Origin of the sequence: Plantactinospora endophytica (assembly GCF_016862915.1) — a bacterium.
GTDB lineage: Bacteria > Actinomycetota > Actinomycetes > Mycobacteriales > Micromonosporaceae > Plantactinospora > Plantactinospora endophytica.
In genome coordinates, this window is the sequence record NZ_BONW01000004.1 from 1 (window position 1) to 57,671 (window position 57,671).

At 71.2% G+C, this 57,671-nt stretch carries 52 protein-coding genes and 2 tRNA genes (1 of these 54 running past the window's edge); 41 read left to right on the forward strand and 13 right to left on the reverse strand.

From position 1 onward, the window contains the following. Positions 1–63 precede the first annotated feature (63 nt). Together Pen02_RS05735 and Pen02_RS05740 are read right to left on the reverse strand one after the other, a co-directional pair. Positions 64–783: a DsbA family protein gene (locus Pen02_RS05735; protein ID WP_203864877.1), complete on the reverse strand. Its 720-nt coding sequence runs from the start codon at positions 781–783 to the stop codon at positions 64–66. Further along, on the reverse strand, positions 776–1,330 hold the full coding sequence (locus tag Pen02_RS05740) for a MauE/DoxX family redox-associated membrane protein (protein ID WP_203864878.1): 555 nt from the start codon (positions 1,328–1,330) through the stop codon (positions 776–778). The genes Pen02_RS05735 and Pen02_RS05740 overlap by 8 nt, the downstream gene beginning before the upstream one ends. Positions 1,331–1,574: 244 nt before the next feature. On the opposite strand from Pen02_RS05740, the gene Pen02_RS05745 reads away from it, so the two are divergent. From Pen02_RS05745 to Pen02_RS05760, 4 genes are all read left to right on the forward strand, one after another. Beyond that, entirely contained in the window at positions 1,575–1,748 is a 174-nt protein-coding gene (locus tag Pen02_RS05745) for a hypothetical protein (RefSeq protein WP_203864879.1), read from the forward strand. Positions 1,749–1,792: 44 nt separating this feature from the next. After that, complete coding sequence (locus tag Pen02_RS05750) at positions 1,793–3,715, forward strand: copper resistance CopC/CopD family protein (protein ID WP_203864880.1); 1,923 nt, start codon at positions 1,793–1,795, stop codon at positions 3,713–3,715. A gap of 11 nt (positions 3,716–3,726) precedes the next feature. Continuing rightward, positions 3,727–4,476, forward strand: a complete 750-nt coding sequence (locus Pen02_RS05755; RefSeq protein ID WP_203864881.1) for a YcnI family copper-binding membrane protein — start codon at positions 3,727–3,729, stop codon at positions 4,474–4,476. A 247-nt stretch (positions 4,477–4,723) separates the two neighbouring features. Further along, on the forward strand, positions 4,724–6,676 hold the full coding sequence (locus tag Pen02_RS05760; RefSeq protein WP_203864882.1) for a hypothetical protein: 1,953 nt from the start codon (positions 4,724–4,726) through the stop codon (positions 6,674–6,676). 280 nt (positions 6,677–6,956) lie between these two features. Here the strand turns inward: Pen02_RS05760 and Pen02_RS05765 are convergent, their stop codons facing one another. After that, a complete protein-coding gene (locus Pen02_RS05765) occupies positions 6,957–8,252 on the reverse strand; it encodes a glycosyltransferase family 87 protein (protein ID WP_203864883.1) in 1,296 nt (431 codons plus the stop codon). A 68-nt stretch (positions 8,253–8,320) separates the two neighbouring features. Between Pen02_RS05765 and orn the strand changes: the two genes are divergently transcribed. Both orn and Pen02_RS05775 read left to right on the forward strand, forming a co-directional pair. Then, the gene (orn, locus tag Pen02_RS05770) at positions 8,321–8,917 is read left to right on the forward strand and encodes an oligoribonuclease (RefSeq protein ID WP_203865155.1); all 597 of its coding nucleotides are present in this window, start codon (positions 8,321–8,323) and stop codon (positions 8,915–8,917) included. 177 nt (positions 8,918–9,094) lie between these two features. Next, a tRNA-His gene (locus Pen02_RS05775) sits at positions 9,095–9,167 on the forward strand. A gap of 188 nt (positions 9,168–9,355) precedes the next feature. On the opposite strand, the gene Pen02_RS05780 is transcribed toward Pen02_RS05775, so the two are convergent. Next, the gene (locus tag Pen02_RS05780) at positions 9,356–10,666 is read right to left on the reverse strand and encodes a L,D-transpeptidase (protein ID WP_203864884.1); all 1,311 of its coding nucleotides are present in this window, start codon (positions 10,664–10,666) and stop codon (positions 9,356–9,358) included. A 202-nt stretch (positions 10,667–10,868) separates the two neighbouring features. Next, a complete protein-coding gene (locus Pen02_RS05785) occupies positions 10,869–12,107 on the reverse strand; it encodes a L,D-transpeptidase (RefSeq protein ID WP_203864885.1) in 1,239 nt (412 codons plus the stop codon). Between the two features lie 192 nt (positions 12,108–12,299). Here Pen02_RS05785 and Pen02_RS05790 point away from each other — a divergent pair. After that, positions 12,300–12,372 (forward strand) — tRNA-Lys (locus Pen02_RS05790). A 320-nt stretch (positions 12,373–12,692) separates the two neighbouring features. On the opposite strand, the gene Pen02_RS05795 is transcribed toward Pen02_RS05790, so the two are convergent. Beyond that, the gene (locus tag Pen02_RS05795; protein WP_203864886.1) at positions 12,693–13,937 is read right to left on the reverse strand and encodes a PQQ-dependent sugar dehydrogenase; all 1,245 of its coding nucleotides are present in this window, start codon (positions 13,935–13,937) and stop codon (positions 12,693–12,695) included. Between the two features lie 209 nt (positions 13,938–14,146). Beyond that, positions 14,147–14,500: a hypothetical protein gene (locus Pen02_RS05800; RefSeq protein ID WP_203864887.1), complete on the reverse strand. Its 354-nt coding sequence runs from the start codon at positions 14,498–14,500 to the stop codon at positions 14,147–14,149. Between the two features lie 257 nt (positions 14,501–14,757). On the opposite strand from Pen02_RS05800, the gene Pen02_RS05805 reads away from it, so the two are divergent. After that, a complete protein-coding gene (locus Pen02_RS05805) occupies positions 14,758–15,483 on the forward strand; it encodes a dienelactone hydrolase family protein (protein WP_203864888.1) in 726 nt (241 codons plus the stop codon). Positions 15,484–15,567: 84 nt separating this feature from the next. Here Pen02_RS05805 and Pen02_RS05810 read toward each other — a convergent pair whose 3' ends face one another. Next, a complete protein-coding gene (locus Pen02_RS05810) occupies positions 15,568–16,617 on the reverse strand; it encodes an NAD(P)/FAD-dependent oxidoreductase (RefSeq protein ID WP_203864889.1) in 1,050 nt (349 codons plus the stop codon). Between the two features lie 296 nt (positions 16,618–16,913). Here Pen02_RS05810 and Pen02_RS05815 point away from each other — a divergent pair, with 296 nt between their 5' ends. Beyond that, a complete protein-coding gene (locus Pen02_RS05815) occupies positions 16,914–17,462 on the forward strand; it encodes a GNAT family N-acetyltransferase (RefSeq protein WP_203864890.1) in 549 nt (182 codons plus the stop codon). 34 nt (positions 17,463–17,496) lie between these two features. Here the strand turns inward: Pen02_RS05815 and Pen02_RS05820 are convergent, their stop codons facing one another. Beyond that, complete coding sequence (locus Pen02_RS05820) at positions 17,497–18,699, reverse strand: hypothetical protein (RefSeq protein ID WP_203864891.1); 1,203 nt, start codon at positions 18,697–18,699, stop codon at positions 17,497–17,499. Positions 18,700–18,709: 10 nt separating this feature from the next. Continuing rightward, positions 18,710–18,832 (reverse strand): hypothetical protein, encoded by a 123-nt coding sequence (locus Pen02_RS42460; RefSeq protein ID WP_275413555.1) that lies wholly within the window; start codon positions 18,830–18,832, stop codon positions 18,710–18,712. A gap of 276 nt (positions 18,833–19,108) precedes the next feature. Between Pen02_RS42460 and Pen02_RS05825 the strand changes: the two genes are divergently transcribed. The 28 genes from Pen02_RS05825 (at position 19,109) to Pen02_RS05960 (ending at position 50,563) form a co-directional block, all read left to right on the forward strand. Next, positions 19,109–19,561: a YbaB/EbfC family nucleoid-associated protein gene (locus tag Pen02_RS05825; protein WP_239140125.1), complete on the forward strand. Its 453-nt coding sequence runs from the start codon at positions 19,109–19,111 to the stop codon at positions 19,559–19,561. Between the two features lie 3 nt (positions 19,562–19,564). Beyond that, the gene (locus tag Pen02_RS05830) at positions 19,565–19,879 is read left to right on the forward strand and encodes a type VII secretion target (protein WP_203864892.1); all 315 of its coding nucleotides are present in this window, start codon (positions 19,565–19,567) and stop codon (positions 19,877–19,879) included. Between the two features lie 10 nt (positions 19,880–19,889). Next, positions 19,890–20,591, forward strand: coding sequence for a WXG100 family type VII secretion target (locus Pen02_RS05835; protein WP_203864893.1), 702 nt, complete (start codon positions 19,890–19,892; stop codon positions 20,589–20,591). Between the two features lie 249 nt (positions 20,592–20,840). Then, entirely contained in the window at positions 20,841–21,437 is a 597-nt protein-coding gene (locus tag Pen02_RS05840; RefSeq protein WP_203864894.1) for a hypothetical protein, read from the forward strand. A gap of 49 nt (positions 21,438–21,486) precedes the next feature. Next, positions 21,487–22,245, forward strand: a complete 759-nt coding sequence (locus Pen02_RS05845; protein WP_203864895.1) for a hypothetical protein — start codon at positions 21,487–21,489, stop codon at positions 22,243–22,245. Further along, complete coding sequence (locus Pen02_RS05850; RefSeq protein ID WP_203864896.1) at positions 22,235–22,555, forward strand: hypothetical protein; 321 nt, start codon at positions 22,235–22,237, stop codon at positions 22,553–22,555. The genes Pen02_RS05845 and Pen02_RS05850 overlap by 11 nt, the downstream gene beginning before the upstream one ends. Next, on the forward strand, positions 22,552–22,896 hold the full coding sequence (locus Pen02_RS05855; RefSeq protein WP_203864897.1) for a thioredoxin family protein: 345 nt from the start codon (positions 22,552–22,554) through the stop codon (positions 22,894–22,896). Before Pen02_RS05850 ends, Pen02_RS05855 begins: the two co-directional genes overlap by 4 nt. A 244-nt stretch (positions 22,897–23,140) precedes the next feature. Further along, the gene (locus tag Pen02_RS05860; protein WP_203864898.1) at positions 23,141–24,328 is read left to right on the forward strand and encodes a sensor histidine kinase; all 1,188 of its coding nucleotides are present in this window, start codon (positions 23,141–23,143) and stop codon (positions 24,326–24,328) included. Beyond that, a complete protein-coding gene (locus tag Pen02_RS05865) occupies positions 24,313–24,954 on the forward strand; it encodes a LuxR C-terminal-related transcriptional regulator (protein ID WP_203864899.1) in 642 nt (213 codons plus the stop codon). Before Pen02_RS05860 ends, Pen02_RS05865 begins: the two co-directional genes overlap by 16 nt. 109 nt (positions 24,955–25,063) lie before the next feature. Continuing rightward, the gene (locus Pen02_RS05870) at positions 25,064–27,208 is read left to right on the forward strand and encodes a hypothetical protein (RefSeq protein WP_203864900.1); all 2,145 of its coding nucleotides are present in this window, start codon (positions 25,064–25,066) and stop codon (positions 27,206–27,208) included. A gap of 32 nt (positions 27,209–27,240) precedes the next feature. Next, positions 27,241–28,023: an FHA domain-containing protein gene (locus tag Pen02_RS05875; RefSeq protein ID WP_203864901.1), complete on the forward strand. Its 783-nt coding sequence runs from the start codon at positions 27,241–27,243 to the stop codon at positions 28,021–28,023. A 2-nt stretch (positions 28,024–28,025) separates the two neighbouring features. Further along, complete coding sequence (locus tag Pen02_RS05880; RefSeq protein WP_239140193.1) at positions 28,026–29,066, forward strand: serine/threonine-protein kinase; 1,041 nt, start codon at positions 28,026–28,028, stop codon at positions 29,064–29,066. Further along, entirely contained in the window at positions 29,063–29,587 is a 525-nt protein-coding gene (locus Pen02_RS05885; protein ID WP_203864903.1) for a hypothetical protein, read from the forward strand. The genes Pen02_RS05880 and Pen02_RS05885 overlap by 4 nt, the downstream gene beginning before the upstream one ends. Further along, positions 29,580–32,066, forward strand: a complete 2,487-nt coding sequence (locus tag Pen02_RS05890; protein WP_203864904.1) for an Hsp70 family protein — start codon at positions 29,580–29,582, stop codon at positions 32,064–32,066. The genes Pen02_RS05885 and Pen02_RS05890 overlap by 8 nt, the downstream gene beginning before the upstream one ends. After that, positions 32,063–32,983: a tetratricopeptide repeat protein gene (locus tag Pen02_RS05895; RefSeq protein ID WP_203864905.1), complete on the forward strand. Its 921-nt coding sequence runs from the start codon at positions 32,063–32,065 to the stop codon at positions 32,981–32,983. Before Pen02_RS05890 ends, Pen02_RS05895 begins: the two co-directional genes overlap by 4 nt. A gap of 622 nt (positions 32,984–33,605) precedes the next feature. Then, on the forward strand, positions 33,606–34,799 hold the full coding sequence (locus Pen02_RS05900) for an ATP-grasp domain-containing protein (protein ID WP_203864906.1): 1,194 nt from the start codon (positions 33,606–33,608) through the stop codon (positions 34,797–34,799). Positions 34,800–34,854: 55 nt separating this feature from the next. Next, positions 34,855–35,616, forward strand: a complete 762-nt coding sequence (locus tag Pen02_RS05905; RefSeq protein WP_203864907.1) for a class I SAM-dependent methyltransferase — start codon at positions 34,855–34,857, stop codon at positions 35,614–35,616. A 37-nt stretch (positions 35,617–35,653) separates the two neighbouring features. Further along, the gene (locus Pen02_RS05910) at positions 35,654–37,033 is read left to right on the forward strand and encodes a pyridoxal phosphate-dependent aminotransferase (protein WP_203864908.1); all 1,380 of its coding nucleotides are present in this window, start codon (positions 35,654–35,656) and stop codon (positions 37,031–37,033) included. Further along, a complete protein-coding gene (locus tag Pen02_RS05915) occupies positions 37,030–39,459 on the forward strand; it encodes a hypothetical protein (RefSeq protein ID WP_203864909.1) in 2,430 nt (809 codons plus the stop codon). Before Pen02_RS05910 ends, Pen02_RS05915 begins: the two co-directional genes overlap by 4 nt. After that, positions 39,456–40,844, forward strand: coding sequence for an ATP-grasp domain-containing protein (locus Pen02_RS05920; RefSeq protein WP_203864910.1), 1,389 nt, complete (start codon positions 39,456–39,458; stop codon positions 40,842–40,844). The genes Pen02_RS05915 and Pen02_RS05920 overlap by 4 nt, the downstream gene beginning before the upstream one ends. Beyond that, the gene (locus Pen02_RS05925) at positions 40,838–42,070 is read left to right on the forward strand and encodes an MFS transporter (protein WP_203864911.1); all 1,233 of its coding nucleotides are present in this window, start codon (positions 40,838–40,840) and stop codon (positions 42,068–42,070) included. The genes Pen02_RS05920 and Pen02_RS05925 overlap by 7 nt, the downstream gene beginning before the upstream one ends. Then, positions 42,067–44,244, forward strand: coding sequence for a phosphotransferase (locus tag Pen02_RS05930; RefSeq protein ID WP_203864912.1), 2,178 nt, complete (start codon positions 42,067–42,069; stop codon positions 44,242–44,244). Before Pen02_RS05925 ends, Pen02_RS05930 begins: the two co-directional genes overlap by 4 nt. 2 nt (positions 44,245–44,246) lie before the next feature. Then, positions 44,247–44,984, forward strand: coding sequence for a YqcI/YcgG family protein (locus tag Pen02_RS05935; protein WP_203864913.1), 738 nt, complete (start codon positions 44,247–44,249; stop codon positions 44,982–44,984). Continuing rightward, entirely contained in the window at positions 44,984–46,057 is a 1,074-nt protein-coding gene (locus Pen02_RS05940) for a TauD/TfdA family dioxygenase (protein ID WP_203864914.1), read from the forward strand. The genes Pen02_RS05935 and Pen02_RS05940 overlap by 1 nt, the downstream gene beginning before the upstream one ends. Continuing rightward, the gene (locus Pen02_RS05945; protein WP_203864915.1) at positions 46,054–47,112 is read left to right on the forward strand and encodes a cysteine synthase family protein; all 1,059 of its coding nucleotides are present in this window, start codon (positions 46,054–46,056) and stop codon (positions 47,110–47,112) included. Before Pen02_RS05940 ends, Pen02_RS05945 begins: the two co-directional genes overlap by 4 nt. A gap of 4 nt (positions 47,113–47,116) precedes the next feature. After that, positions 47,117–48,142: an ornithine cyclodeaminase gene (locus Pen02_RS05950; protein WP_239140126.1), complete on the forward strand. Its 1,026-nt coding sequence runs from the start codon at positions 47,117–47,119 to the stop codon at positions 48,140–48,142. A 125-nt stretch (positions 48,143–48,267) separates the two neighbouring features. Next, positions 48,268–49,581 (forward strand): 5-aminolevulinate synthase, encoded by a 1,314-nt coding sequence (hemA, locus tag Pen02_RS05955; protein WP_203864916.1) that lies wholly within the window; start codon positions 48,268–48,270, stop codon positions 49,579–49,581. 19 nt (positions 49,582–49,600) lie between these two features. After that, positions 49,601–50,563 (forward strand): TIGR03560 family F420-dependent LLM class oxidoreductase, encoded by a 963-nt coding sequence (locus tag Pen02_RS05960; protein ID WP_443678473.1) that lies wholly within the window; start codon positions 49,601–49,603, stop codon positions 50,561–50,563. A gap of 19 nt (positions 50,564–50,582) precedes the next feature. On the opposite strand, the gene Pen02_RS05965 is transcribed toward Pen02_RS05960, so the two are convergent. After that, a complete protein-coding gene (locus tag Pen02_RS05965; protein WP_203864918.1) occupies positions 50,583–51,518 on the reverse strand; it encodes a helix-turn-helix transcriptional regulator in 936 nt (311 codons plus the stop codon). Between the two features lie 113 nt (positions 51,519–51,631). On the opposite strand from Pen02_RS05965, the gene Pen02_RS05970 reads away from it, so the two are divergent. The 4 genes from Pen02_RS05970 to Pen02_RS05985 all read left to right on the forward strand — a co-directional run bounded on the left by Pen02_RS05970 (position 51,632) and on the right by Pen02_RS05985 (position 55,569). Next, a complete protein-coding gene (locus Pen02_RS05970) occupies positions 51,632–52,336 on the forward strand; it encodes an SDR family NAD(P)-dependent oxidoreductase (RefSeq protein ID WP_203864919.1) in 705 nt (234 codons plus the stop codon). An 89-nt stretch (positions 52,337–52,425) separates the two neighbouring features. Further along, a complete protein-coding gene (locus Pen02_RS05975) occupies positions 52,426–53,022 on the forward strand; it encodes a DsbA family oxidoreductase (RefSeq protein WP_203864920.1) in 597 nt (198 codons plus the stop codon). Between the two features lie 298 nt (positions 53,023–53,320). Next, positions 53,321–54,874: a condensation domain-containing protein gene (locus tag Pen02_RS05980; protein WP_203864921.1), complete on the forward strand. Its 1,554-nt coding sequence runs from the start codon at positions 53,321–53,323 to the stop codon at positions 54,872–54,874. Continuing rightward, entirely contained in the window at positions 54,871–55,569 is a 699-nt protein-coding gene (locus tag Pen02_RS05985; protein ID WP_203864922.1) for an HAD family hydrolase, read from the forward strand. The genes Pen02_RS05980 and Pen02_RS05985 overlap by 4 nt, the downstream gene beginning before the upstream one ends. Positions 55,570–55,711: 142 nt before the next feature. On the opposite strand, the gene Pen02_RS05990 is transcribed toward Pen02_RS05985, so the two are convergent. Both Pen02_RS05990 and Pen02_RS05995 read right to left on the reverse strand, forming a co-directional pair. Further along, positions 55,712–56,467, reverse strand: coding sequence for a class I SAM-dependent methyltransferase (locus Pen02_RS05990; protein WP_203864923.1), 756 nt, complete (start codon positions 56,465–56,467; stop codon positions 55,712–55,714). A 32-nt stretch (positions 56,468–56,499) separates the two neighbouring features. Continuing rightward, positions 56,500–57,671, reverse strand: the 3' portion of a protein-coding gene (locus tag Pen02_RS05995) for an MFS transporter (RefSeq protein WP_275413559.1). Its footprint extends 112 nt past the window's final position; the window shows 1,172 of its 1,284 coding nt (coding positions 113–1,284); its start codon lies off the right edge, out of view; its stop codon occupies positions 56,500–56,502.

The following is a 57,671-nucleotide window of genomic DNA, read 5'->3' on the forward strand; positions in this document are numbered from 1 at the left end:
GGGTCATCCGCCGGCCGCCGCCACCGCTGCGGGTCATCCGCCGGCCGCCGCCACCGCTGCGGGTCATCCGCCGGCCGCCGCCACCGCTGCGGTGATCGCCTCTGCGCTGGCCTGCACCTGCTTGCCGGCGACCAGCACCGTCGGCGTGCCGGTCACTCCGGCCCGGGCCGCCTCGTCGGTCACGTGCTCCGTCCACTTCTCGAAGGTATTCTTCCGGACGCAGTTGCGGAAACTGTCCCCGGCCAGCCCGATGCTGGTGGCGACCTCGACGAGCTGATCGTCACTCAGTCCGGCGCTGCCCTCCGGCGGCTGCCGGTCGAACAGCGCCTTCGCGTAGTCCCGGAACTTGCCGCTCTGCGCGGCACAGCCGGACGCGGCGGACGACCTGGTCGAGTACTCGGTGCTGGAGAAGCGGTTGAGGAACGCCACCGGGTGGTACGTGACACGTACCTTGTTCTGGGCGACGAGTTGGTCGAGGGTGCCGCCGGCCTGCTGCTCGAAGGTGCGGCAGATCGGGCAGATGAAGTCCTCGTAGACGTCGACGTTGACCGGCCCGGAGCCGAGCACGATGCCGGTACCCTCCGGGTTGGCCCCGCCCGGCGGGGTGAAGTCGCCGGAGTCCTGGCTGGCCGAGACGCCCCAGCCGATCAGCCCGGCGATGATCAGCACGATGACCGCGCCCACCGAGGTCCACAGCGTGCGCTTGCGGCGCCGCTCCCGGGCCATCTCTTCGCGTACGACCCGGGCGGGCCGGCGTTGACCCTTGCGGTTCCGGTCAGTCATCGCTCTCTTCCTCCTCCTCCGGCGCCTCCGGTGGCCGACCGAGCGCCGCATCCACCGAGAGCGGGGTACGCGGCCAGCGCAGCAGGAAGCCGGCGAGCACCAGGAACCCCAGGTCGCGGAGGACCTCCGTGCCGTACGTCGGGTCCTGTCCGGCGGCGAGGTCCCCGCCGCTGCCGAAGCAGCCGCAGTCGATGGCGAGCCCGCGCGCCCAGGCCGAGGCGATCCCCGCGATGAAGATCACAAGAAGTCCCGCCGAGATCCCGGCGGCCAGCCTGGTGGCGAGGCCGACCAGCAGGATCAGCCCGAGGGCGAGTTCCACGAACGGCAGCGCCGCGCCGATCACCACCGCCAGGTCGTACGGGAAGATCTTGTACGCGTTGACGGCCCGGCCGGAGGCGGCGAGGTCACCGACCTTGGATCCGCCGGCGGTCAGCCACACGGCGGCGAGGCCCAGCCGGGCCGCCGTACCGAGCCACGGTCGGACGGCCGGCCAGCGGCTGCCGCCCGGCGCCGGGGTGCTTGCTGTGGTCCGCTCAGTCACAGTCATTAGTCGTCGTGCTCGGTGGCAGGGTTTCCGGTGCTGGTGTGGCGTCGGTCATCCGGGACGCCGTCACGCTGGGATCGCGCTCACCTACGGTACGTGGGCATTACGCTGATAGGTGGGCGATCCTGGGCATAACTCCTCGATCGCCAGCTCCTCCGGCCACGGGATGGCCGGGCCGATCGGACGCGGGTCCGTGTCACTCGGATGTGCCGGGAACTTTTTCGGCCCCGGCGCCGACTACTCGTCCATGGCGATCGACGGGACCAGGCTCGCGCCGCGAGCCGACGACGACCTCCGTGCCACCCGGCCGGGCGGCCGGCGTGCGGTGGCCGGCCGCAGCCCGCGCCACTCCACGCCCTTTGCCGCTCTGCCGGCCGTGGATCTGCTGGCCGCCGCTGTGACCGAGGCGGACCAGGCGTGACCCGAGGTCGCGCTTGGCCGGGGTGGTCGGCCACGATATCGGGCATGATTGCTGCGAATCGTCGTTGGTTGGCCCGCGCCGGTGCCAGTCTCGGCCTGCTGCTGGCCGCCCTCGCCCTGCTGCTCGGCCCGGCCGCCCCGGCCAGCGCGCACGCCGTACTGGTGAGCAGCAGCCCGGCCGCCGAGGTGGTGCTGCCCAACTCGCCCGCCGAGGTGGTGCTCACCTTCAGCGAGGCCGTCCGTGAGGTACCGGACAAGATCCGGGTACTCGGACCGGACGGTGCCCGGGTGGACCGGGGCGAACCGACCTTCAACGGTGCGGTGATCACCATCCCGGTCGACCCGGCCGGAGCACGCGGCAGCTATCTGGTCAGCTATCGGGTGATCTCGGCCGACAACCACCCGGTGGCCGGCGCGTACACCTACTCCGTCGGTGCCCCGTCGACGCCGCCGTCCGCCGCCGGCGGCGACGAGATCCATCCGGTGGTCGGCGCGGCGGTACGCGTCTTCAAGGGCATCGGGTACGCCGGCCTGCTGCTGCTGATCGGCCCGGTGATGGTACTCAGCCTGCTCTGGCCCCGGCGGCTCGACCGGCGAGGCCCGGCCCGGCTGATCTGGACCGGCATGGGGCTGATCGCGCTCGCCACGCTCGCCGGGATCTGGCTCCAGGTGCCGTACACCACCGGAGGTGGCCCGTTCGCGGTCAGCGGCAGCGCGCTGACCGACGTACTCGGCAGCACCTTCGGCGCCGCCCACCTGGTCCGGCTCGGCATCCTGGCCGCAGCGGCGATCCTGCTCCGCCCGTTGATCGAAGGCCGGGCCGGTCGTGGCGACCAGATCCTGCTCACCGTGCTCGGCGTGGCCGGCCTGGGTACCTGGCCGATCGCGGGGCACGCGGCGGCCTCGCCGGTACCGGCCGTCTCCGTCGTGGTCGACAGCGTGCACCTGGCCGGGATGGCGGTGTGGCTCGGTGGACTGGTCATGCTGGGCGGGTTCCTGCTCCGCCGGGCCAACGACCGGGAACTCGACGCGATCCTGCCGGTCTGGTCCCGCTGGGCGACGGTGGCCGTCTCCGCACTGCTGCTGGCCGGCGTCGTCCAGGCCCTGATCGAGGTGGCCACGCCGTCGGCGCTGGTGTCCACCACCTACGGCCGGCTGATCATCGCGAAGGTGGTGCTCTTCGCGGCGGTGATCGCGGTGGCCGCGTACTCCCGGCAACTGGTCCGGCGCCGGCTCCTCGCCGACGACCCGGCCGAGCCCGACGACGGCGACGGGTACCAGCCCGACGCCGACGGTTACCCGTCGGACGACGACGGTTATCCGCCGGCCGACGACGCGCACGGGCCGGGGGACGGGTCAGAGCGGGCGGGGACAGGCGACGGTGACGGCGTCGAGCCGGGTGGCGTGGTCGAACGGAACGGTCGGGACGTAATTGCGATGCCGGGGCCGGCCCGCGTCGCCGCCTCGGCCACCGCCACCGCCGTACTCGTCGACGACGCTCCCCGGCCGGCCGGATCGGCTCGGCGGATCCGGCGGGCGGTCTGGGTGGAACTCGCCATCACCGCGGTCGTGCTGGCCCTCTCCGCCGTACTGGTGCAGACGCCGCCGGCCCGCACCGCAGGCGAGTACGCCGATGCCGGCGGGCCGGGCTACTACACCACCACGCTGACCAGCTCGCTCTACTCGTTGCAGGTCGAGGTGGATCCGGCCGGCACCGGCAGCAACTCGGTCCACCTGTACGCCTACACCCCGGACAACAAGCCGCTGCCGGTGGTCGAGTGGCGGGCCACGGCGGCGTTGCCGGACCAGGGTGTCGAGCCGATCGAGGTTCCGCTGCTGCCGCTCACCGACAACCACGCCACCGGCGAGATCAGCCTGCCGAGGGCGGGCAACTGGCAGCTCAGTTTCACCGTCCGGATCTCGGACATCGACCAGGCAACGGTGAGCAGCACCGTGCCTATCAACTAGAGAGGTACATCATGATCCGTCACCGTCGGGCCGCGCGCGCCGCGGCTCTCGTCCTCGGAGCCGCCGTGGTCGGCGTGTTCGGGCTGGCCTCGGCGGCCTCCGCGCACGTCACGGTGAACCCGAGGGAGGCGACCCAGGGCGGTTACGGTCGCGTGGCCTTCCGGGTACCGAACGAGAGCGACACCGCGTCGACCATCAAGCTGGAGGTGGCGTTCCCCGAGGACGCCCCGCTCGCGTCGGTCTCCACCATGCCGGTGCCCGGTTGGACGGTGGCGATCGAGAAGCGCAAGGTGAACCCGCCGGTGGAGGTGCACGGCAGCCAGGTCGGCGAGGTGGTGTCCAAGATCACCTGGACGGCGCCCGCGAACGCCGGGGTCAAGCCGGGAGAGTTCCAGGAGTTCCCGGTCTCGATGGGACCGCTGCCGGAGGTCAAGCAGATCGTGTTCCGGGTCCTCCAGCACTACTCGGACGGCGAGACGTCGCGCTGGATCGAGCCGCCGGCCGCCGACGGTACCGAGCCGGAGAACGATCCCGCTCCGGTGCTGAAGCTGCTGCCGGCCGCCGATGGTGGCGACGCGCCGTCGACCGCCGGGCCGGCCGTGGTCCAGCAGCCCGCCGCGTCGGCGAGCGAGGAGGACGAGGGGAATTCGGCCGCGCTGGGCGTGGCGATCGCCGGCCTGGTCGCGGGCCTCGCCGGGCTGGCGCTGGGCGGGCTGGCCTTCGCCCGTACCCGCCGGGAGACCGCGCCGCCCGCCGCCTGATCCGACGGCGCCCCGCGCGCTCTCCTCTCCGACGTTCCCGGTGTCCGGCACTTCCAGTGCTCCGGTGCGCTGTTCGATCTGTTGGCCGCTGGCCCGTTGGCAATACTGCCGACGGGCCAGCGGCGTTTTCGGCCGATAATCCGTGTTGAAGCGATTTCGCTCGGTATGGTCGTCGGGTACTGCGACCCCACCGCCGGACCTGCGACGTCGTCGGCGAGTACCGCGACCGGAGAGAATAGGGACACCCATGCGCTTCGTGCGGCTGATCGCCGGGATACTCCTGCTCACGATCGGGCTGCCGATGCTCCTCGTCGGCGGTGCGCTGTGGACGGTGTCCGAGCGGCGGGGCGCCGACGGTGCCTTCGCCGGCACACTCGACCGGGTCGAGACCGCCGGGCACGCCGTCGTCGTACCCGACCTGGCCGCGATGCTGGACCGGGAGGCGCCGCTCCTGCCGGCCGGTCGTACCGGGCTGCGGATCGTCGCACGTACCGGGGCGGAACCGGCGTTCGTCGGCCTCGCACCCGCCGCCGAGGTCTCGACCTACCTCGCCAACTCGCCGTACGCCCGGATCGACCGGGTCAGCGTGACCCGTGGAACCCTGCCGGTACGGGTCACCCCGGCCGACGAGCCCGGCACACCGGCCCTGCCCGGGCTGCCCGGGGCACAGGACCTGTGGATCCGGGGCGGCCTGGGGACGTTGGACCTGACCGCCGACGAGCTACGCGCACCCCGGCTCAGCCTGGTCGTCATGCGCCCGGACGCGGCGGCCGGTGTCGCCGCCGAGCTGCGTGCCGAGGTACGCCCCGGCTGGCTCGACCCGTTCACCTGGACTGCGCTGACCGCCGGCGGCCTGCTCGTGCTGCTCGGTATCGCGCTGCTGGCCCGACCGGTGCGCCCCCGCGAGGTGGTCTTCGTCGTCGAGCCCAGCCAGGTGCCGGAACTTGCCGCGCGGCTCGGCGTCCCCGCGCTGGACGAGGTCGGACGCAGCGTCCCCGCACTGAACGAGGTCGGACGCAGCGTCCCCGCGCTAGACGAGGTCGGACGCAGCGCCCCCGCACTGAACGAGGTCGGACCTACCCCGGACCGGGCCGACCTGACCCCCGACCGGCAGCCCGGCGAGCCGCTGGACCGCCCCGGCGAGCGGTTGGACCGCCCTGGTGAGCGGCTCGACCGTCCCGGGGAGCGGTCGAACCGGCCGGCGACGCTCGCGGACGTACTGACGCCGACCGGCGGCACCACGGCGCGGGAATCCGCCACCGAACCGGCTGTACGCCTGGTGTGGCCGCCGATGAATCCGGCGGCCGATCCCGTGCTCCGACCCGCGACGCCGCCCCGTCCCGTGCCGGTGCCCGATGTTCCGACCGGTGCCACGGAGGTGGCGCCTGTCGCCGGAATGGTGGCCGAGTCTTCCGGGACGGCAGTGGGGTCCGCGACGGCGGTCAGCTTCGGTACGGCGGCGGGGTCTGCGACGGCAGTTGGCTCCGGGACGGCAGTCGGGTCCAGGGCGGCGGTTAACTCCGGGGCGGCGGTTGGCGTTTCGGACGGTGCTGCCGGATCGCTCGGCTGCACCGTCGCGGCGCGATCTGCTCGTGCCCCGGCCCCGGCCCCGGCCCCGGCTCCCGCGCCGGTGCCCGCTCCGCCGCCCGCACCGGTACCGGCGCCCTCGCCGACGCCGCCGTTGCCGGTGCCAGCACCACCGATGCCGGCACCGCCCAGGCCGGCACCCGTCCCAGCCGCCGGCACCGCACCGCGGGCGGTGCGAGGTTCCGTGGTACCGGCGCGACGACCGACAGCGCACCCGGGACACGTGCCCGGGTCGGTGGCCCCGTTCGGGCCCGGTCCGGCTGCCGCAGCCGCGTCCCCACCTGACCCGGCTGCTGTGCCCGCGTTCGGCCCTGCTCCGGCTGCTGTACCCGGAGCGGCGGCGATCGGGGACGGCCGGGTGCCGGGGGTCGCGTTGCGTCCGGCCACCCCGGGTACGGCGGGCTACGACGCCGGGCAGGTGCGTACGACGCGTACCGCCCTGAACCGGCCGAAGGGCTACGAGCCGGCGACCCGGTCGGCCGCGATGGACGGTACGCCGGGACGGCACAACGCCAGTGTGACGGCGGGTGAAGCGGCGGTGGCCCCGGAGGACGAGCCGGCCCGGCGAGGTGTCGACATCAGGCGGCCCAGTCCGACCACGACGTCCCGCTGACCGACCGCCCCGGTGTGGATCACCGGGCAGCAGTTCCCGAGGCGGTCGATCGCGGACTGAGGTCGACTGCGGAGGTGGCGGTGAAACCCCTGTCGGGTGGGCCGGCGCTGGGGCGTCGGCGGCGTGCTGAAGGTGGACGGCAGGTGGCCCCCCGCGCTGCCGACACGGGGGGCCACCTTCACCGGGGGATCGGTGTACCGAAGGGACGTTTCAGGTGTTGTCCCTAGATTAACCGCATCGAGACGTACTAGATAGATCTGTCCATTTGGTGCAAGTTCTGCTACTGCCGGATACTTGGTTCGTGTTTCGGGACCTCGACAGCGGTACCCGGGTCCGGCGACTTGCTCCGGATCGGCAGTACGAACAGCAGCAGCAGCGCGAAGAGCACGTAGAGATTCCGCAGCAGGAACTCGCCGGGCGCGTTCGTACGGTCGAAGGCACGTCCCCAGTCGTAGTAGGAGACCACTCCGTACACGATCACTGCGGTGACCAGCGCGGCGAGCGACAGCAGCGCGATCCTGCGGCGCCGCGCGCCCGCTCCGGCGGCCGGACCGGTGGGCCGTAGTGCGGCGTCGACCAGCACCACCACGGCGGGGATGAACCAGTACGCGTGGTGGGTCCAGGTGATCGGGCTCACCAGTACGGCGACCAGGCCGGTCAGGGTGAGCCCGGCGACCTCGTCCCCGGCCCGCGCGGCCCGGGCCGCCCGCCACAGCCCGTACGCCGCGATGGCGACCGCGAGCACCAACCAGAGCACCTGGTTCGGCTTCTCGGGAGTGGTGAACCGGCTGAGCAGCCCGAACAGCGACTGGTTGCCGGTGTAGTCGGGCCGGCCGACCCGGTCGGTCAGCCAGAGTTCGTGGGTCCAGAACCGCCAGGAGTCACTCGGCGCGATCGCCGCCGCCAGCAGCGTCGCGCCGGCAGCGGTCGCGCTGGAGACCAGCGCCGCCCGCCACCGCCGGGTGGCGAGCAGGTAGACGATGAAGATCCCCGGATAGAGCTTGAGCGCCGTCGCCAGCCCGATGCCGACGCCGGCCCAGCGCGAGTTCCGGGGTACGGCAAAGAGCAGGTCGGCCAGGACCAGCACCACGAGCAGCATGTTGATCTGCCCGAAGACGATGGTCTCCCGGGTGCTCTCCACGGCGAAGACGAGCGGTACGGCCAGCCCGGCCGCGAACCACCGGGAGACCCCGTACCGGTCGGCGACCGAGGAGACGAGCCACCAGGTGGTCACCAGCAGCGCGAGTACGGTCAGCGCGGTGAAGAGGACGACGGTGACCCCGATGCGCAGCCCGGCGAAGGGGCGCAGCAGCAGAGCGGTGAAGGGCGGATAGGTGAAGAACAGCTCCTGCTGCACCGGGTCGGGCTGGGCGTAGTCGTACAGCGGGTTGCCGTCCGCCCACCAGCGCATCGCGCTCATGTAGATCTTGAGGTCGAAGAAGTCGTGCGGGGTACTGGCCAGATAGAGCAGCGGCACCGCCGCGGCGACCAGCACGACGACGATGATCTGGCGTGCGGTGCGGCCGCCGGGATCGTCCTCGTCGGTGGCGGGTGGCGCGGGGGCATCGGCTGGCACGGGAAAACCCTAGCGGGCCGTTCTGTCCACAGCGTTGAGGCGCGGGTCGCAGGGCTACGCGTAGTCTGATCGTCGTGGCTGATCTTCTCGTCTGGGTCGACTGTGAGATGACCGGGCTCGACCTTGGCAAGGATGCCTTGATCGAGGTCGCCGCGCTCGTCACCGACCGTGACCTCAACGTGCTCGGCGAGGGTGTCGACGTGGTGATCCACGCCGACGAGCAGGCGTTGGCGGGGATGCCGGAAATTGTCCGCGCGATGCACGAACGGTCGGGTCTGACCGAGGAGGCACGTCGGTCGACGGTGAGCCTGCGCGAGGCCGAGGACCTGGTCCTCGAGTACGTCACATCGTTCGTCAAGGATCCGCGTACCGCGCCGCTGTGTGGCAACTCCATCGCCACCGACCGTGGCTTCCTGGTCCGTGACATGCCACGACTCGACGCCCACCTGCACTACCGCATGATCGACGTCTCGTCGATCAAGGAGCTGTGCCGCCGCTGGTACCCCCGGGTCTACTTCGGCCAGCCCGCGAAGGGGCTGGCTCACCGGGCCCTGGCCGACGTCCGGGAGAGCATCCGGGAACTGGAGTACTACCGGCGGACGGTCTTCGTACCGCTGCCCGGGCCGGACGTCGACACCGCCAAGGCCATCGCCGCCGAGCTCTGACCGCCTCCTGGTCGGACTGTCCGGGCATTCCGCCCCATCGTCGTCGTCCCGGGTCGTGCGCGACCCGAGGGCGCAACCCGGTCGACGGCCGGGGGAGGGGTGTGGCTATCATTGGTCGTCGCCCCGCCGGGTCTGGTGATCCGGATGTGGCAGATGTTCCAGCTCAAACTGAACATGGTGGCTGTAGCTCAGTTGGCAGAGCACCGGGTTGTGGTCCCGGGTGTCGTGGGTTCAAATCCCATCAGTCACCCTCGTATTGGATCTTCAGATCCGCAGGTCAGGCTCCCTCGGTCGAGGGAGCCTTGATCGTTTTAGGGGCCATCTGGGGGCATTTCGGGGGCAGCATACGGAACGCCCCCGCCCTCCCCTCAGGTATCCGAGGAGGGGGCGGGGGCTATGCCGTGGCGGATGTCCGGCCGTGGCGGATGCCTGGCTGGCTCAGCCCGTGGTGGTGGCTTCGGTGGTCGGCTCGGTGCTCGGGGTGGCCGCCGTCTCGCCGGCCGGGATCGCGCTGCCCTTGACGTACTGGTCCCAGCTCATGTTCCAGTCGGTCCAGCCGTTGCCGTTCTCCAGCTTGCGTTCGGTGCCCTTGACCTGGATCGGGTCGCCGACCCGGGTCTGGTTGAACAGCCAGTTCGCGTTGGCGGTCGACATGTTCACGCAGCCGTGCGACACGTTCGTACGCCCCTGCGAGGCGACGGACCACGGCGCGGCGTGGATGAACTCGCCACCCCAGGTGAGCCGCTGGGCGTACTCGATGTCGGTGATGTAGCGGTTCGCCGGGTTCGGGTCGTCCATCGTGTTGAAGACGGTCTTCTTCAGCTTCTCGATGACCACCATCGTGCCGCTGGAGGACGGCGTGCTCTTCTTGCCGAGGCTGATCGGGATCGTCTTGATGACCTTGCCGTCCCGCTTGACCGTCATCTTCTTGGTCTTGTTGTCGACGGTCATCACCACCGCCGGTCCGGTCTTGATGTCGACGGTCAGGTCGGAGCGGCCGTACCAGCCGCCGCCCATCGGCAGCCCGCCGGCCTGGATCTTGTAGAAAATCTTGGTGTTGGCCTTCCAGTACGTCTTCGGGCGGTAGCGCACCTCGGTCGGGCTGACCCAGTGCCAGATCCCCTCCTGGGCCGGGGTGGCCCGGACGGTCATCCGGCGCTGCACGTCGTCCCGGTAGTCCTCCGGTACGGCTCGGCTGAACTTGACGATCAACGGCATGCCGACGCCGACCGTCTGGCCGTCGCCGAGGAAGCTGGTCACCCGGATCTGCTTGCCGGGCTTGGCCATCGTGGTGAAGGTGCTGGTGGTCGTCGCCGGCTTACCGTCGTCGCCGGTCGCGGTCACGGTCGCGGTGTACGTCGTACCGTATTCCAGCGCCTTTTCCGGCAACCAGGTCCCGGCGCCGGTGACCGCGCCCTTGACAGCCTCACCGGCCGCGTTCTTGACCTCGACGGCCGTCTCGACGGCATCCTTGCTGTTGAAGGCGATCTCCGCGGAGGCCGGTACGTCCTTGGCGTCGGCGGCCGGCGCAGTGATCGCGGCCGAGGCCTTCGGCTTCTCCTCGGCCTCGCTGCCGCCCTGGAAGGACGGCCCGCCGCCCTGCTCGCCGGCCTTCGTGCAGGCGGTCGCGGTGAACGCCAGGGCGCCGGCGAGCACGACTGCGGCCAGAGCCCGGAACGGCGCGGGTCGGCGTGTCGCCGAACCCGGGTCGGAGGTACGACGGGTCACCTGATCTCGGCCTGCTCGCATGATCCCCTCACAAGGCTGGTTTCCACAGCGGTACCCACTCGGTCCCCACGGTCATCCTCTCCCAATGACGCTCGTGAGCAAGTTTTCGTTTGCTGCCGTGCCGTAGAACACCATCGGACAGGGTCGATTTAGCCGCTTAGTGCCGCAAATGTCGACGGGAGGCGTCGGTGGATGTCCCGGGGACGTTCCCTCGGTCCGGCGGTCAGGCGCCGAGGTCGGCCGGGACCGGCAGCGCGCTGCCCTTGACGTACTCCTTCCAGGGCAGGTTCCAGGCGGTCCAGCCGTTGCCGGAGACCAGTTTCCGTTCGGTGCCGCTGATGGTCACCGGGTCGCCGGTCTTGGTCTTCTCGAAGAGCCAGCGGGCGTTCGCGGTGGACATGTTGACGCAGCCGTGCGACACGTTCCGCCGCCCCTGGTCGCCCACGGACCACGGCGCGGCGTGGATGTACTCCCCGCCCCAGGTGAGGCGCTGGGCGAAGTCGATATCGGTTACGTAACGGTTCGCCGGGTCCGGGTCGTCGCGGGTGTCGAAGACGGTGGACTCCTTCTTCTCCATCACCACCATGGTGCCGCTCGATGACGGAGTGCTCTTCTTGCCGAGGCTCACCGGGATGGTCCGGATCGCCTTGCCGTCCTCGAGGACGGTCATCTTCTTGGTCTTGTTGTCGACCTTCATCTCGAACCGGTTGCCGATCTTGGCAGTCGCCTTGCGGTCGACGTTGCCGTACCGCCCGTTGCTCAGCGGGATGCCCTCCAGCCCGATCCGTACGTCGAGCGTCGTCCCCGGCTGCCAGTACTCCGGGGCCCGGTAGTAGGCCTGCGTACCGTTGGACACCCAGTGCCAGGCGCCGGGCTGCGGCGGGTTGGACTCGACGAACATCCGCTGCTGCACCTTGGCCCGGTCCTTCTTGGCGATCCCCGGCGAGAACTCCACCACCACCGGCATGGCCACGCCGTAGGTCTTGTCGTCGAAGAGGTAGAGGCCGGAACCGATCACCGACTTCGGCTTGGCCATGGTGGTGAACGAGATGCTCGTGGTCTCGGTCTGCCCCGCCGAGGAGGTCGCGGTGACCTGGGCGTTGTACGTCTTGGCATACTTCAACGGCGCCGCCGGTACCCAGGACGAACCGTCCGGCCGCATCGCGCCCTTGACCGCGCCGCCTCCGGCGAGGGTCAGGCTGACGTTGCTGACCTTGCCGCCCTTGACGCTGGTGCCGATCTCGACACTCACCGGTTGCTTCTTGGCACCGTTGGCCGGAGTGACCGCGAGGTCGAGCGGCTCGGCTGGCGGTGTCGGGGTCGTACTCGCGCCCGCCGCCGCCCCGTCACCGCTCACGAACTGCGGCTTCTCGTCCCCGTCGCCACCGCAGGCCGCTGTTCCCAGCGGCGCGGCGAGCGCCAGAACGATGATCATCGCCCAGTTGCGCGTGCTCCTGCCCATCCCCACCTCGGTCCACTCGAATCCCGGGAGACATCGTGCACTATCGGGGCCACAGTTTTGACCCCGGAGGCTGAAACCCTATGCGTCGATTGTCTTGTTTTGACCGACTCGGCCGAACGGCGGTGGCCGGTGGGGGGAACTGGTTGGAAGCCCCTCGCGCGACCGTGTTAGGGTTTCTCCCGTTGTCAGCGAGCGCCGCTAGCTCAACTGGCAGAGCAGCGGACTCTTAATCCGCGGGTTCGGGGTTCGAGTCCCTGGCGGCGCACAATTGATCAGGGCCCTGACTTGGGATTCTTCCTGGGTCCGGGCCTTTTTCATGTTTCGTGCCGTGGCCGAGTGCTCGACGGGTGCTCGAAAGCCGTCGGACGGACACTGCGGGTGCCGGATTCCCTGTCGCTGGCGCGGACAAGATCGGCAGGTGGCGTTGGTGACCGGGCGGCGCCTCCGGCTGTCAGCCCTGATTGGTCCACGGCCGAGACGGGACTTTGTGGACGAGCCGAGCCTGCATCGGAGTGAGCCGGGGACGGCCGCCGGATGCGGCCGTCCCCGAGGGGTACTGCGGAGCCCGAGCGATTGCCCCGTGGTTCAGCGGTTCGCCGTCCCGCCGCCAGAGGCTGGTGGGACCCGCTCGAACCGTACTCGGCTCAGCCATCCCGGGAGGTCACTGAGCACGTACAGCTCGCCGTGCACGTCGGCGTCGATCGCGGTCGGCTGGATGGGGAAGTTGCCGATCGTGGCGGTCTCGTAGCCGCCCGTGGGCTTGGGGCGTACGGCGAACGCGAGGGTCGAGCAGTAGTCACTCGCGATGTAGGTGCCCCACGCCTCGGGGGTGGCGGACCCTCGGTACACCACGCCGCCGGTCACGGAGCAGCTCTCCGTCATGAAATGTGGGTACTCGAAGACCGGGTCGGTGTACCGCACGCCCGGCCGGCATTGCTCCTGGTCGAAGACCGGGGTGCCCTCCCGGCAGGACCAGCCGAGGTTCGCCCCACGCTGCGACGGGCGGATGTGGTTGATCTCCTCGATCAGGCCCTGGCCGACGTCACCGATCCACAGCGAGCCGTCGACCCGGTCGACGGAGAACCGCCACGGGTTGCGCAGCCCGTAGACCCAGATCTCCGGCCGAGCGCCGCGGGTGCGGACGAACGGGTTGTCGGAGGGTACGCAGTAGGGCTTTGCCCCGCAGGTGCGGTTGACGTCGATCCGTACGATCTTGCCGAGCAGGGTGCCGAGATCCTGACCGGACTTGAACGGGTCGTTCGCGTGGCCGCCGTCGCCGAGGGACCAGTAGAGGTAGCCGTCGCGGCCGAACGCCACCTGTCCGCCGTTGTGGTTGCCGTACTCGGCGTGCGGCTGGGTCAGCAGCACCTGCAGCCGTGCGGGAGCGCCGAGGGGCACTCGCGCCAGGGTCAGCTCGCCGGCCGGCAGGCTCGTGTAGGCCACGTAGAGGATCCCGGTCCGCGCGAAGTTCGGCGCGGGCGTGATGCCGAGGAGGCCACGCTCGTTGTCCGACGTGTCGATCCGGGCGGTCAGGTCGAGCACCGGCTCGGCCGCCAGGCCGGTGTCGGGGTGGTAGGCGCGGACGGTGCCGTTCTTCTCCGCGATCAGCATCCGGCCGTCGGGCAGCCCGGTGATCGCGATCGGACGTTGTAGACCGAAAGCCACCTGTTCGGAGACCACGGTCAGTTCGGCGAGTGGCACCGCTCTGGTGTGGGATGTGCCGGCCGTGGCAGTGTCGGCCACCGACGCCGGTGGCAACAGGAACGCGGACAGGACCAGAACGAGCAGCCCGGCCAGCATGGTGGCCGGGCGACAACGCCGTCGCGACATGTTTCGGCTCCTCGAGCAGGTGGTGTGGAGGACGCGATCTGGGAGCGTTCCCACACTACATCGAGCCCTGCCAATATCCAACCCGCGTGTTGCCGCCCTGGGAGCGCAGCACGTCGGGCCCGTGGTGAGCCGCGATCGTGACGGCGAGCATGTGCTGGGGCGGCGTGCACTGGGGCATGAGGGTGCGTCTCTCGGCCGACGTCCGGGCGTCAGTGGCACACGACCGCCACGTTGAGGAACAGGCAGCAGGAGGTCGAGATGGACAAGGCAACGGCAGACGCCGCGCGAACCGCGATGTCGGGGCCGCCGCGATGACGCCAGGTCACGGGCAACATCTGCTCCAGGACGACGAGTACCAGCCAGCCGAGCAGTACGAGCGGGAACCAGAGATCCCAGGCAGCATTGTCGAACGCGCTCGCGTTTCCGTTTCCGCCGTAGTTGGGGCAATCCTGGTAGCGGGTGACCGGGTCGAGGACCGTCAGCAGCAACGCGATGACCGCGCCGCCGACGAGGCAAACCCAGAAGCCGCTGAGCCGTGACGGGCGCCCACGACCGTTGATCATCAGCTCAGCCTAGGAACACCACCGGTAGCAGTCGCCAGGACCTCTCCCGCCACCCGTGAAGGTCCTGCTCTTGTGCTGGGCGTGAGCAAAACGTTTGGCGGATCACGGCGGACGCTGCTAGTTTTCCTGAGGCCGTGCGAGAGACCGAGGAGGTGGTACCCGTGAACGTTTCGACATGGGTGCTCCCCTCCGGGGTCACGGTCGGGCGGTAGGTCGTCCGGGAGCGCCGTTCAAGGGCATTCCCGAAAGGTACGACCATGCAATTCACTTCTGAACAACGCTTCGACGACGGCGTCCTCGAACGCGAATTCACCCTCGGCGGGATCCCCGGCATCGTGTGGACGCCCGGATCGGCGCCGGCACCGCTGATCCTGCTCGGCCACCCCGGCGGACTGCCCAAGATGTACCCCCGACTGGTGGCCCGGGCCCGGCACTGCGCGGCGGAGGGCTTCGCCGCGGCCACCATCGAGCTGCCCGGGGGTGGTGCCAGACCCCGTTCCGCCGCTGCCGAGGAGGCCCGCGCCGACCTGCGCCGGGCGCTGGCGGCCGGCGAGCCGGTCGACGACGAGATCGTCGAGCGGCTCGTCCTCCCGCTGGTCGAGCAGGCTGTTCCGGAATGGCGGACGGCGCTGGACGCCCTCCTGTCGCTGCCCGAGATCGGCGGCCCGGTCGGGTACGCGGGAGGGGTGATCGCCATCGGCACCCGGCTGGCGGTGGTCGAGCCGCGCATCTCGGCCGCCCTGCTGTTCGCCGGGAGTTTCGTGCCCCGCAGCATGTTCGAGGAGGCCCGGCAGGTCACCATTCCGCTTCTGGTCCTGCTGCAATGGGACGACGAGGGAAACGACCGGCAGTTGGCCCTGGACCTGTTCGACGCCTTCGGCTCCGAGGAGAAGACGCTGCACGCCAACATGGGCGGGCACACCGGCATCCCGCAGTTCGAGGGAGACGACGGAAACCGCTTCTTCGCCCGGCACCTGAAGTGAGGCCGGACCAGCTCTTGACCCAGTTGGCGCGGGGCTCGGCGTCGTCATCGCCGAGCCGGACGGGTACACCCCGGTCAGCCCTGCTCAGAAGCGGTCGAGACGGCAGCCTGCCAGCATCGGCTCGACGGCACCGTCGACCAGTTCCCGCGCGACCAAACGCCCCACGGCTGCGGCGAGCGTGACCGCGGAGTGCAGCACCGCCACGTAGAGGCCGGGCACCTCGGCGACAGGGCCGACGATCGGCTCGCCGTCGACCGGCATGGGGCGTACGCCGATCCGGGTGCTGAGCAGTTCGATGTTCGCGGCGCCACGGAAGGTGGACCGGACGGCTGCGAGAGTCCGTTCGGGCGAGTCCGCGGCGGCGAGTAGCCGGTCCGCGCCGACCTGCCGGAGGTCGAAGTCCGGGGTGTTGACCACGGTGCGGACCAGGCCTGCCGGTGCGCGGAACCGGAAGAGCGTCGCCGGCGACGGGTGGACCGGAATGCGTACGCCGAGCGGCACGCCCAGCTCGGCCGTGGCCACCCCTGCCGCGAGCACCACGGTCGTACCGGAGAGGGGTCCGGCGGCCGTCTCGACCCCGACAACCCGACCCGCAGCATCCCGGCGGACCGCGGTGACCGGCGTGTCCGGCTGGACCCGGGCGCCGTGGGCGCGAGCGCCCGTGACCAGCCGCTCGGTCACGCCCACCGGGTCGACGGAGCCGTCACCGGGCGCCCAGACGGCCCACTCCGGGGGCTGCCGCACGCTGGGCTCCAGTGTCGCCACGGTGGCCGCGTCCACGATCTCCTGCCCGGGCCCGGCCTCCGGCGCGTCGTCCGTCGTGCCCCAGGACAGCGAGCCGGACCAGCTCACCGGAAGCCCTGGGAGTTCGGCCTCGATCCGGCGGTACTCCTGCGTCGCGGTCGCCCGCAGCGCGGCTGCTGGACCGGTGCGTACGCCGGATGCTCCGATCCAGGCGAACGAGCCTGCCGTCACACCGGCGCCCGGGCGCCCGGCGTCGACGAGGGTCACGACGGCACCGGCCCGGGCGGCGTGATAGGCCACCGAGGCGCCGACGATGCCTGCGCCCACCACGATGATGGTCTGGTCCGAAGTGGCGCCACCGTCGGACTGCGCGGACTGGAAGTGAGACATGGCGTGATCCGTTCCTGAACAGCAGCAATCGACTCGATCTGAGGAGGCAGGCCAATACTGCCGTGCTGAGCTCGGCCGTCGTCGGGCAGCCACGGTTGACCGAGCCCGGTCCGCTCGTCGGCTGAGTCGGCTCACCGGGCCGAGGCCGATCGCCACCCAGGTGTGTCGGTCGGCCGCGCGTTGCGCCCGCCGGGGACACGGCTCCGGTCGCCGAAACAAACGCCAAGCCTCGCTGTTTCAGCATCCGGTGGGGGCGCAGGGACTGAGTGTGCCGGGTGGCTGGTTACGGTGTCGAGGTGAGCCAGCGGACTGATGGAGGCGTACCTGTCAACTTGGCCCCGGTGGTGATCGGGCCTGCCACCGAGGATGACCTGCCTGGGATCGTGGAGATCCTCAACTACACGGTGGCGAACTCACACGCTACGTTCGCTACTCGGCCGACTGACGTGGAGGAACGGCGTGGGTGGTTTGAGCAGTTCTCCTCGACCGGGCCGTATCGGCTGGTCGTTGCGCGACGCGGCAGCCTCGTGCTGGGCTACGCCTGTAGCCAGCGCTACCGAGACCACGAAGCCTTCCGGGAGACGGTCGAGGTGAGCGTCGCGCTGGACGTCAGTTGCCGGGGCCAGGGTGTGGGCTCCTTGCTGTATCGGACGCTGTTCGAGTACTTGGCCGACGAGCCCGTTCATGTCGTCCTGGCGGGCATTGCCATGCCCAACGATGCGTCGGTGGCGCTGCATCGAAAGTTCGGCTTTACCGAGGTTGGCATGTTCCGCGAGTACGCGGTCAAGAACAGTCAGTACATCAGCTCGTTGTGGATGCAGCGTCTTTCACCAACTGCTGATTGAGCCGGCCGAGCTGGTTGATCATCTTCTTCGGTCTCTAGTCCTGCCAGTAGAACAGCAGGGTGTCGACGGTGAGCGGATTTCGGTCGCCGAAGTAGTAGACGCACAGGTCGGTGACCCGGATCGCGGCGGTGGCCTCGTCGATCCAGCGTAGGCCGGCCGCGTCGAGAGCCGCCGGCACGGCGGGCGCGGCATCGTACGCGGTGGCGAACCGCCCGAGGGTGCTGATGAACACCTCGACCTCGCCACACTTGACCACGTGGTAGGTGCCGTCGCCCTGCTGGTGGGCGTCGCCGCAGTAGACCGGGGACTGTGGGGCGAAGCCCGCGGCGCCGAGCGCGGCCATTGCCCGGTCGAGTTGCTTCTGTTGGTCGGGGCGGGCGGGTGGCTCGGTGCAGAGGGCCTCGATCCGCCATCGCGGATCGCTGTGCCGTTCGCAGCCAGGCGCGTACTCGTGCACGATCGCCGCGCGGAGTTCGTCGTCCAGACCTGGAACGTCGACCCGGGGGCGGCCGAGTCTGTCGTAGATCGCCCGGGTTTCGGTGACGTCCTCGGTGAGGTTGTACAGCGCGTACGCGGCCCACAGTTTCGCCTCGGTCGTGGGTGCCCTGTCGAGGTGGTCGCGCAGCCGGTTCGGGTCGGTCAGCAGCGACTGGGCGAGGTACGCCACGGATCGGTCGGGATCCGCGAGCGCGTCCGTCCCGTCCTCGCCGAGGCGGTGTCGCATGCGGACGCGGAAGGCACGGTCCTCGGGGCGCCGGTCGCCGACGTCGCCGAGGACCTCCGCCACTCCGTGCCGGGCGACCAGCCCGTCCAACCCGGCCTCACCGAGCGCCTGCCAACGCGACCACGGACTCGCCGCGAGGGTTACCAGTTCGGCCGTTGCCGTCCGGTCGCCGAGCATGCCGCGCGCCTTGAGGAACGCCGCAGGCATGCCGTACTGCTCGTGCTGCCGGTCCTCGTGTCGTAGCCAGGGGAGGAGTTCCGTCCGGTCCGGGAAGAGGTCCAGGAGCGCTGCGCGTACCTCGGCGGTGTCGTCGGGATCGCGTACCCGGGCCAGCAGTTCGGCGACCCACCGTTGCGGCACCCGACCGGCCAGCGCGACGGCGCAGGCCCGGCGGCGCCACCACGGGTTGCCGGGATCGGCGGCGTACCGGGCGAGTTCGTCCGCGTCGTACCGGCTCAGGCCGGCGGTGTCGACTCCGCTGATCCCGGGCACCAGAGCCTCGATGTTCCCCATCGCGGAAACGCTACAACGCCGAGGTCGGGCGCGCGTAGACCCAGGCACGCACACCCGTGCCGAGGAAGACGAGGGTGCGGTGGTAGTCGTCGACCTCGTACCGGTCGGCGGCGGCGAGTTCGTCGTCGGTCACCTCGTGCCGGGTGCCGGCGCGAACGGTGCGAGTGGCGCGTCGCTTCCGGATTCGGTGGCGTCACGGTCGCGGCGATCGCCGGCCCGAGCCGGGCACAACGCCGCACGGGTCTTCCCTGCGGGGCCGGAAGCGGGGATCCTGCGAGGAGGGCAGATCGAACCTCGGGCTGGAGGGCCACTCGCACCGGCGGTTGCGGCCGGGGCGGGCGGCGGAGCCGGATGATCAACTATGTCTGTCGTTGTTAGACTTCGGTAGGTCGTCGAGTGCTGAGCGGGGGTGGCGGCCGTGGCGGGGATCCCGGGTGGCGAGGCGTTTCTGGATCCGGACAGCGCGCGCGACTATCTGCGGTCGTGGCAGCAGCGCGTCGAGGTGATGGCGGCGAAGACGCAGGCCATGAGTGACCAGATCGGACAGTTGCGGGCCACCGCGAAGGACGGCAACGGGCTGGCCGAGGTGACGGTCGACTCCACGGGCGTGCTGGTCGATCTGAAGCTCACGGACCGTATCCACCGGTTCGACCCGGAGACGGTGGCGCGGGCGGTGATGTCGGCACTGCGTGAGGCGCGGGTGACGGCGGCCGACAGGTCGCGGCAGATCGCGATCGAGACGATGGGGCCCGACTCGGTGTCGGCGCGCACGATCGGTGATCGGATGCAGCAGCTCCTCGACGGGCCGGACTCGACCGACGGCCCGTCTGGGCCTCCTGCTCCGAGGCTGGGACGGGGGTAGGCGATGGCTGACGCGTTCAATGTCGACCCGGCGCAGTTGCACCGGCATGCGGCGCGGGTGCTGGCGGTGCGGGACCAGTTGGGGGCGATCAAGGGCGCCAGCCGTGCGATCAGCCAGAACGACGAGGCCTACGGGTTGTTGTGCGGGTGGATCGCCGGGATTCTCGAAGCCCGGCACCAGCGGCAGGACGCGCTGTACGCGTACGTGGAGGAGAACCTGTCGCTGGCGTCGGAGGCGTTGACCACCGCTGCCCGGGCGTACGAGTCCGCTGACAGTTCGTCGTCGAACCGGGTCCGCCGGTCCGGCGGGGTGGGGTGAGGTCGCCACCATGGTTGCCGACAATTCGCTGGTCGCCGCGCCGACGTCGACGCGTACGGCGTGGACGGGGTCGTCGCTGGCCGAGGGGTTCCAGGGCCTGCACCAGTCGGTGAACAGCGGCTCCTGGGTCGACGGGCTGCTGGCCGGCGGGGCGTTCGCGATGGAGGCTGCGGCTACGGTGCTGGACCCGTTCAGTGCGTTGCTGGCCAACGGGCTCGGCTGGGCGATGGAGCACTTCGAGCCGTTGCGCGAGGTGCTGGACAAGCTGGCCGGGATTCCGGACATGGTCACCGCGCACGCCGAGACGTGGCAGAACATGGCCGGCGCGTTGCAGACGATGGCCGACGACCTGTACTCCAGCCTCGCCTCCGACCTGCCGGACTGGGGTGGCAGCGCGGCCGAGGCGTACCAGAACAAGATGGCCAACAACGTCGACGGGCTCGGCGGCCTGTCGGTGCTGGCGGCGACCATGGCCTCGGCGACCCAGGCGGCGGGGAACCTGGTGCAGTTCACCCGGGACATCGTCCGGGACCTGATCTGCGACCTGGTCGCCCGGGTGATCGTCTGGGCGGCGGAGGCGTTGCTTGTCGTCACGATCCCGCTGGTCGCGGCGCAGATCGTGTCGGCGGTGCTGAAGTGGGCCGGCCGGATCGCGAGCTACACCAGCGCGCTGATCACCAGCCTCACCAACCTGAAGACGCTGATGGGGTAGCTGATCATGAGCTTGAGGTCGCGTAGTCGATCGCGGTGTGCAGACAGCGGACCTTCCGCACGACCGGTGGGGGCACGATGACCGAGCCGGCCGCCCGCCGCGCCGCGCAGGGTTGGTAGGGCGCCGATGGCCAGAGGCAGCGGGGGATCCCACACCGGCAGCACCGACACCGTGCCGACCACCCGCACCGGAAGCGACGGCGACGCCGCACCGTCGGGGCGGAGAACCTCCGGCGGGAACGCCGGGAGTGTGGACGGCGGCCACACCCAGGTACAGGCGGCGTTCGACGCCGGTCGGGTAGGTAACGCCAGCGCGGCCAGCTCCACCACCCAGTCGCCGGTGCACAGCACGATCACCGGCGAGGAGCTGCCGGAGGGCTACAAGTACGACGCCAACGGCCGGCTGCACGGGCCGGACGGCGGATACGCCAAGGATCCGACCGCCCCACCCGGCGCGCACAACCGGGACAGCGAGTATCCCGGCGGGTACCGCGAGTCGACGCACGACGAGATGGCCCGTCGGTACACGGTGGAGGGTGCCGCCGCGGGGGAGTGGCCGCGCTCGCCCACCGGTGAGCGGATACCCAGGGACCAATTGACCTGGCTGGACGACAACGGTGAGGTTATCGACGTCCCGGATGGCGACGAGATCACCTACGAGCACAACAAGCCGGTCGTCCAGGACTGGAACGACAATGGCCGGTTCAATACCAGGCAGTATCGAAATGACTGGTACAACAATGTCGACAACCTGCAACCCATGCTGCGGTCGGAGAATTCCCGGGGTGGCGCGACATTGGGGTTGAGATACGAACAGGAAACGGGCGGGGGGTATACTGCCTCCTGATGTCCGACCGTCGAGGACGCGTAGCTGCCGGTAACCGAACTGGAGTATCGTGACCGATATCGCCAATATCGTCCAGGGCTTCGCCGGCGTCCGGCCCCTGCCGGGGATCCAGGACGCGTGGACCTGGTCGCTGGGCACCATGTTCAGCTACGGCCTGGCCATCACCCCCGACGGCGGGCACGCGGTGCAGATGAACATGCGCGGTGAAGGCGACGAGGAACTTCTGACCAGCGTCCTGTCCTTCGCCCGGGAACGCAGCACCGAAGTGCTCGCCGCCGTACCGTTCGCGGTCCTCGAAGGCTACACGCCACCAGGGAACTCCAATTACGAGTTCGACACGGTCGGCGCCGTGATTCCCACCGTCTACCGGCTCCACAAGAAAATCCCCGAACTCTCCGATGTCACCTATCAGGTGTTCCCGGCGTGGCGCTGCGAGTTCTCCGGCCGGGAATCGCAGATCGAGGCGGCGGACCGGTTCGGCAAGTTCCTGGAATCCGCCGACATCCACCGCATCCCGAGGCCGTTTCTCAAGATGCGCTTCGACAATCCGAAAACCGGCGGCGGCAGCATCGGTGACGAACTCGGCCTCGCCCGGACCGACCTGCTGTACAGCGAGCTACGCAAGCTCGACCGGGCCGACGGTGCGTGGATCGACTTCCAGAACTTCCAGAACAAACTCCGCCGGGCGTACTGGGAGGACGGCCTACGACTGGCCACCGAAGGCGGGCAGGGCCGCGAGATCGAGCTGAACGACCTGCTGCTGTACGCCCACACCTTCCTCACCGAGGGCGTCGACGATGAATCTTGACATCGAGGACCAGGACGAGATCCACGACGCCACCGAGGCAGACATCCGCGCCGGGCTCGCCCGGCTGAACAGCCGAGGCCCCAGGTTCGCCGTCCTCCGGATCCGCCCGCACTACTACATCCAGACCTACGCCGTCGACGACGGCCGCCTCGACGTGGACTACCGCGAAGGCGGCCCCGACCGCGCCTACGCATCGCCGTTCCCCCAGTCCAAGGACGCGGTCACCGACGCGTTCCTCAGCTACCTCTACGACGACAACCGCTGGCGCACCGCCTTCGAATGGAAGCGCCAACCGGAAGAGGACCAATGAGCTACGTCGTCCCGGTCACCGACGCGACCTACCACGCCCGGGTCGCCAACAGCCCGACGCCGGTCCTGCTCGTGTTCCTACCCGCCAGCGGCGACGTCCGGCGCGCGTTCTCCCCCGTACTCGCCGAGGTGGCCCAGCGACTCGGCGACAGCCTGACGATCGCCACGGTCGACGTGACCACCAACCCGGTCACCACCCGGGGATGGGGCGTGACCCAGACCCCGACCTCGGTGCTGCTCGACCAGGGCGTCATGCAACGTGTGCTACTCGGAGTACGCCCCGCCGACCGGCTCGTCGAGGAGATCGAGCAGGCCGTCGGGCCGAACATCGCGACGCACTGACACACCAGCCACACCATCCGTCGGCGGTGGAAATGACGACCGTCGCGGCGACAGGGTCGGGTGGAGCACGTCGAACTCTGGCGACACGCCCGGCCGGTAAGCAGGATCAGCGGGTCAGCAGGATCGGCCGGCTCGGCATCGGCCCGGATCGTCCCGGTGAGACGCCGTCGGTGTCGTGGATGTTCCGAGGAGTCCGCCGCAGAGCGGACTTCCGCGTACGCCCGGGTTTTGGAATGTTTGTGGTGTGTTGGCGGTCGACGGGCGACAACAGGCCGAGCGCGTGCTGGTCCGGGTGTTCGGGGCGGTCCGCCTCGCGCAGTACGCTGCGGCCGGGGTGGCCGCCGTCTCCACCGACCGGTCGGCGTACCCGCGACCGGGTGTCGTGTTCGGCCTCTACGCCGTCGCTGCCGCCTGGTCGGTCGTGCTCTACGGGGGCGCGCTGCGGGGGCGGCGCATCACCTGGCTCGCCGTCGCCGCCGACGTCCTGCTGATCGGGGTCGCGCTGGTCGTCGTCGGCCGGTTGACCGCGCCCGGCCAGGCGATCGGGTGGGCGAACTGGACCGTCGCGCCGGCGAACGCGGCCGGCGTACTCGTCGTCGTGTTCGGCCCGCGCTGGCTGGCCGTACCGTCGATCCTGTTGCTGTCCGGCTGTTACCTCGCCGGCGTGTGGCGGGATCTCGCCGCCGACTCCTCGCTCCTCGCGTCCGTGACCGGCAACATCGGCTCGCTGGTCATGTTCACCGTCGCCGCCGGACTCGCCGCGGCCTGGGTACGCGCGTCGGCCCGCGCCGCGGACGAGGCCCACGCCGCCGCGCTGGCGGCCCAGCGCCAGGCGGCTGACGCGGCGGCCCGGATGGCGTCGGTCGAGGCCCGGGACTGGGAGCGGCGGCGGCAGTACCGGAACCTGCACGACACGGTGTTGTCCACGCTGACCGTGGGCGCGATGGGGCAGATCGACCTCAACACCGAGCAGTTCCGCAGCCAGTGCGAGCGCGACGCGCGGTACCTGCGTTCCCTGATCACCGGGTCGGACGACGCGGTGCCGACGGACCTCGGCAGCGGGCTCGGCCGCGTCGTGCGCGACCTGGCGGCGCTCGGGCTGCGGATCGACCACAACTCGGCGGAACTGCCGGCGGGCGTGCCCGGCCACGTCACCGAGGCGCTGTTGGGCGCGACCCGGGAGGCGCTCAACAACGCCCGCAAGCACGCCGGCACCGGGCAGGCGTGGCTGACGACCCGGGGCGACGGCGCCGGCGGGGTGCGCGTCACGGTCGTCGACCGGGGCGCCGGGTTCGTGCCCACGGCGGCGCGCAGCGGGTACGGCCTGTTGGGCTCGATCCGGCACCGCGTCGTCGAGGCCGGCGGCCAGTGCGACATCACCAGTACCCCCGGCGAGGGGACCACCGTGGAGATCACATGGAAACCGTTATAACGATCGGCGCGATCGACGACGAGAAGATGCTGCTCCAGTCGTTCGCGAACTGGTTCGGCAGCACGCCCGACATCCGGCTGACGGCGACGGCCGCGTCGGTGGACGAGTACCTTGCCGCCGGGCCCGACGCGCCGGCGATCGTGCTGCTGGATCTCGACCTGGGCAACTTCACCGACCCGGCGCACAACGTCGCGCAACTGACCGCCACCGGCCGTCAGGTGATCGTCATCTCGGTGGTGAAGGACCGCCGCTGGGTGGTCTCGGCGACCGAGGCCGGCGCGGTGGCCTACGTTCCCAAGGAACGCGACCTCAACGATCTGGCGGGCGCGATCCGGGCCGTGCACCGGGGTGAGACCCCGACGTCGCCGGAGCACGCGTTCCTGCTGAGCGACGACGACCGGCGTGGTCCGGCGCTGACGCCCCGGGAGCGGCAGATCCTGCTGGGGGTGGCGGAGGGCATGACGCACACGGCGATCGCGCGGCGGCTCGGCATCGAGAAGAGCACGGTGAAGACCCACCTGGAACGGGTTCGGCAGAAGTACCGGGACCACGGGCGGCCGATCACCAGTCCGGGTGACTACCTGAAGCGTGTCGGGGAGGACCCCATCCGTGGCGGTCTGTCCTAGGCCGTACATCTAGTTTCCAACTGTCTGCTGTGGTGTCCGGTGTCCGGCCCCACGATCCTGAGAACCGAGCCGGTCCGAGTCCGGAGTCACGTCGTCCTGGGGAGCCCGAGTGAGTGAGGTGGCGGTCGCCAGCCTGCGGGAGCTGGCCGGGCCGGACCTGTACCGGCGCAACGTCTTCCGGATCACCGGCCTGCCGGTGGAGGTGGACCGGCGGACCGCGCGAGCGAGGCAGCAGCAGTTGACGGCGGCGCTGCGGGTCGGTGCCGACGTGGACTGGCAGGGTTCCTCGGCGACCACCGAGGAGGTGCGCGCCGCCTTCGACGGGGTGTTGGGCGATCCGCGCCGTCGCCTGGTGCACGAGGTGTTCGCCGTGTGGGGCCCGCCGGGCGGCTGCGAATGTCCGGCGGGGGTGCACTACGACCACGACGCGGCGGTGCGCGCCCACGCTGCGGCGCTCGACATCGCGCCGGACGACCTGCTGGCCGCGACCATCTCCGGCGCACTGCCGGGCCAGTGGACGGCGGCGGCGACGGCCTGGACGAAGACGCTGCGGTCGGCGTCGTTCTGGCGGCACCTGCACCACCGGGTGCAGCGGCTCGACGACAGGCAGCTCGACGCGTCCGCAGTGGACGCGCTGCGGGCGGAACTGCCGGTGGCACTGGTACGCCCACTGTTGCGGCTGGCGGCGTCCGCGGCCTATCCGGCGCCGATGCGGAAGAACCTGGGCGAGTGGCCGTTGCCGGCCCGCGAGCGCGACCGGCTGGTCGAGGAGGCCGCCGAGCCGCTGTACACGGAGCTGGAGTCCACCGTGCGTGACCTGCACACCCGGTTGGACTCCGGCGACGCCGACGAGATCGTGACCGAGATGCGGGCGCGGGTGAAGCCGCTGCTGGCCCGGCTGGAAGGGTTGGCGCCGCGCGACCAGCACCGCCGTACCGACGCCGCCCGCGACAGGATCGCGGTGCTGCTCAACAACTGCGCACTGGCCCGGAGCCGGGCCACCGGGGAGGCCAAGGGCCGGGTCAGGAGCTGGCTGACGGAGGCGGAGAAGCTCGCCTCCGATCCCGAGACCCGGCGTCGGGTCCGGGAGAACCTGCAAGGCTTCGACGAGGCGGACGAGGCGCTCAACCAGCTCCGGTTCACGGTCGACGAACTGCGGCGCACCCGAGGCCGGTACGAGGCGGCGGCGTTTCTGCGCGGCATCCTCGGCCGGGCCACCGACGAAGCGCTCGCGGCGGCCATCCGGGAGATGCTCGCCGACCTGGAGGCCGGTGGGCCGATCTCCTACCGCACACCCCAACGGCCGGTCGGGTACCGCGCCGCGATCAACCTGTCTGCCTGGGAGGACCAGATCGAGCGTCGGCGCCGCCGTGTGATCGCGGCCGTCGTCGCCTGCGCGGTCCTGGTCGTGGCGCTCGTGCTGATCTTCAACGCTACGACCGGCTCGGACGAGGGCCTGGTCGACATCCACCCGGCCGACCACGGCGACGTCTCGCAGGAGATCGTCTGTGTCCGCGACGCCGACGACCTGGACGACGGCGACACGGCGGTGGTGAAGGTGGCCTGCGGGCAGCGGCACGCCGCCGAGGTGATCGCCTTCCTGGGGTTGCAGAGCTCGGTTCACTCCTGGTCCGGCGCGGACTACGACTATCTGGCCGGGCTCGCCCGGTTCAGTTGCGGCGAGCAGGCCATCCACTTCGGACTGTCGTCGGAGCTGTACGCGACCGAGGTGATCCTGCCCGCTCCGGAGGTGATCACCCGGTCGGAGTCGTCCGCCAACTACGCGACCTGCCTGGTCCGGCGGGTCGACGGCGGGCGGTGGTCGTTCCTGGCGGCCTCCCGGCAGACCGGCGCCCAGCTCGCCGTGCAGCGGCCGGTGACCTCCCGGAAGGGCCGGGACCACAACGCGCCGAGCGGCTACTGCGTGGAACTTCGGCAGCAGCCCGACGGTGCGGACAACCTGTGGCCGATCGTGCGCTGTAGCGGCGCCCACTGGGCCGAAGTCCTCGGCTACCGGGACCTGGCCTGGCCGCCGCCCGGGACACAGCCGTACGGCGAAGCGGCCCGGACGCGGCTCACGGAGGAGGCCGGCCGCGCCTGCCGGCAACTGGCGACCGAGCTGGGAGTGTCCGACAGGTTCTCGGTCTCGCCGATCCTGCCCGAATGGTGGACCGAGCAGAGTCAGCAGCGGATGTACGCGGCCTGCGTGGCGCATCGCACGGACCACCAGCCGTTCGACGGGCGAGCCCGGTAGCCCGGCAGATGGTGCCAGCCAAGGAGTTGACGGTGGGCGAGCAGACGCGGACAGGTGGGAGCGTGACGTTGCGGATCACCTCGCCCGAGGGAAGGGTCCGGGGCGTCGAGCTGACCGACGGGCCGGTCACGGTCGGGCGTACCGCGCCGGACCACGCGCCGCACGTGGCGCTGGAGCCGGACCCGCAGCGCTGGATCGGTCGGCTGCACTGCACACTGGACCTGCGCGACGGCGGCTGGACGGTCACCGACAACGCGAGCGTCAACGGCACGCTGCTGCGCTGCCTGGACGGGCGCACCGAACGCCTGGTGGGCAGCCGCCGCCTGCGGCACGGCGACGCACTGCTGGTCCTCGGCGACATGTCCCCGGACGGCGAGCCGCTGTACTGGGAACTGACGCTGCTCGACCCGCACACCACCCAGGCCGCGCCGTTCGAGCCGCCGCCGACGGTACCGGCGCGCGGGCCCTACCTGCGGTACGACTGGGTGGCCGCGCGGGCGTACCGGAGCGACGAGAACGGTGAGACCCCGGTCGGCGGGCTGCGGCCACAGGGCCACCAGTTGTTGCGGTACATGGTGGGCCGGAGCAGCGCCGGAGCCGCCGTCGCGTGCGATCACGAGGAACTCGTCGCCGCGCTCTGGGGTCCGCACGAGGAGTGGCCGCCCGGCCGCGCCTACACCCGGGCCGACCTGGCCGGCGTCGTACGCGCGGTGCGTCGCGCCATCGAGGTGGATCCGTCCGCGCCGCGCATCCTGGAGACCATCACCGGCATCGGGTACCGGCTCAACGTCGCGGATCCCGGGGAAGCGCCGTGAGCATGTTGGAGAGCGGTGACCGCATCACCGAGACGCTGGTGGTGGACCGGTTGCTCGGCGAGGGCGCGTTCGCCGAGGTGCACCGGGTCCGCCACGAGTACCTCGGCTGGCAGGCCATGAAGGTCTTCAAGCGGGTGGCCTCCCTCGACGAGACGCGGACCCTGCTGGAGGAGGCCCGACTCCTCTCCACGTTGGGCCACCCGAACATCGTGCGCCTCTTCGACGCCGGCACGGTCCGTACGTCGCAGGGCGTCCGTGGCTTCTTCACCATGGAGTACGTGGCCGGCGGCAGCCTCGAACGGCTGATCCGCGCCCACGCACCCACCATGCCGGTGGGGTTGGCGGTCGAGGCGGCCGAACAGATCGCCGCCGGGCTGACCGCCGCCCACGAGCAGGACCCGCCGATCCTGCACCGCGACCTGACCCTGGCGAACATCCTCGTCGGGTACGACGGCAGCGCCCTGCGGGTCCGGGTCAGCGACTTCGGGCTCGCCAAGCGCGCCGACCCGTTCACGATGCTGGCCAGCGCCCAGGGCACGTTCGCCTTCATGGCACCGGAGGTGCTGCGCCGCGAGGGGTACTCGCGGGCCAGCGACGTGTGGTCGGTGGGCACGATCGTGTACCTGCTGCTGACCGGCCGCCTGCCCTACGACGACGGTGCACCGCTGTCGTCGTACTCGCCGGGCCGGTTCGCGCGGGCACCGCTGCCACCGAGCCGGTACCACCCGGAGGTGGACCCGGAGCTGGACCGGATCGTGCTGTCCACCCTGGAGGTCGACCCGGCGGGCCGGCCTGCCTCCGCCGGTGTGCTGGCCGCCGAACTGCGCGGCCGGCGGCTCGGCGGCGGTTCCGCCCGCGACCAGGGCGGGCCGCCGCACGCCCGGGCTCTCCGGCTCGTCTCGGAGTCGCTGGCGCTGGCCCGGCACGCCGGCCAACTCGACCGCGCGGCGAAGCTGCTGGCGGAGGCGATCGAGCTGGCACCGGAGCTGCGCGCCCGCTACCAGCCCAAGTTGGCCCTGTGGCGACGAGGAGTGACGATGTGAGAGGGATGGAACGGTTGCGCGAGGAGCTTCGTCAGCGCCGACACCATCGGGAGTTCCGGATCGCGCCACCGATCTGGACGGACGCGCAGCGGGCTCACCTGGCGGAGCTGCTGGCTGCGGTCCGGGACGCGAAGCCGGTCGAGCAGCAGCCGCCGCCCGAGGCGCCGGACGAGGCGGCACTCGCGACGGCCGCCACGAACCTGTGGCGGGCCCAACGGAAGCTCGGTTCGGCGGGCGGACAACCCTCGCCCCGCGACCGCCAGGCCAGCAGATATCTGCGTACGTGCAGCGAGGCGCTGGCCGGCGCCGGCCTGGTGGTGCAGGAACACGACGGCGACGTCTTCGACTCGGGACGTGAACTCGAAGTCCTGGTGTACCAGGAGAACCCCGCCCTGACCGCCGAGGTCGTCATCGAGACCGTACGCCCGTCGGTCTACCTGCACGGCCGCCTCGTCCAGATGGGACAGGTCATCGTCGGCACCCCGGCTCAGCCCGTTGACGGAAGGAACGAGCATGCGTGACACCATCGACTTCGGCATCGACCTGGGCACCACCAACAGCGCGATCGCGGTGGTGGAGGAGGACGGCGGCGCCACCGTCATCAAGAACAACGACGGCTGGGACATCACGCCCTCGGCGGTGTGGATCCCGAAGCCCGGCGTGGTGCACGTCGGACGGCGGGCGCGCGAGCGGGTGCAGATCGACCCGGACAACGCGGTCGCCGAGTTCAAGCTGGAGATGGGACTCGCGGACGTCAGCAAGCGGTTCGTCAAGGCGGGTACGACGCTGACGCCGCCGCAGCTCTCCGCCGAGGTGCTCAGGTCGCTGCGGGCGGACGCCGCGCACCACAGCGGCAGCCCACCGGCGGCGGCGGTCATCACCGTACCGGCCGCCTTCTCGCTCAACCAGAACAAGGCCACCCTGGAGGCCGCCGTCCAGGCCGGGCTCAGCGCCGCCTGCCCGCTCGTCCAGGAACCCACCGCAGCGGCTTTCGCGTACGGCTTCCACGACGCGGACGACCGGGCGTACTGGATGGTGTTCGACTTCGGCGGCGGCACGTTCGACGCGGCGGTGGTGAGCAAGCGGGACGGCGACCTGCGGGTGCTGAACCACGCCGGCGACCCGTACCTGGGCGGCAAGCTCATCGACTGGGCGGTCGTGGAGCGGATCCTGGCCCCCGCCGCCGCAGCCGAGTTCGGCCTCGCCGACTTCCGCCGCGACAACCCGGCCTGGCGGGTGAACTTCGCCAAGCTGAAGTGGCTCGCCGAGGAGGGCAAGATGCAGCTCTCCCGCCGGGACGCGATCGAGCTGACGACGGAGTTGACGGTCAGCGGCGGTGACACCGAGACGTTCGAGTACACGCTCCGGCGGGACGAACTCGACCGGGTCGCCGAGCCGTTCTACGCACGGGCGATGAACCTGTGCCGCACCGCCCTCGCCGAGGGCGGGCTGAACGCGGGCGACATCGACCGGCTGCTGCTGGTCGGCGGCACCACTCTCGCGCCCGGTCTGCGGGAGCGTCTTGCCGACAGCCGCGACGGCCTCGGCATCGCGCTCGACACCAGCCTTGACCCGACGACCGTGGTCGCCCGTGGTGCCGCCATCTTCGCCAGTACCGTCCGGCGCCCGGATCCGCCGTCGTTCCAACCGGCCGTCGGCGAGTTCGCACTGCAACTCGCGTACGAGCCGAGTGTCACGACCACCACGCCGGTGGTCGCGGGCAAACTCCACGCCGCCGCACCGGTGGACTGGACCGGGTACGCCGTGACGCTCGGCAACCCGGACGGACAGCCGCCGTTCCGCACCGGCCGGGTCGCGCTGAACGCCGAGGGCGCCTTCCTGACCGAGGTCGCCGTCGATCCGCACCGGACGTCGCGGTTCACGGTGGAACTCACCGACGCGTCCGGTGCGCCGCAGAAGGTGTCGCCCGACTCGCTGTCGATCACGCACCGGGAGGTCGAGTTCGGTGGTGCCCGGCTGACCCACTCGCTCGGCATCCAGCTCGCCGACCGCGCGTTCGCGCCGCTGCTCCGCAAGGGCGCGACCCTGCCGACCCGGGCGCGCGAGGTGTTCCGTACCGCCGCCGCGCTGCGCCGCTCGGACGCCGAGGCCGTGGTCCGTATCCCGGTGGTGCAGGGGGAGCGGGACCGCGCCGACCGCAACCGGCTGGTCGGCACGCTGGAGATCCGCCCGCTCGACGTGCGGATCGACCTGCCCGCCGGTACCGAGGTCGAGGTGACGTTCGAGGTGGACGCCTCCAACCTGGTCACCGTGGTCGCCGACGTGCCGCTGATCCAGGCCCAGTTCGAGGCGGAGATCAACCTCGACGACGTCCGCACGCCGCAGGCGGACGAACTGGCGACCGCGCTCGCCGAGGCCGAGCAGCGGATGGCCGCGCTGCACGAGTCGCGTGCGTCGGACGTACCGCAGGTGCGTGAGCGGCTGCAGCGGCTCGACGACGAAGGCACTCTGACCACCGCGCGGGAGCAGGTCCGGGCCGCCGCCGTGGACGCGGGCGCGGCGGCCACCGCCGAGGACCGGCTGCGCGAGGTGCAGGCGCAGCTCGACGACATCGAGGAGGCGGCCGACCAACCGGCACTGGTACGGGAGCTGCGCGACCTGCTCGCCGAGGCCGGTCGTCTGGTGTCCGAGGCGGGTCACCCCGCCGACCGGACGACGCTCGCCGATCTCGGGCAGCGTGCCGACGAGGCGATCGGAAGCGGCAGCTCGGCGCGGATCAGGGCGGAGACCGAACGGGTCACCGAGTTCCTGATCGAGCTCGAACGGCGACAGCCCGGCTGGTCGGTACGCCTGTTCTATGCGCTCTGCGAGCAGCAGGGCCGGATGCAGCCGTCCGGGGAGGCCCGGACGCTCGTCCGGAACGGCAAGGAGGCCCTGGCGGCCGGCGACGAACGCGCGCTCGACGCGGTCAACGCCCGGCTCGTCCGGCTGCTGCCGCGCGAGGAGCAGCCGAAGATCATCGGGCTGGTCGGCCGGTGACCGCGCCGGCCCTGGGTACCGACCTGGCGGTGAGCCGGGCGACGGCCGCCGCCCGCCGAGGCGACCTGGACGGCGCCGCCCGGACCCTCGACGCGGTGGACAGCGCGGAGCCGGCCACGCTCGACCTGCTCGCCCGGATCCGTGCCCAACAGGGACGCTGGCGGGAAGCGGACGAGTGCTGGGCGGCGGTCCAGGCAATCGACCCGGGCCACGAGGGCGCCGCCGCCGGCCGCCGGGCGGTCGCCGCCATCCTCGCCGGTGAACGGCGCCCGCGCCCGGTCCCGCCGCCGGTGCGCCTCGCAGCGGCCGGAGCGGCGGTGGCGATCGCGGTCGCCGCCGGTACCGTGATCGTGCTCCCGTCGTTGTCGGCCTCGCCGCCCGCGAAGCCCGCCGCCTCCGTGGCCACCGAGGCACCGGACAGCGCGGCCCTGGCCGCGGAGCGGCGCCGCGCAGCGGAGCTGGCGGGCCGGCTCGCGCAGATGGAGGCGGACCGCACGCTAGCCGCCCAGGCGTTGGCCGCCCGGCTCGACGCCATCGCCCGCGCCGTCACGCTGCCCGGTGTCGTGGTGAAGCGCCGGCCGGACACGGTGCAGGTCTTCTTCCGGAAGGGCCTGTTCAGCCGCGACGCCCGGCTGACCGGGAACGGCGCCCAGGTGCTCGCCGCCGTCGGCCGCCGCCTGCCCGCTCTCGACGTGACCGTCACCGTGGTCGGGCACAGCGTGCCGGTGCCGGGCGGGCTGACCAGCGGCGGCTCGGGTACGGCGCTGACCCGGGCCCGGGTCACGGCGCGGGAGCTGGCCGAGGCGGGCGACCTGCCGCTGACCGCGTTCACCCTGCGCTCCGCCGACCAGTCCCAGGGCCCGTTCCGCGAACCGGCCCGCAACCGCACCGCGAGCCTCGTCCTCACGCCCGCGTGATCAGGGACATCCTTCGAGTGTCGCAGTGGGCGGGCGTCTCGCCCGTCCGCTGTTGACGCTCCCTTGAGGAGGGTGAAGGCGACCCTCCCTGGTACGGAAATTCGACGATCTTGCCAGTGGGTATCGGCGGCCCCGGGAGCCGGGCATTGGAGTACCGCGAACCGCTCCGTCGCATGACTCGGGACGGGTGGATTTCGCCGCCGTACGCATCTCGATGATCTTCAGGATCGGCCACGTCCATCCCCGCTACCACCAGCGAAGGCGTACCCACATCGGCCTTCTCGAACCCGCAACACAGCGCGATCGCGTCGCAGCGATGCGTACGAATCACTTGAGGAACAATGGCCGCATCGGTTAACATCACTGTAGCAAGCGCTTCCCCCTAGTGCGCTTGAGCCTGATGTGCCATCGATGCGCGTCACGGGGGTTTGCGATGGTTAATCTGGTTGTCATGGGCTGTGCTGTGACGCGGAGTGACTACGGGCACATACCGTCATCAAGCCTTCGAGTAGCAGCCCGAACGGACGAGGTCAAGTATTGACTGGAGAATTGCTTTGGAGTGACCTGGCAGGGCTTTCGGCAATCTCACAGCGAGCGTCCATCGCACCAGGGAGACGGGGGAATGAGCGAGCTACTGCTGTTCGTCGGTGTCGTCGAAAACCGGGAGTTTGCCATTCGCAGCGCCCTTGAGGGTGGCTTTCGCCTGGCCATCATCGATTTCGCCACCGCGCCCATGCTTCAGTTGGCCCATGTCCAGTTGCCGGTCGACGATCTCTTCGATCCGGGTGAGTTGCAGAGCGCCTTCGACCGCCTGCCGGAACGTCCGGACGGCGTACTCACCTTCTACGACGAACTCATGGAACCGACCGCCGTCTTCGCCGAGAAGATCGGCTGCCCGTTCATGTCCCCGAACGCCGCCCACCTGGCGCTCAACAAGGTGGCGCAGCGGGACGCGTTGTCCCGGGCCGGCCTGCCCTGTCCGCGCTGGCGGACGTGCGACTCGCTCGACGAGACGCTGGCCGCGGCCGCGGAGATCGGTTATCCGGTGATCCTGAAGACGGCGGACCAGGCGGGCGCCATCGGCAAGGAGCTGGTCGCGCACGAGGGCGAGATGGCCGCCGTGTACGAGTCCGTGCACGCCACGCGCCTGGACCTCACGGTGCCGCTCCTGGTGGAGGAGCAGCTCAGCGGCCCCGAGTACAGCATCGAGGGGTTCGTCCACGAGGGCCGCGCCACGGCGATCTGCGTCACGGAGAAGACCACGCTGCCCGGTCGGATCCCCATCGTGATCGGCCACGCGCTGCCGTACCGGGGGCCGGACGAGGAGCAGATCACGGCCACCGCGATCGACGCCGCACTGGCCCTGGGTATCGACGGGACGATCATCCACGTCGAGGTCTTCATGACCGCGCGCGGCCCGATGATCGTGGAGGTCAACGCCCGTACCGCCGGGGACCGTCTGATGGACATGATCTACCGCCGGAGCGGCGGCAATCCGTACCATGTGGCCTTTGCCCTGGCGCTCGGTCGTTCTCCCGAATGGCGTCCCCGGTGGCAGGGCGCCGAGGCGATGTTGTGGACGGTGCCCCCGCGCGGCGGGGTGCTCGCGGGATACGACGGAATTCCCGACGTGCTGAGCGAACCGTCACTCATGGGCATGGCATTCGCCGCGAACCCCGGAATGACTCTTCCGCCGAAGCCCGAACACGTGGGCCACCGGTTGTGCTGGGTGATATGCGCCGGCTCCGACTGGCGGGAAGCCTCCGAGCGGGCCCGCACCACGCTCACCCGATTGGAGCCCCGTTTCGCCTCCTGACCCATTCGATGACCTCGCTCGATGACCGACCACCGGCATAAGAGGAGCAGCGTTGATGGAGGGTTACACGTCGGCGACCTATGGGGACGGGATCGCCGATATCTACGACGAGCCGGGCCAGTGCCCGCCCGACGCCGAATACGCCGCATCATTTCTCGACGAGCTGGGACGCGGCCGGCCCGAGGGGCGACCGCGCATCCTGGAGTTCGGAATCGGTACGGGACGTATCGCACTGCCACTCGCGGATCGCGGCTGTGACGTCACCGGTGTGGACAGTTCTGCCGCGATGCTGGAGAAATGCCGGGTGGCCGACGACCAGGGGCGGTTACGGCTCGTCCACGACACCATGGAAACCGTCGACGCGGGCCATTCGTCTTTCGACATCGTGTTCGCCGCCTACAACACCCTGTTCCTCGCCCTGAGCCAGGAGGAACAGATCGAGGTCTTCGCCAACGCCCGCCGGCATCTCGTACCCGGAGGAAGGTTCGTCGTCCAGGCCCTGGTGCCCGACCCGGCCTCCTTCACCGGCAACCAGCGGATCCGGGTCTACGACCTCGACAAGGACCTGGTCGATCTCGACGTGACCCTGCACGACCCCGTCCGGCAGACCCTGGTCAACCAGTACCTGATCCTGCGGCCGGCGTGCACCGAGTTCCGTCCGTCGAAGCTGCGCTACGCGTGGCCCAGCGAACTCGACCTGATGGCCCGGCTGGCCGGGCTGCGGCTGGAACAGCGGTACGGCACCTGGCAGCGGAGCCCCTTCACGGCCGACAGCACCGACCATGTCTCCGTCTACCGGATTCCGGCGGGTGACTGAGGTGGGCACTTCTGTCCCTTTCGCACCCTGGAACTTCATGCTCGACGTGGACGGGGTCAACTATTCCCTGTCGGAACAGGCGGCTTTCGCCCGAAACCACACCGGCACCGAGATCGTCAACCTGTCGTCGGGCATCAACGCCCTCAGGCCCCCGCCCGTACTCGTGGACACCGTCGCCGACTGCGCCCGCGACCCGCTGTTCTGGCACGACTACGACGGTCCGGAGGGCCACATGGTGGCACGTGCCGCCATCGCGGCGTACGAGACGGTACGCGCTCCGGGCGGCGTGCTCGTCGACCCCACCCAGGTCATCGTGACCGGCGGCGCGAGCGCGGCACTCGTGCTCGCCGCCCGTGGTCTGCACCAGCTCGGCCTCCGCAGGTCCGACCGCCCCACCGCACTGCTGCCGGTACCCACGTTCCCGCTCGCCGGTGCCGCCCTCGCCGATGCTGGCTTCGCCGTCGAGGAGGCGGCGTCCGGCACGCCGGGACGCTGGCTGCCGACGGTGACCGAACTGACCGGAGCCGCCACCGCCGAGACGACCGTGGTGTACGTCAACACGTTCAACAACCCCACCGGCGAGTGCTACACCGAGTCGGAACTCCGCTCCCTCGTCCGCTGGGCGCGTGACCGGGGTGCGTACCTCCTGCACGACACGGTCTCGTCCGACGTCTCGGCCACCGGCGACCTGCCGTGCCTGCCCGCCATCGCCGCCCAGGAGGACCACCTCGCCGGGCTGGTCACGGTCAGCAGCCTCTCCAAGGCCCGGGCCGTACCGGGCTTCCGGATCGGGTGGCTCATCGCCGACGCCACCCTCGTCGAGGAACTGGCGCGGCTCAACGAACTCGCCGCCCCGTCGTCGCCGGGGATCGCCGCCCCCGCCCTCCTGCTCGACCGGATGATCATGCTCGCGGTCGAGGCGGCCGAGGGGCGATGCCCGGCCGATGCCGCACAGCGGGGTAACGACCTGCTGGTCGCCGCACTGGCCGGGTACCCGCAGGTGACTCCGGGACTCGACGAGGTCACCGCCGCCGTGTCGACGGCGCTGACCGACGAGGGCACCGTCGAACAGCTCCGGACCTGGCGCACCGAGCTGCGCGGCACGCTCGCCCGCAACATCGGCCTGCTTTGCACCGAGGCGGGCGACCTGGTGGTTGACGTCCCCGCCTGGCGGGGCGACTTCAACACCTTCGTCAGCATCCCGGCCCTCGCCGGGCAGGGCTACCTCGACATCTGCCACCGCCTCTTCCGGGAGTACGGGTTGCAGACCCTTCCGGCGCCCGTGTTCGGCAAGGACGAACGCTGGTGGACCCGCCGGGGGTCGTACTGGACCCGGCTGTCGTTCGCCGTGCCGACGTCCCGGTGGGCGGCCGGCCTGGAACGGCTCCGGTACGCGGTGAAGGAGCTGAGCCGGTGACGGACGACACCGCGTACCCGGCCGACTGGACGGTCTTCGAGGTGGGTCTGCTCCGCTCGGCCGGACTGCCGTCCCAGTGGCTGACCCGCCTCGCCTCCCCCCGGCTGGCCGAGGCCGACGCCGCACTGACCGCTGCCCACGCGGAGCTGGTCACCACCCGGCGCCGGGCCGTGGCCGAACTGCGCGCGGCACGTACGGCGCAGCCGCCTCCGCCGTCAACCGCCGTCAGGGCCACCAACCGGGCCCTGGACCGCAGCCTCGTGCTGCCCGACACCGCCGACGACATCCTCGGCCGCCCGGTTCGGGAAAGCTGGAACAGCACGGTCGCCCGGCACGACGAACTGGCGTCGGAGTTCGAGACGACATGGCGTACGGCGCTGGCGGAGGAGCACGCGGAGCTGGTCCGTCGGGTGACCGACGAGGCGTTCGCCGAGGCCGTCCTGATGAACAGCCGAGGCGCCCACGACGCGCTGGTACGGGAGGCCGAGGCCGGCTCCCTGCGCTTCGCCAACCAACGGGTGGCCTACCGGTACCTGCAACGGTTCTGCGGCAAGGCCGAGAGCGCCGGGCACGCGGGTCCGGTCAACCTCATCCACCTGGGAGGAGAGCCGTCGGGGGTACCGCCGGTTCGCGGCGACGGGCAGGTACTGACCCACGACGACCCGCTGCTCGGCCGGATCCGCTACACCAGCCTCGGTGACGGCAGAGCGGCCAGCCGGCGTACCTTCCTGAGCTACTGGGCGGCCCAGGCCATGGTCGACGTACTCGTCGCGGACGCCGGTGGCGCCGCGCTGCTGCGCCCCTGCCGGCTGATCGGGGCCGGGCCGCCGGCCGGACACTCCCTCACGGAACCGGAGGCCGCCCTGTTGGCGGTCGCGGACGGGTCCCGTTCCCTCGCCGACATCGCCGCCCGCATCGGGAGCGGGACGGCGGAGACGACGGCGCTGGCCGCCGGACTCGCCGACCGGGGGCTGCTCGCCCTGGACCGCGCCCTGCCCGGCTACGTCGGCGACCCGGCCGCCGAGGCCGCCGCCGTCGCGCTGGCGGCGGGCACCGAGCGGGCCGGACTGGTACTCGCCGTACTGGAGACCGCCGAGCGGTTCGCGGGGCGGCCGTACCACCGGCGACCCAAGGCGCTCGACGGACTGGCGGCGGACTTCGTCGCCTGCACGGGTCGGCCCGCCTGGCGGGGACAGGGCGGCTTCTACACCGACCGGTTCGTCGTCTCGGAGGAGGCGTTCGGCAACATCGAAGGTGCCACCGTGCCCGCCGACGGGATGCGCGCACTGGCGCAACGGCTCGGCACGGTGCTGGACCTGCTGGCCTCGCTGGCCGTCGACCAGCGGCTGTCCGGGCAGCGCCGGATCAGGGAACTGCTCCGGCGTACCGGCGCGGAGACGCTGCCCGCCGTCGACGTACGCCGGCTGGCGCTGCCGCCCAGCGCGGCGCAACGGATGCCCGACGGGTTCACCCGGCTGCTGCCCGCCGCACCGCCGTACGTGGAGCTGACCCGGGCCGACCTGGCCGACGCCGGCCTGCTGCGCGCGGACCTGGCCGCCTGGCCGCTGTTCGGCGCCGCCGATCTGATGCTGATGGGGCAGCCGTCGGCGGCGGCCGGACCGGGCCTGGTCGTGCTCAGCGAACTGCACCACATCTGGCCGCCGCTCGGCCAGCCGTGGCGGGCCCTCTTCTCCGACGAGGCGTGGCGGCTGGACCGCCTCCAGGCATCCCTGGAACCCGTGCTCGCGCCGGCCAGGCCGCTGATCCAGCAGATCCGGCGCTACCAGAAGGGCACGGACTCGTCGCCCCTGGACCATCACCTGCTCTGCCTGGAGCGGCTGGAGCAGGGCCCGGGGGCGGGTCCCGTGCCGGTGGACGGGCTGGTGGTCCGGGAGTGGGAGAACGGCTTCCTCGGGCTGCACAGCCCGGACCGGGGCGAGGACTACTGGCTGTTCCCCGACTACGACGACAACGACGTCGATGCCGGCGGGCTGGCCCACTGCGCGCTGCCCGCGCTGGAACTGCCCCGGGTGTGCCTGGGTGAGCACACCCCGAGGATCGTGGTGGACGGGGTGGTGCTGCAACGGCGCCGCTGGGATCCGCCGCTCGGGTCCGTACCGGTGCTGCCGGGCAGGCGGGCCGTCGGCGCTCACTGGCGTCGGGTGCAGCACTGGCGGCAGCGGCTCGGGATGCCGCGCCAGGTCTTCTTCCTGACCGACACCGAGCCGAAACCGATGTGGCTGGACTTCGAGTCCGCGCTCTCCGTCGCCAATCTCTCGCACGCCCTGAGCAGGGCGCGCACCGTCACCTTCACCGAGATGCTGCCCCCGGCCGAGGAACTGTGGCTCCGGGTGCCGGACGGGACGCTGGTCTCCGAGATCCGAACCCTGGTGCTGCGGGGCGCGAGTGGGAGGAGTCCCGGATGAAGCTCCTGGCGAAGCTCAACGGCGTACTGCGCGGCGACGAGGGCGTCGCGGTGACGGCACTTGCCGACCTGCAACGGGAACTGCGGGCGGTGGCGGCCATGCAGCCCCGGCCGGACGACTGGATTCCGCTGGCGACCGTACCCGTGCTGCTCGACCACGCCGACGCCGAAACGCTCGGCGAGGCGGCCCGGATGCTGACCACGGCGGTACGCGACGATCCGGCCGTCGCCCTGTACGGCGATCTCGACACGGCCATGCGGGAACTGCGTACGCCCGCCGCGCTGTGGCCGTTCATCCGGGCCGAGATCCCGTACGAGGTGGTGGTGACCCGCTCCGACTTCCTGCTCGGTCCGGGCGGCTGGCAGGCGAACGAGATCAACGTCTGCGCCGGGCTGGGCGGTCTCCGGGTGGACGACTACGACGCCTGCGTGTACCGGCAACCGTTGCTGCGGAACTTCCTGGCCGCGCACGGCTACCAGGCCCGTAGCCCGATGGACGCGTTGGCCCGGGCGGTGCACCGCAGGTGCGAGAAGTTGGGCGGCGGCAGCGGTCGGCCGTTGCTCGCGGTGGTCGACTGGGAGGGCTTCGACGTCTCCTACCGTCAGGACCACCTGGGCATAGCGGAGTTGTACGCGGCCCGTGGCTTCGAGACGGTCGTCTGTCATCACCGGGAACTGCGCTACCAGCACGGGCGGCTGTGGGTGCACGGCCGGCCCGTGGACGTGGTGCACCGCGAGTTCCTGCTGGAGGACATGCCGCAGGACCCCGACTCGGCGCTGCCGGTGCTGGCCGCCGCCGTCGAGGGCGCGATCGTGCTGGCGACCGGTTTCCGGGCCGAGTGGCAGGGGCAGAAGATCGGCTTCGGTCTGTTGCACCAGGCCGCCGGGCGCGGACTGCTGCCGCCCGACACCGTCGAGTTCGTACGCCGTCGGATCCCGCCGACCTGGCTGCTCACGCCCGAACTGCTCGCCGAGCCGGACTCCCCACTGCCCGCGCGTACGGACCTGGTGCTGAAGCCGTCGATCGGCAGCATGAGCCAGGGGGTACGGCTGGGCGCGGACATGGGCGACGACGAGTTCCGGACGGTGCTGGGCGAGGCTGCCGCGAACGTGGACGACCCGCACGTACTGCAACGGCTGATACCTCCGGTGACCGTACCCTTCCCCCACCTCAACGACGCCCGGGACACACTGTCCTTTCCGGACTCCCAGCTCAGCATCGGCTGGTTCGTGGTGGACGACGAACCGGCCGGCGCCTGGTCCAAGGTCTGCCCGCGCTCGTTCCCCACGGTCATCAACTACTGGAACGAGGGTCAGTTCGGCAGCGTCTGGCATCCGGTCGTACCGGCCGGACCGCCCGAGGCGGACGGAGGAACGCGGTGGTAGTGGTCACCGCCCCGGAGAAGCGGTTGGGGGCTCCGTTCTGGCGGTTCTGGACCTCGGCGGCCGCCGCCAACGTCGCCGACGGGGTCCGGGCCGCCGCGCTGCCCCTGATCGCCGCCTCGGTCTCCGACAACGCCTTCGGGGTGGCCCTGATCGCCGCCTGCCAGCAGGGTGCCTGGCTGGTCTTCGGACTCGGCGCCGGGGTGGTCGCCGACCGGTACCCACCCGCCCGGGTGGTCGCGGCGGCGGACGTACTCCGGGTGGTGATGCTCGCCGCTGTGCTGACGGCGCTGTTCCTGGACACGGTGACGATCCCGCTGCTGGCCGGGGCGGCGTTCGTGATCGGGGTCGCGGAGACGTTCCGGGACACGGCCGCGCACAGCCTCGTACCGCGCCTGGTCGACCAGACGCAACTGGAGCGCGCGAACGGGCGACTGGTCGGCGCCGAGATCGTCGGCAACGAGTTCCTCGGCCCGCTGCTCGGCGCGCTGCTGTTCGCCGTGGCCGTCACCCTGCCGGTGGCCCTGGACGCCACGGCGCTGCTCGTCGCCGTCGTCCTCATCCTGACCCTGCGCCGGGCCGCACCCGCGATCGCCACCGTCGACCCGGCCGGAAGTCGGCCACCCCTGCTGGTCGACCTCGGGCGGGGAGCGCGCTGGCTGCTGAGCAACCCCCGGCTGGCGGCGGTGACCTGCTCGGGCGCGGCGGTCTGCTTCGCCGACTCCGCGTGGTGGTCGGTGTTGGTGGTCTACAGCAACGACGTCCTCGGGCTGCCCGAGGCCGGCTTCGGACTGCTGCTCACCGCCGGGGCGGTCGGCGGCACGGTGGGCGCCCTCGGCGCCGAACGGCTCGCAGGCCGGCTCACCCCGCACGTCGTACTCGCCGCCGCCGCCCTGCTGTGCGGGCTGCCCGCCGTCGCCATCGCGCTCGGCGGCAGCCTCCCGGTGACGGCGGTGATGCTCGCGGTCAGCAGCGGTGGCTTCGCGGTCTGGAGCGTGGTGGCGCTCTCCACCCGCCAGCGGGAGGCCCCGCCCGAGATCCTGGGCCGGGTCACCGGCACGCACCGCCTCGTGCTGTTCGGCAGCGGCATGGTCGGCGCGCTGGTCGGCGGCGTGCTCGCCGACTCGGTGGCCATCACCGCCCCGTTCTACCTGGCCGGTGCCCTGGCGACCGTCGCCGCAGCGGGACTGCTGGTGGTCGCCCGTACGGAGCGGAGGGGACAGGCGTGATCGACAACCCGCCGGAGCCGCTGCGGCGCATCCGCGCGCCCCACCTCGTGGCCGACCTGGTGCACTGGGCCCTCTCGGCCTGCTCGCTGGGCCCGGCGGTCCGGGTCGCGGTGTCCGACGTCGGCTACGACGACTGCAACATCATGGTCGACACCGGAAGCGGCAGCTATGTCGTCAAGGTGTTCAACTCGACCCGGACCCCGGCCATGTGTGCCCGCTACGTCGAGGTGGTCCGGCGGGTGCTGGCCGCCGGGGTCGCCCATCCCCGGGTACGCCACGCGGGCGGCTCGCCGCTGCTGCACCACGTACCGTCCGGGAACCGCCTGATGGTGATGGACCGGGTGGACGGGGTCACCTTCCTGGAGATCGACGCCTATCCGGACGACACCGAGATCGAAACGATCGTCGGCCAGTTGCATTCCATCCACGCGCTGGACTTCTTCCCGGAGTACGTCCACGACTGGTGGGCGATTCCGCAGATCGGGATCCTCACGGCCGAGATCGCCCCGCTGCTGGAGGAGGAGGATCGGGCCTACGTCACGGCAGCCGCCCAGGTCTTCCGGGCGCTCCGGGTACACCGGCTGCCGCAGGCGTTCTCGCACGGCGACCTGACCAAGGCGAACGTGATGCGTACCCGCTCCGGCGGGCTCGCCGTGCTCGACCTCGCGGTCGCCAACCGGTACGCGCGAATCCACGACCTGTCCATGACCGCCGTCAACCTCATGCACAACGACCCTCGCCCGCTTCCGGAGCGCGTCAACCTGTTGACCCGGCTCTACCAGCGGCACACCGCCCTCACCGCCGCCGAACTCGACGCCCTGCCCGGCTACGTCTTCGCCGCCGCCGCCATGGAACTGCTCGGCGCCGAACGGGAATGGTCGCTCAAGGGCAACCGCAGCCACGAGACCCGGTACCTGCGCGACCTCGGCCGGGCGATGGTCCGCGCCGCCGCGCCCCGGATCCCGGACCGCCCACGACGGTCGGTCGCCGACCCACCACCAGTCACCGCACCGCGGCCGGCGGCGGCGCAACGCCGCCCCGGCGCCCACGCACGTCCCGCCGTTTCCACGGGCCCACGGGACGAGGAAGAGAGGGGTTCCATGACCGCCGCTGTCTCTCCGGTCAATTCCTGGGACGAGTTCACCCCGCTTCAGGAGATCATCGTCGGGGACGCCACCCACTCCCGCGTCCCCCGGATGACCGATCCGTCAGCCTGGCTGGCCTGTTACCCCACCATGACCTCCGCCGAACTGAAGCGGATCGAGGCCGGGGAGTTCCCGAAGCAGGTGATCGAGGAGTCCAACGAGGACCTGGCCCAGTTGGCCGAAACCCTGCACGGACTGGGCGTCACCACGCACCGTCCGCCGGCCGTGGACCACCGCCGGTCCTTCACCTCGCCGTACTGGGAGGCGGACGGGTACATCTCGTACTGTCCCCGCGACATCACCCTCGTCGTGGGCTCCACCATCATCGAGGTGGCCAGCCCGATGCGGTCCCGCTACTTCGAGATCTTCAACCTCCGCCCGCTGTTCCAGCAGTACCTGCTGGCGGGCGCCTCGTGGATCGCCGCGCCCCGGCCACAACTGCGCGACGAACTGTACGAGTGGGACGAGGAGGGCCGGCCGCTGCTGGGCGAGGCCGAGCCCGTGTTCGACGCGGCGAACGTGCTCCGGGTCGGCCGGGACCTCTTCTACCAGGTGTCCCGCAGCGGCAACGAGATGGGTCTGCGCTGGCTCCGGTCCACGCTGCGGATGGTCGACCCCACGCTGCGGGTCCATCCGCTCCGGGACGTCTACGGGTACACCCACATCGACAGCACCATCGCCGTGCTGCGCCCGGGACTCGTCATGCTCAATCCGGCGCGGATCGCCGAGGACGAGGTGCCGGAGGCGTTCCGTGGCTGGGACGTGGTGTGGTGTCCCGAACCCAGCCCGACCAGCACCGCACTGCCGTACACCCTGAGCGAGCCCTGGATCTGCATGAACCTGCTGATGGTCAGCCCCGACCTGGCCATCGTCGACGGCGACCAGCCCGCCCTCGCCAAGGTCCTGGAGAGCAGGGGCATCTCCGTACTGCCGCACAAGCTGCGTCACCAGCGGGTCCTCGGCGGCGGCTTCCACTGCGTCACGCTCGACATCGCGCGTGACGGTGGCCGCGAAGACTACTTCGGGTAGCCATGGTGGCCCGCCGGCGCACCGAGGGCCCGGCGCTGCCCGCCTCGCACACGGGGCGGGTGCCCGGTCCCGTCCGCGAACTCGTCGAACAGCAGTTGCGGTCCGTGGTGCTGAACAGTCCGTTCCCCTGCCTGGGCGCACGGTCGGCGTTCCAGAACGACAGCTACCTGTTCAACCTGCTGCCCGACCTGGACGCCCCGGAGACACCCGGGTACGTCATCGAGGACCTGCGGTACTTCGCCCAGGTACGTCTCCGGATGGCGAACCTGTACACGTACGTCGTCAGTTTCCTGGAGCCCCGGGCGATCGGCGACGAGCCGGAGTGGGACCGTCGGCTGTGGTCCTTCCTGCAACGCCTGCACGACCTGGACGACGACCCCTGGGACGCGCGGTTCTCGACCGACCCACGGGACGCCGACTTCGCCCTGTCCCTGGCGGGACTCGGCCAACTGGTGGTCACCCTCTATCCGGGGGCACACCGCTACGCGCGCCGCTTCGCCTGGACCACGCTCGTTTTCAACCCACCGGAGCAGGACCGCGCCAACTTTCCTACCGACGAGCAGTTCCTGGGTTTCCAGAACAGGATCAGGGAGCGTGACGCACGCCTCCAGGGTCAGGTGAACCAGTCCCTACCGACCACGCTGGACGACCCGCAGGCGCCGGGCTTCTCCGGCGCCCCCGTCGCCCCGGACTCCTGGCGCTGCCCGCTCCGCGTCCACCCGCCGAGAAAGGAGCCGTGATGCCCGCGCAGCTCACCGCCGAGCAGACGATCCGCCTCACCCCCGACGAGACGAAAGCGCTGTGGGAGGCGGCCACGGACCTCACCCGATCGGAGGACGTCGCGGCGCTCGACGCCGACGGGATCACCGAACTCGCCTGCGGCCTGACCGCCGCCGTACCGCCCCGACTGCTGCGCGCACTGCACCGGCACCGCAGTGGCGCCGGCCTGGACGCCCTGCTCGTGGCGGGTCTGCTGCCGGCCGACCAGGAGTGGGGTCCGACCCCGAGGGGTTCCGCCGAACCCCTCACCGGCCCGGCCCAGGCCGCCGCGTTGTGTCTGCTGAACGCCGCCCTCCAACTGGGGGAGCCGTTCACCTTCAGCACCTTCTACTCCGGGCGGCTGGTCCAGCACGTCGTCCCGGTGCCCACGATGGAGCACACCCAGACCAGCGAGAGCAGCAGCGGCATGCTCGACTGGCATGTCGAGGACGGCTTCAGCCCCGACCGGTGCGACCACTTCGCCCTGCTCTGCGTCCGCGGTGAGACCGCCGCGCACACCCGCTTCACCTCGGCCCGGGACCTCGAACTGCCCGACGAGGTACGCGAGGTGCTGCGCCGACCGACGTTCCTGATGGCGCCGGACACCGCGCACGAGATGAGTGACCGCCGTCCCGTCGCCACCGCCGTGTTGTGGGGACCGCCGGAGGCACCGGAGATCTGCTACGACGCCCACTACCTGACCCCGGCCGAGCAGCAGGGCGGGCACGAGGCCGAGGCGCTGCGGCTGCTCGGCCGGGAACTGGACGTCAAACGGGTCGAACACGCCCTGGCACCGGGCGAGCTGCTACTGCTCGACAACCGGCGCACCGTACACGCCAGGACGCCGTTCAGTGCCCGGGGTGACGGGACCGACCGCTGGCTGCTCCGTACGATGATCTGCTCCTCGTTGCCCCGCTTCCGCGACCACCGCACCCGGATCTGGTCGTCGCCGCACGGCGTCCCGGCGAGCAACGGTCGGTACGCCGCCTCCGGCGCGCCGGCCCGGGAGGCGTCGGCGCTGGAGGCGTCGACGCGCGAGGGCGGGACACGGTGAAGGGGCGAAATCCCTTCCCGGGTGCCCTCGCGGCCGAGCCGACGATCGGCGGCACACCGGTCCGGCGGCTACGGGTTCCGGTCGGCGGGCGCAGCGTGCGACTCTGGCTCAAGCTGGAGGCCGAGAACCCGTTCGGCTCGATCAAGGCCCGGACCGCCGCCGCGCTGCTGGACGCCTTGGAGGCGACCGACGAACTGCGGCCCGGCAGGCGGGTGGTGGAGTCCACGTCGGGCAACCTCGGCGTGGCGCTGGCCGGGCTGTGCCGAGCCCGAGGCTACCCGTGCACGCTGGTCGTCGAGCCGAGCACGCCGAGGGCCGCCATCGACCGGATGGTCGACTACGGCGCCGAGGTGATCACGGCCGGCGAGATCCCGGGCGGTACGACCCTCGACGCGCGGCTGGCGGCGGTACGGGAGATCCTCGACCGGGACGACAACACGGTGTGGACCAACCAGTACGCGAGCCCGGCCAATCCCCGCGTGCACGAGGCGCACACCGCCGTCGAACTGGTCGAGGCCGCTCCCGACGGCGGGTACGACGCGGTCGCCGTGGCGGTGTCCACCGGTGGCACCCTGGCCGGGATCGCCACCCACCTCCGCCGCCACTCGCCGGCCACGAAGGTGATCGCGGTCGACGCCGTCGGCTCCGCCGCGATGGGCGGAACCCCCGGCGACCGCCCCTACAAATTGGCCGGTTTCGGCTCCGGACGGGTCTCCGACTTCGTCAGACGGCAGCACTGGGACAGCATCGTCCGGCTCCGGGACGTCGACGCGGCCGCCGCCTGCACCCGCATCCGCTGGCGAACCGGGCTGTTCCTCGGCGGCAGCGGCGGAGCCGCCGTCCTCGCCGCCGTCGTACGGGCATCGCTCGACCCCGCGCTGCGGGAACTGGCCTGCGTCTGCCCGGACAGCGGCGACAAGTACCCCCGGCTCAACGAGGCCATTCCGGCCGACCGGCGAACCGACCCGGCTCCCGGGTTCGAGCCGGCCACCGCCGACGACCCGGTCACGACCGCCCTCGACCTGCTCGACCACATCAGCGCCGAAGGAGAGTGAGCCCGTGGCCGTACCCGTCCCCTCCTCGATCACCTACCTCGGCGGCGCCGACGTCGCGGAACTCTGCGCCGACCTGCCCGTCGTCGACCTGGTGCGGGACACCCTGCTGGCCTTCGGGCGCAAGGACGCGGGCATCGCCCCCGAAACGGCCCTGCGTTGGACCACACCCACCGGAGCCTCCGCGCGAAGCCTCGTCCTGCCGGCGTGGGCCGGCGAGGCGTACGGCTGCAAGCTCATCAACGCCTCGCTCGGCAACCACCGGTACGGGCTGCCCCGCGCCGGGGGCCTGATCATCCTCGCCGACCCGGAGACCGCGTACCCGATCTGCATCATGGAGGGCGCCCGGATCAGCGCGCTGCGGACCGCCGGGGTGACGCTGGCGGCGGTACGGGCCGTACGCCCGCTGGCGGACCTCACCTCGGTGGCGTTCCTCGGCTGCGGTCGCCAGGCCGGGGTGCACCAGGAGTTGCTCACCGCGCACTGCCCCGCGCTGGCGCGGATCACCCTGTTCGACCAGGACCGGTCACGGGCGGAGCAGACGGCCGCCGCCTGGACCGCCGCCCATCCGGAGGTCACGGTCACGGTGGCCCCGCAGGCCCGGGACGCCGTCGAACAGGCCCAGCTCACCATCGCGGTGACCACCACGACCGAGCCCTACGTCGAGCTGGACTGGCTCCCCGAGGGCGGTACCTTCGTCAACGTCTCCCTGGACGACGCCGCCGAAAGCCTGCTCCTCGGCTGCGACCACCTCTTCGTCGACGACTGGCACCTCGTCGTCGACGACACCCACCGCATGTTGGGCGTCCTGGCCCGGGCGGGCCGGGTCGGCGCGCCCGGCACCGCCGCCCCGGTGGGCGGCCGTGCCGTCGACGCCGAGCTTCCCAGCCTCGTCGCCGGCTGCTACGCCCGCCCGATCACCGCGTCCGAACGGGTGGTGGTCAACCCCTTCGGCATGGGTGTGCACGACATCGTCCTCGCCTCGGCGGTCTACGCGAAGGCGGCCGGCCGAGGGCTGGCCCTGCCGCGCTGAGCCGGGGCCGTCGGCGGCGGCGACGGCGGCCCGTCGGACGGGCCGCCGGGACGACGCCCGTGCGGGCCAGGAGGAACTCTCCAGCCGGAACAGTCGGCCTGACCGCAGAAAGTGAGGCGACAACAATGACCCGACAGTTGGACTTCTTCGCCGACGAACTGAAGCGGCTCGGTGATCGCCGGCGATCCTTCCTGGAGATCGACCGGCGCGCCGGACAGTTTCCCAGCGCGACGAGCCGGCGAGGCGCCGGCGACGCGGACCACGAGATCAGCGTCTGGTGCAGTAACGACTACCTCGGCATGGGACAGCATCCCGTCGTGCTGGAGGCCGTGAAGACGGCGGTCGACGCCGTCGGGGCGGGCTCCGGCGGCTCCCGCAACATCGGCGGGACGAGCCAGTTCCACGTCCTCCTCGAACAGGAACTCGCGGCGCTGCATCGCAAGGAGGCGGCGTTGCTGTTCGTCTCGGGCTACGCCGCCAACGACGGCGCGCTGACCGTGCTGACCGGTCGCATGCCCGGGACCCTCGTCTTCTCGGACGAACTCAACCACGCGTCGATCATCGACGGGCTTCGACACGGCGGCGCCGAGAAGCGGATCTTCCGGCACAACGACACCGGGCACCTCGCCGAACTCCTCGCCGCCGCCCACCCGGACCGGCCCAAACTGATCGTCCTGGAGTCCGTCTACTCGATGTCCGGCGACGTGGCACCGCTCGCCGAGGTCTCCGAGCTGGCCGCGCGGTACCGCGCCGTCACCTTCCTCGACGAGGTGCACGCCGTCGGCCTGTACGGGCCGGAGGGCGCCGGCATCGCCGCCCGGGAGGGCCTCGCCGAGGACTTCACGATCGTGATGGGCACCCTGGGGAAGGGGTTCGGTACGGCGGGCGGCTACATCGCCGGTCCCGCCGTACTCGTCGAGGCGGTCCGTGCCTTCTCCCGCCCGTTCATCTTCACCACCTCGATGCCGCCCGCCACCGCCGCAGGCGCGCTCGCCGCCGTCCGACACCTGCGGTCCAGCGAGTACGAACGCACCCGGCTCCGGGAGAACACCCAACTCCTGCACCGGCTGTTGACCGAGCGCGGCATCCCGTTCCTGTCGGCACGCTCGCACATCGTCTCCGTACCGGTCGGCGACGACCTCCTCTGCCGGCGGGCGTCCGCCCTCCTGCTCCAGGGACACGGCATCTACGTGCAGGCGATCAACCTGCCCAGTGTGCGGCCCGGCGACGAACTGCTCCGCGTCGCCCCCTCGGCCACCCACACCACCCACGACGTACGGACGTTCGCCGAGGCGCTCGACGATGTCTGGACGGAGTTGGGGATTCCCCGGTCCGGTTCATCCGCGACCACCGCCCGCGCCGAGGACGGCCCGACCGGCGGTGCCACCAGGAGCGGATACGGCACACCCCTGCCACTCAACGCGCACGCGGGAGGCTGACCACCAGATGAGCACCCGAATCCCCGTCTCCGCCGTCCTCGAACCGCACCAGGGCTGGGACTACGAACAGATCCTGTCCTTCGCCCAGGCCGCCGAGAAGGCCGGCTTCGACGGACTGTTCCTGGCCGACCACTACCTCGCCGAGGGAAACGTCCCCGGTGACCTCGGCCCGTCCGACGCCTGGCTGACCCTGGGCGCGCTCAGCCGGGAGACGTCCCGGCTGCGCCTCGGCACCATGATGAGTTCGGCCACCTTCCGGCTGCCCGGCCCGCTCGCGGTGTCGGTGGCCCAACTCGACCGGATGAGCGGGGGACGGATCGAGGTGGGTATCGGCGCGGGCTGGTACGCGGACGAACACCGCAGCCACGGGATCCCCTTCCCCTCGACCGCCGAGCGGTTCGAGCGGCTCGCCGAGCAGATCGAGATCATGCGCCTGTTCTGGCGTACCCGCCCGGGGGAGCGCTTCTCGTACCAGGGGGTCCACTATCGCCTTGAGGACTGTCCGGCACTGCCCACGCCGGTGCAGCCGGGCGGTCCACCGGTGATCGTCGGCGGGCGGGGGCCACGCCGTACCCCGGCCGTCGCCGCGCGCCACGCGGACGAGTTCAACGTGCCGTTCGCCGGACACGAGCTGGTGACCGCCCAACTGCGCCGCGCCGACCGGGCGTGTACGTCCCTGGGCCGCGATCCGCGCGACCTGCGCAGGTCGACCCTGCTGACCGTCTGCTGCGGTTCCACCGAGGCGGAGATGGAACACCGGGAGAGCGGCATGGCACCGTACGCGGGCGCGGGCCGGGGTGTGATCGCGCGCGGCTCACCGGCTTCCGTCCGCGCCCAACTCGATGCGTACGCCGATCTCGGGCTGCACCGGATCTACCTTCAGTTCCTCGACATCCAGGACACCGACCATCTGGATCTCGTCGGGTCGGAGGTCGTCGCGGCCATGCGCGCGACCGTCGACCGTCCGGCCCCGTCCACCTGACCGGTGCCGCCGCAGGTACTCACCGCCCTCGGCGGACGAGAGCCCGGCGGCTCGGCTCGGGTCGGGTGTGCGGCAGGTCGGGTACGGTGTTCGGCTGTGCGCCGACCACGTCGAGCAGCCTGAGTTTGTCGGCCGCCTCGGTGCCCGGGGCGGCGGTGTAGAGGACGACGTGCAGGTCGCTTCCTGGCGCGGTGAGCACGTCGCAGTCGAGCACGAGCGGTCCGACGTCCGGGTGGCGGACGGTCTTGGTGTTCATCACGTGGCTGCCCACCGCGCGCGACTCCCAGCACCGGGCGAACCGGGGGCTGAGGTGTCGCAGGTCGGCGACGAGCGAGCGCAGACCCGCGTCGGCGGGGTAGCGGACGGTAGCCGCTCTCAGGTCCGTGATCGCGGCCGTCTCGAACCGGGCCTGCTGTTCGGGGTCGTGCACCACCCGGGCCGGCGGTCCGGTGAAGTGCCGCCACAGGACGTTGCGCTCGCGCCCGGACAGGCCGGAGGGGTCGCCGAGCAGGGCGGCCGACAGTGCGTTCCAGGCGATCAGCGTCCAAGCGGCGTCGTACACGTTGACCGGCGTGCCGGCCAGTTGGTCGAGCAGCCGCCGGACGGCGGGCGTGAGGTGTGCCGATACCCGGTCGGCCGAGGGTTCCGACTGGTTGGCCAGCAGGAACAGGTGCCGACGCTCCGCTTCCGCGAGCCTCAGCGCTCGCGCCAGCGCGGTGAGGACCTGCCCGGACGGGGACGTCGCACGCCCCTGCTCCAGGCGGATGACGTAGTCCACGGAGATTCCGGCGAGCAGAGCCAGCTCCTCGCGTCGCAGCCCGGTGGTCCGCCGGATGCGGCCGACGGGCAGTCCGACCGTGGCCGGATCGATCCGGCCACGCCAGTGGCGCAGGGCGGCGCCCAGTTCGTTGCCGCCCCGGGCCCGGCGGGTGTCCCCGATCCCGTTCTCGCTCATGGGGTCCACTATCCGTCCGGCGGCCCGCGAGCGCCCGCCGCTGCCTGGTACCGGCGGTACCAGGAAGAAGGTTGCACTTCCTCGCCGTCCTCGGACGGGCGAGATTTCCGGGTATGACGACGACGCTGATCACCGGAGCCAACCGGGGTCTCGGCCTGGAAACCGCCCGCCTGGTCGAGGTCGGGCACACCGTGTACCTCGGCGCCCGCGACGCCCGGCGCGGCGAGGAGGCCGCCGGGCGGGTCGGCGCCCACCCGCTGCTGATCGACGTCACCGGTGACGCGTCCGTGCAGGCGGCGGCGAAGCTGGTTCGTGACCAGGTCGGTCACCTCGACGTACTGGTCAACAACGCGGGGATCATCGGCCCCGTCCGGCCGGCCGGGCAGATCACCGCAGCCGACATGCTCACGGTGTACGACACCAACGTCTTCGGCGTCGTACGGGTGATGCATGCCTTTCTGCCGTTGCTCCAGGCGGGTCCGGCCCCCGTTGTCGTGAACGTCAGCAGTGGCTTGGGTTCGTTGGCCGTCACCGCCGACCCCGAGAGCCACGCGTCGGTCGTACCCGTCTGGGTGCCGGGGCTGGCCTACAACTCCGGCAAAGCCGCGCTGAACATGGTCACCGCGCAGTACGCCCGTGCGTACCCGGCAGTCAGGATCAACGCTGTCGATCCCGGTCACACCGCTACCGACTTCAACGGCCACACCGGAGCCCAGAGCGTCGAGGAGGGCGCCGAGATCATCGTGCGGATGGCCGTACTCGGGCCGGACGGCCCGACCGGTGGCTTCTTCGCGGCCGGTGGCCCGGTGCCCTGGTGATGCGCAGCAGACGTCACGCTGCCGGGGCAACCCCCGGAGCCGGTATCCACCGAACGAACGTCCGGTCACGGCCAGGAGGAGAGACGAGTATGAACGCCCCGCGCAGGGCCGAGGTTGTCCTGGACTTCGTATGTGTCCATTCCTACCGTGGATTCAGCAGATTCGTTCGAGCCGCTCGGGTCTATCGCGCCCAGGGCGGCGCGGTCGAGACCGTCTTCCTGCCGTTCCAGCTCCAACCCGACGCGTCTGCCGCCGGTGAGTCGCTGTTCGAGGTCTGGAAGCGGCAGCGTGGCGAGGACGTCGCGCGTGCCCTCCTGTCCGACGGGTCGTTCGGAATCGCCGACGGTCTCGAACTGAACTTCGACCGGGCGGTGTTCGCCAACACGTTCGACGCGCACCGGATCCTTGCCCAGGCGTCCGCGCAGGGAAAGGGCGAGCAGATGGCCGAGCGGTTGTTCCGGGCCTACTTCACCGACGGGCGCAACCTCGCCGACCCCGACACACTCACCCGACTCGCTGCCGAGACGGGAGTGGTGACCCGCGAGACCGGCGCCGCCGAACTCCGGGCCGAACTCGACCGGGTACGGCAGCTCGGCGTCCAGCCGCCGAGTTTCCGCTTCGAGGGCGGACCGTTCCTGGAAGGTGAGCAGTCCGAGGAACTGTTCCACGCGACCCTCACGAGGTGACCGCCGAGCGGACCCACGAAACACCGACGCCTCCGCGCACAGCCCTCCGGCGCCAGGGCGCGATGATGCCTGCCCTGCACGAGGCCGACCTGTTACCGTCGCTGCTGGACGAAACGCAGAACGCGCAGTCAAGCCGCCCGGCGTTGTCTCCGAAGCCTTCGGCATGTCGGAGCGGATCGCGGGCTCGGGTGTCACTGCCGGTTCTGCCTTTGGTCAGGCTGCACAGCTCGGGAATGCACCAGATCCGGTGGCGGTTCGTGGGGGTGTCGCGATGCTTCGTGATCGGCCGGCTACCTGTGTGACCTGCCCACCCGAGCCCGTCGAACACCTCACCGCCGTCGTACGCCAGGCGCTGGACGAGCCGGACCTGACGATGGACTTCTTCCACGCCGGAGGAAACTCGCTCGTCGCGCTGACGCTCGCGCGTACCGCACAACTGCACGGCTTTCGTCTCGGCATCCAGGCACTGCTCCGGGCGCCGTCGCTGCACCGTTTCGTCCGTGAGACGGCCACCACCGCACCGGCGGTCGTCCGGGCCGGAAGACCGTCCGGCCGGGCACCGCTGCTGCCGTTCCAGCGGTGGATGCTGAGGCTGGACCAGGAGGCCGCCGCGCGGTTGGCGGTGGTGAGCAGGTGGCGGACCAGCGACCCGGTCGACCCCCGGGACGTGGCCGAGGCGGTACGCGCGCTGCCGGCGTTGCACGACGCCCTGCGTACCCGCATCGTGCGGGCCGGCGACGGGACGGCCCACCAGGCGGAGACGGGGGAGCGGATGCTCGACGTCGACGTCGTGGCAGCCGACCGGCTCGGGCCGGCAACGGACGTGCCGGCACTGGCCGCCGCGTCGAGGCGCCGTCTCGACCCGTACGCGGGACCGACGACGGTGGCGACCATGCTGGCGGATCCGGCGGGCGGGCACACCGAACTCGTCCTGGTCACCCAGCACGCCGTCAGCGACTTCGTCTCCCACGAGATACTGATGGCCGAGGTCGAGGCGATCCTCCGTGGCGACGACCCGTCGCGGATGGGTGACACGACCACCAGCCACCACTGGGCGACGCTGCTGGAGCGGTACCAGACCTCCGGGGAGATCCTGGCCGAGCAGGAGTACTGGCGCGACGTCCTGCACCGGTCGTGGCGGGGACCGTACGCGCAGCACGCCGCCGTCGGCGAAGGTACCGGCCGGCGGGCAACGGCCGAGTTCGACGCATCCGAGCGGGCGGCGGTCGGCGTACTGCGGCGGACCCTGGGGCTGACCCCGACGGAGCTGATGCTCATGGCCGCCAGCCTGGTGCTCGGTGACGGCCGGCGGCACCTTCTGGTCGGGATGTCCACGCACGGCCGGTACCCGGCGTTCGACGGCGTCGAACTGCACAGCACGGTCGGCTGGTTGAGCTCCAACGTGGCCGTCGCCGTGCCGCCGGTCGGTGCCGACCCGGTGTGGTGGCGGGACCGCCTCCGGGCAGAGTTGGCCGAGATCCCGCACCACGGCATCGGCGTCTTCGGTGCGGAGTGGGTACGCCCGCCCGACGAACTCACCCGGCTGCTCGATTCGGTCACGCCGCTGGTCAGCCTCAACGTGGTGCACGCCGCGCCCCGGCCGGACCGCCGGTGGCAGGTGAACCTGCGGACGGGTCAGGGGACGGTGGTCCGGCCACGGGGGCCCGCCGTGCGGCTCTCCGTGCTGACCGGCGACGGGTCGGCCGAGGACGTGCGGGTCAGCGTGGACTACAACGACGCGTACCTCGCCGCGGACGTGGCCACCGGCATCGTCGACCGGCTCGCCGCCGCGCCCGGCGAGCTTGCCGAGCGCTTCGGCCTCGATGCCGGTGAATCCGGCGTACCGGCATGAGCGACGTCGGCCGGGTCCGGGCGATCCTCGTCGACGACCACAGGTGCCTGACGCACACCGGCCGAGGGCTGGCGTACCGGGTCGGCCGGTTCCTCGCCGACCGGGGCATCCCGGCCGATCCGGAGCTGCTGCCGCGCGAGCTGCACGCCGCCTGTGCGCGGCACATCGAGTTTCCGCTGGGCCGCATCGCGACCGCCGACGACGAGCGCGTCGCGTGGACGGCGATGTGGACGGATTTCCTGGGCACGTTGGCGATTCCGTTCGACGACGCGCTGCTCGCGGAGATGCACCGGACGTGCCACTACCGGGCGGCGAAGCGCGGCTATCCGGACGCGCTGCCGGCACTGGACGCGCTCCGGCCGCACTTCCGGCTCTGCCTGGCCACGAACGCACTGCCGATGGTCCGCGAGGCCCTGGACGGTTTGGGCCTGTGGCAAGCCTTCGACCACACGTTCGTGTCCGCGCTGATCGGCGCGGAGAAGCCGGACGAGCGGTTCTTCCGGGCCGCCCTGACCGAGCTGCGGCTCCCTCCGGAACACGTGCTGCTGGTGGACGACCTGCCGGAGAACGTCCAGGGCGCCCGGGACCTCGGCCTCCACGGGGTGCTCATCGACAGGTCGGCGTCCGCGAACGAGACGCCGCCCGGCGTCGTGCGGTCGCTCACCGACCTCGTCGACCTGCTGCGCCAGGCCTGACGCGACCCGGAACGCGGCTCTCGAACGTGGCGCGAGCCGGGACGCCAGTCGTCGAACGTGACGCGGGCCGGGGCGCGGTCGTCGAACGTGCTACGAGCCGGGGCGCGGTCGTCGGGCGTGACACGGCACGGGCCGCCGGCTGTCAGGTTCGGCGCTCCAGGACCACCTGTACGACCCTGTCGTCCTCCGTCGGTGGCTTGGCCTCGTGGAACTCGGTGCACACCAGGCGGGTACCCAGACCGACCCGGTCGGCCATCCGGGTGATCTGGTCGACGGTGAAGAGCTGCCACTCGAACTCGTCGGTGTCGTCGTCGCCGTCGTAGGACAGACTCACCCGCAGCCGCGTCCCGTCGAGCACGCTGGCGGAGTGGACGATCCGACCGCCGCGTTCGGTCGTGCCGACCCCCTGGTGTCGGTGCCACCAGTCGGGGTTGTAGAGGTCGAGCACGACCCGGCCGGCCGGGGTGAGCTTGTCGGCTATGTCGGAGAGCAGCCGCGCGTTCTCGGCCGGCGACAAGAAGCCGAAGCTCTGCCAGAGGACGACGACCCCGTCGAAGACCCCTGGTACGGCGGCCAGGTCGCGGACGTCGTACCGGAGAAAGGTGGCCCGTTCGGCCCCGGACTCCAGGGCCCGCCGCCGCGCGTACCCGATCGCCTCTTCGTCGCGGTCGACGCCCACCGCCTGGTAGCCGAGACGGGCCAGCGGCACGACGTGCCGACCACGTCCGGAACAGACGTCGAGAATGCGCCGGTACGGCGGATTGGGCAGCCACCGCACCAGGAAGTCGACCTCGTTCCCGGTGTACGGGTGGGTCGCCTCGAACACGTCGAACCATCTGCGGGAGTAGTTGTTGGCCTCCACCGCGTCCCTCGGGTCGGCGACTGCGTCGGCACCCAACGTAACGCACGGCCGGCGACGCGGGCGACGCGTCATCGGGTCGAGGGTTCGCCGACCCCGCTGCGGTCCGCCGTGTCCTCCTCCGCCGTGTCGTCCTCCGCCGGCAGCACCGGCAACTCCCGCATCCGACGCAGTGGCGACAGCAGCACCGGTACGGCGGAGAAGCTGACCCCGACCGCGCTGACCAACAGTGCCGTCCGTGGCCCGAGCCACTGGCCGAGTACGCCGCCGAGCAGTGCACCGAACGGCATGGTGCCCCAGACGAGGAACCGCATGGTGGCGCTCATCCGACCCAGCAGGCGGTCCGGGGTGAGGCCCTGCCGGAAGGTCACCTGGGTGACGTTGTAGACGATCATGCTGGCGATGGCCAGTAGCTGACCGAGGGCGGCGATCCACACCGTCGGTCCGGGCCTGGTCAGCGGCACCAGCAGCGCGAAGAGGCCGACGAGGACCGGGGTGACCCACAGGGTCGGCCCCTGTCCGAGCCGGCCGACGATCCGGCGGTTGACGAACAGCCCGACGATCCCGCCGGCTCCGCCGACCATCATCACCACGCCGATGGCGCCCCCGCTCAGGTCGAGGCCGCGCGCCAGGAAGACCACGAACATCGCCAGGTATGCCGCCCAGAACAGGTTGAAGGTCCCCGAGCAGGCGGCGATCGGTCGCAGCAACCGGTGGCCGAGGACGAACCGCAGGCCCTCGCCGATCTCGTGTCGGAGCCGGGTGTCGCGGGCGCCGCGCCGGGCCGGCTCCCGGTCGCGGATCCGCCCGAGCACGAGTACCGACACGACCACCATGACCAGACTGCCGATCAGTGCACCGACCGCCGTCGCCGCCTGGACCAGTTGACCGGCGAGCCCGGGGCCGGCCACCTGGGCGACCGATCGGGCGCCCTCCAGCTTCGTGTTGCCTTCGAGGAGGTTGTCCCGGCCCACGAGGTGCGGCAGATAGCTCTGGTACGCCACGTTGAAGAACAACCCGGTCACCCCGCGGAGCAGCGCCACGAGGTAGAGCTGCCAGATCGCCAGCGCGTCGGCCCACCAGGCGAGGGGGATCAACGCCACCACGGCGGCCTGGCCCAGGTTGCTCAGGATCATCACCCTCCGCCGGCTCGCCCGGTCGACCCAGGCGCCGGCCGGCAGACCGAGCACGAGCAGGGCGAGTTGCGCCGCCATCGACAGCAGCCCGACCTCCAGCTCGCTGG

Coding starts and splice junctions, on each gene's coding strand:
- Pen02_RS05735 (WP_203864877.1), bottom strand. CDS start 783: ATGACTGACCGGAACCGCAAGGGTCAACGCCGGCCCGCCCGGGTCGTA.
- Pen02_RS05740 (WP_203864878.1), bottom strand. CDS start 1,330: ATGACTGTGACTGAGCGGACCACAGCAAGCACCCCGGCGCCGGGCGGC.
- Pen02_RS05745 (WP_203864879.1), top strand. CDS start 1,575: ATGGCGATCGACGGGACCAGGCTCGCGCCGCGAGCCGACGACGACCTC.
- Pen02_RS05750 (WP_203864880.1), top strand. CDS start 1,793: ATGATTGCTGCGAATCGTCGTTGGTTGGCCCGCGCCGGTGCCAGTCTC.
- Pen02_RS05755 (WP_203864881.1), top strand. CDS start 3,727: ATGATCCGTCACCGTCGGGCCGCGCGCGCCGCGGCTCTCGTCCTCGGA.
- Pen02_RS05760 (WP_203864882.1), top strand. CDS start 4,724: ATGCGCTTCGTGCGGCTGATCGCCGGGATACTCCTGCTCACGATCGGG.
- Pen02_RS05780 (WP_203864884.1), bottom strand. CDS start 10,666: ATGCGAGCAGGCCGAGATCAGGTGACCCGTCGTACCTCCGACCCGGGT.
- Pen02_RS05785 (WP_203864885.1), bottom strand. CDS start 12,107: ATGGGCAGGAGCACGCGCAACTGGGCGATGATCATCGTTCTGGCGCTC.
- Pen02_RS05795 (WP_203864886.1), bottom strand. CDS start 13,937: ATGTCGCGACGGCGTTGTCGCCCGGCCACCATGCTGGCCGGGCTGCTC.
- Pen02_RS05800 (WP_203864887.1), bottom strand. CDS start 14,500: ATGATCAACGGTCGTGGGCGCCCGTCACGGCTCAGCGGCTTCTGGGTT.
- Pen02_RS05805 (WP_203864888.1), top strand. CDS start 14,758: ATGCAATTCACTTCTGAACAACGCTTCGACGACGGCGTCCTCGAACGC.
- Pen02_RS05810 (WP_203864889.1), bottom strand. CDS start 16,617: ATGTCTCACTTCCAGTCCGCGCAGTCCGACGGTGGCGCCACTTCGGAC.
- Pen02_RS05820 (WP_203864891.1), bottom strand. CDS start 18,699: ATGGGGAACATCGAGGCTCTGGTGCCCGGGATCAGCGGAGTCGACACC.
- Pen02_RS05830 (WP_203864892.1), top strand. CDS start 19,565: ATGGCTGACGCGTTCAATGTCGACCCGGCGCAGTTGCACCGGCATGCG.
- Pen02_RS05835 (WP_203864893.1), top strand. CDS start 19,890: ATGGTTGCCGACAATTCGCTGGTCGCCGCGCCGACGTCGACGCGTACG.
- Pen02_RS05850 (WP_203864896.1), top strand. CDS start 22,235: ATGAATCTTGACATCGAGGACCAGGACGAGATCCACGACGCCACCGAG.
- Pen02_RS05855 (WP_203864897.1), top strand. CDS start 22,552: ATGAGCTACGTCGTCCCGGTCACCGACGCGACCTACCACGCCCGGGTC.
- Pen02_RS05865 (WP_203864899.1), top strand. CDS start 24,313: ATGGAAACCGTTATAACGATCGGCGCGATCGACGACGAGAAGATGCTG.
- Pen02_RS05880 (WP_239140193.1), top strand. CDS start 28,026: ATGTTGGAGAGCGGTGACCGCATCACCGAGACGCTGGTGGTGGACCGG.
- Pen02_RS05890 (WP_203864904.1), top strand. CDS start 29,580: ATGCGTGACACCATCGACTTCGGCATCGACCTGGGCACCACCAACAGC.
- Pen02_RS05900 (WP_203864906.1), top strand. CDS start 33,606: ATGAGCGAGCTACTGCTGTTCGTCGGTGTCGTCGAAAACCGGGAGTTT.
- Pen02_RS05905 (WP_203864907.1), top strand. CDS start 34,855: ATGGAGGGTTACACGTCGGCGACCTATGGGGACGGGATCGCCGATATC.
- Pen02_RS05910 (WP_203864908.1), top strand. CDS start 35,654: ATGCTCGACGTGGACGGGGTCAACTATTCCCTGTCGGAACAGGCGGCT.
- Pen02_RS05920 (WP_203864910.1), top strand. CDS start 39,456: ATGAAGCTCCTGGCGAAGCTCAACGGCGTACTGCGCGGCGACGAGGGC.
- Pen02_RS05935 (WP_203864913.1), top strand. CDS start 44,247: ATGGTGGCCCGCCGGCGCACCGAGGGCCCGGCGCTGCCCGCCTCGCAC.
- Pen02_RS05940 (WP_203864914.1), top strand. CDS start 44,984: ATGCCCGCGCAGCTCACCGCCGAGCAGACGATCCGCCTCACCCCCGAC.
- hemA (WP_203864916.1), top strand. CDS start 48,268: ATGACCCGACAGTTGGACTTCTTCGCCGACGAACTGAAGCGGCTCGGT.
- Pen02_RS05965 (WP_203864918.1), bottom strand. CDS start 51,518: ATGAGCGAGAACGGGATCGGGGACACCCGCCGGGCCCGGGGCGGCAAC.
- Pen02_RS05970 (WP_203864919.1), top strand. CDS start 51,632: ATGACGACGACGCTGATCACCGGAGCCAACCGGGGTCTCGGCCTGGAA.
- Pen02_RS05975 (WP_203864920.1), top strand. CDS start 52,426: ATGAACGCCCCGCGCAGGGCCGAGGTTGTCCTGGACTTCGTATGTGTC.
- Pen02_RS05985 (WP_203864922.1), top strand. CDS start 54,871: ATGAGCGACGTCGGCCGGGTCCGGGCGATCCTCGTCGACGACCACAGG.